At 42.2% G+C, this 57671-nt stretch carries 48 protein-coding genes, 1 tRNA gene and 5 pseudogenes (1 of these 54 cut by a window edge); 24 read left to right on the top strand and 30 right to left on the bottom strand.

The window, feature by feature from the left end; translation table 11 throughout:
• Positions 1-467: 467 nt before the first annotated feature.
• From tnpC (RCO84_RS12840) to RCO84_RS12815, 7 genes and pseudogenes are all read right to left on the bottom strand, one after another.
• Positions 468-2048: an IS66 family transposase gene (gene tnpC, locus RCO84_RS12840; protein ID WP_317583330.1), complete on the bottom strand. Its 1581-nt coding sequence runs from the start codon at positions 2046-2048 to the stop codon at positions 468-470.
• A gap of 101 nt (positions 2049-2149) precedes the next feature.
• Positions 2150-2407, bottom strand: a complete 258-nt coding sequence (tnpB, locus tag RCO84_RS16950) for an IS66 family insertion sequence element accessory protein TnpB (protein ID WP_373690109.1) — start codon at positions 2405-2407, stop codon at positions 2150-2152.
• A 171-nt stretch (positions 2408-2578) separates the two neighbouring features.
• A complete protein-coding gene (locus RCO84_RS12835; protein WP_264957586.1) occupies positions 2579-3604 on the bottom strand; it encodes an IS110 family transposase in 1026 nt (341 codons plus the stop codon).
• Positions 3605-3891: 287 nt separating this feature from the next.
• Positions 3892-4917 (bottom strand): IS110 family transposase, encoded by a 1026-nt coding sequence (locus RCO84_RS12830; protein ID WP_287851789.1) that lies wholly within the window; start codon positions 4915-4917, stop codon positions 3892-3894.
• Positions 4918-5041: 124 nt separating this feature from the next.
• On the bottom strand, positions 5042-5242 hold the full coding sequence (gene tnpB / locus RCO84_RS12825; RefSeq protein ID WP_144155435.1) for an IS66 family insertion sequence element accessory protein TnpB: 201 nt from the start codon (positions 5240-5242) through the stop codon (positions 5042-5044).
• Complete coding sequence (locus RCO84_RS12820; RefSeq protein WP_117588064.1) at positions 5230-5640, bottom strand: hypothetical protein; 411 nt, start codon at positions 5638-5640, stop codon at positions 5230-5232. Before RCO84_RS12820 ends, tnpB (RCO84_RS12825) begins: the two co-directional genes overlap by 13 nt.
• A gap of 1006 nt (positions 5641-6646) precedes the next feature.
• Positions 6647-7252: pseudogene (locus RCO84_RS12815) on the bottom strand (AAA family ATPase); the annotation flags it as partial.
• A gap of 265 nt (positions 7253-7517) precedes the next feature.
• Between RCO84_RS12815 and RCO84_RS12810 the strand changes: the two are divergent.
• From RCO84_RS12810 to RCO84_RS12775, 8 genes are all read left to right on the top strand, one after another.
• Positions 7518-8423 (top strand): sce7726 family protein, encoded by a 906-nt coding sequence (locus tag RCO84_RS12810; protein ID WP_317585317.1) that lies wholly within the window; start codon positions 7518-7520, stop codon positions 8421-8423.
• Positions 8405-9346 carry a sce7725 family protein gene (locus tag RCO84_RS12805; RefSeq protein WP_317585316.1) on the top strand — a complete coding sequence of 314 codons (942 nt, stop codon included), beginning with the start codon at positions 8405-8407 and terminating at the stop codon, positions 9344-9346. The genes RCO84_RS12810 and RCO84_RS12805 overlap by 19 nt, the downstream gene beginning before the upstream one ends.
• A gap of 46 nt (positions 9347-9392) precedes the next feature.
• Complete coding sequence (locus RCO84_RS12800) at positions 9393-10349, top strand: RES family NAD+ phosphorylase (protein WP_317585315.1); 957 nt, start codon at positions 9393-9395, stop codon at positions 10347-10349.
• A 51-nt stretch (positions 10350-10400) separates the two neighbouring features.
• Complete coding sequence (locus RCO84_RS12795) at positions 10401-11261, top strand: DUF2971 domain-containing protein (RefSeq protein ID WP_317585314.1); 861 nt, start codon at positions 10401-10403, stop codon at positions 11259-11261.
• Positions 11262-11314: 53 nt separating this feature from the next.
• Positions 11315-11575, top strand: a complete 261-nt coding sequence (locus RCO84_RS12790; RefSeq protein ID WP_317585313.1) for a hypothetical protein — start codon at positions 11315-11317, stop codon at positions 11573-11575.
• 51 nt (positions 11576-11626) lie between these two features.
• The gene (locus tag RCO84_RS12785; RefSeq protein ID WP_317584557.1) at positions 11627-12832 is read left to right on the top strand and encodes an IS256 family transposase; all 1206 of its coding nucleotides are present in this window, start codon (positions 11627-11629) and stop codon (positions 12830-12832) included.
• 124 nt (positions 12833-12956) lie between these two features.
• Positions 12957-13787: an energy transducer TonB gene (locus tag RCO84_RS12780; protein WP_317585312.1), complete on the top strand. Its 831-nt coding sequence runs from the start codon at positions 12957-12959 to the stop codon at positions 13785-13787.
• Positions 13788-13836: 49 nt separating this feature from the next.
• A complete protein-coding gene (locus tag RCO84_RS12775; protein WP_317585310.1) occupies positions 13837-14124 on the top strand; it encodes an ATP-binding protein in 288 nt (95 codons plus the stop codon).
• Positions 14125-14996: 872 nt separating this feature from the next.
• Here the strand turns inward: RCO84_RS12775 and RCO84_RS12770 are convergent.
• The 4 genes from RCO84_RS12770 to RCO84_RS12755 all read right to left on the bottom strand — a co-directional run bounded on the left by RCO84_RS12770 (position 14997) and on the right by RCO84_RS12755 (position 18694).
• Positions 14997-15119, bottom strand: coding sequence for a hypothetical protein (locus RCO84_RS12770; protein WP_259322931.1), 123 nt, complete (start codon positions 15117-15119; stop codon positions 14997-14999).
• A gap of 279 nt (positions 15120-15398) precedes the next feature.
• On the bottom strand, positions 15399-16316 hold the full coding sequence (locus tag RCO84_RS12765; protein WP_118142112.1) for an IS982 family transposase: 918 nt from the start codon (positions 16314-16316) through the stop codon (positions 15399-15401).
• A gap of 119 nt (positions 16317-16435) precedes the next feature.
• Positions 16436-17176 carry a hypothetical protein gene (locus RCO84_RS12760; protein WP_317585308.1) on the bottom strand — a complete coding sequence of 247 codons (741 nt, stop codon included), beginning with the start codon at positions 17174-17176 and terminating at the stop codon, positions 16436-16438.
• Positions 17177-17701: 525 nt separating this feature from the next.
• The gene (locus RCO84_RS12755; RefSeq protein ID WP_317585306.1) at positions 17702-18694 is read right to left on the bottom strand and encodes a DUF3871 family protein; all 993 of its coding nucleotides are present in this window, start codon (positions 18692-18694) and stop codon (positions 17702-17704) included.
• Positions 18695-20027: 1333 nt separating this feature from the next.
• On the opposite strand from RCO84_RS12755, the gene RCO84_RS12750 reads away from it, so the two are divergent.
• The 3 genes from RCO84_RS12750 (at position 20028) to RCO84_RS12740 (ending at position 21618) form a co-directional block, all read left to right on the top strand.
• Entirely contained in the window at positions 20028-20414 is a 387-nt protein-coding gene (locus RCO84_RS12750) for a hypothetical protein (RefSeq protein WP_264902768.1), read from the top strand.
• On the top strand, positions 20408-20842 hold the full coding sequence (gene tnpB / locus RCO84_RS12745) for an IS66 family insertion sequence element accessory protein TnpB (protein ID WP_264902767.1): 435 nt from the start codon (positions 20408-20410) through the stop codon (positions 20840-20842). Before RCO84_RS12750 ends, tnpB (RCO84_RS12745) begins: the two co-directional genes overlap by 7 nt.
• An 80-nt stretch (positions 20843-20922) precedes the next feature.
• Positions 20923-21618, top strand: coding sequence for a hypothetical protein (locus RCO84_RS12740; protein ID WP_317585304.1), 696 nt, complete (start codon positions 20923-20925; stop codon positions 21616-21618).
• 60 nt (positions 21619-21678) lie between these two features.
• On the opposite strand, the gene tnpC (RCO84_RS12735) is transcribed toward RCO84_RS12740, so the two are convergent.
• From tnpC (RCO84_RS12735) to RCO84_RS12725, 3 genes are all read right to left on the bottom strand, one after another.
• Positions 21679-23649 (bottom strand): IS66 family transposase, encoded by a 1971-nt coding sequence (gene tnpC, locus RCO84_RS12735; RefSeq protein WP_317585302.1) that lies wholly within the window; start codon positions 23647-23649, stop codon positions 21679-21681.
• 80 nt (positions 23650-23729) lie between these two features.
• Positions 23730-24164: an IS66 family insertion sequence element accessory protein TnpB gene (tnpB, locus tag RCO84_RS12730; RefSeq protein ID WP_264902767.1), complete on the bottom strand. Its 435-nt coding sequence runs from the start codon at positions 24162-24164 to the stop codon at positions 23730-23732.
• Positions 24158-24544 (bottom strand): hypothetical protein, encoded by a 387-nt coding sequence (locus RCO84_RS12725; protein WP_264902768.1) that lies wholly within the window; start codon positions 24542-24544, stop codon positions 24158-24160. The genes tnpB (RCO84_RS12730) and RCO84_RS12725 overlap by 7 nt, the downstream gene beginning before the upstream one ends.
• A 71-nt stretch (positions 24545-24615) precedes the next feature.
• On the opposite strand from RCO84_RS12725, the gene tnpC (RCO84_RS12720) reads away from it, so the two are divergent.
• The 3 genes from tnpC (RCO84_RS12720) to RCO84_RS12710 all read left to right on the top strand — a co-directional run bounded on the left by tnpC (RCO84_RS12720) (position 24616) and on the right by RCO84_RS12710 (position 27192).
• Positions 24616-25923 (top strand): IS66 family transposase, encoded by a 1308-nt coding sequence (gene tnpC, locus RCO84_RS12720; protein WP_317585516.1) that lies wholly within the window; start codon positions 24616-24618, stop codon positions 25921-25923.
• Between the two features lie 160 nt (positions 25924-26083).
• Positions 26084-26692, top strand: a complete 609-nt coding sequence (locus RCO84_RS12715; protein WP_317585301.1) for a transposase — start codon at positions 26084-26086, stop codon at positions 26690-26692.
• Positions 26689-27192, top strand: coding sequence for a hypothetical protein (locus RCO84_RS12710; RefSeq protein ID WP_317585299.1), 504 nt, complete (start codon positions 26689-26691; stop codon positions 27190-27192). Before RCO84_RS12715 ends, RCO84_RS12710 begins: the two co-directional genes overlap by 4 nt.
• 15 nt (positions 27193-27207) lie before the next feature.
• On the opposite strand, the gene RCO84_RS12705 is transcribed toward RCO84_RS12710, so the two are convergent.
• The 4 genes from RCO84_RS12705 to RCO84_RS12690 all read right to left on the bottom strand — a co-directional run bounded on the left by RCO84_RS12705 (position 27208) and on the right by RCO84_RS12690 (position 30986).
• Positions 27208-28737 carry a hypothetical protein gene (locus tag RCO84_RS12705; RefSeq protein WP_317585297.1) on the bottom strand — a complete coding sequence of 510 codons (1530 nt, stop codon included), beginning with the start codon at positions 28735-28737 and terminating at the stop codon, positions 27208-27210.
• A 54-nt stretch (positions 28738-28791) separates the two neighbouring features.
• Positions 28792-29277: a hypothetical protein gene (locus RCO84_RS12700; protein ID WP_317585295.1), complete on the bottom strand. Its 486-nt coding sequence runs from the start codon at positions 29275-29277 to the stop codon at positions 28792-28794.
• Positions 29278-29498: 221 nt separating this feature from the next.
• The gene (locus RCO84_RS12695; RefSeq protein ID WP_317585293.1) at positions 29499-30770 is read right to left on the bottom strand and encodes a phage integrase SAM-like domain-containing protein; all 1272 of its coding nucleotides are present in this window, start codon (positions 30768-30770) and stop codon (positions 29499-29501) included.
• A 142-nt stretch (positions 30771-30912) separates the two neighbouring features.
• Positions 30913-30986: transfer RNA gene (locus tag RCO84_RS12690), tRNA-Ile, on the bottom strand.
• 178 nt (positions 30987-31164) lie between these two features.
• On the opposite strand from RCO84_RS12690, the gene RCO84_RS12685 reads away from it, so the two are divergent.
• The 3 genes from RCO84_RS12685 to RCO84_RS12675 are packed head-to-tail and all read left to right on the top strand — an operon-like array spanning position 31165 to position 35672.
• On the top strand, positions 31165-33804 hold the full coding sequence (locus tag RCO84_RS12685) for a calcium-translocating P-type ATPase, PMCA-type (protein ID WP_317585291.1): 2640 nt from the start codon (positions 31165-31167) through the stop codon (positions 33802-33804).
• A gap of 45 nt (positions 33805-33849) precedes the next feature.
• Positions 33850-34788, top strand: a complete 939-nt coding sequence (locus RCO84_RS12680) for a bifunctional riboflavin kinase/FAD synthetase (protein ID WP_317585289.1) — start codon at positions 33850-33852, stop codon at positions 34786-34788.
• Positions 34789-34838: 50 nt separating this feature from the next.
• Entirely contained in the window at positions 34839-35672 is an 834-nt protein-coding gene (locus tag RCO84_RS12675) for a CPBP family intramembrane glutamic endopeptidase (protein WP_317585287.1), read from the top strand.
• Between the two features lie 209 nt (positions 35673-35881).
• On the opposite strand, the gene RCO84_RS12670 is transcribed toward RCO84_RS12675, so the two are convergent.
• Positions 35882-37231, bottom strand: a complete 1350-nt coding sequence (locus tag RCO84_RS12670) for an ATP-binding protein (protein ID WP_317585286.1) — start codon at positions 37229-37231, stop codon at positions 35882-35884.
• 236 nt (positions 37232-37467) lie between these two features.
• Between RCO84_RS12670 and RCO84_RS12665 the strand changes: the two genes are divergently transcribed.
• Together RCO84_RS12665 and RCO84_RS12660 are read left to right on the top strand one after the other, a co-directional pair.
• Positions 37468-38319, top strand: a complete 852-nt coding sequence (locus tag RCO84_RS12665; RefSeq protein ID WP_317585285.1) for a hypothetical protein — start codon at positions 37468-37470, stop codon at positions 38317-38319.
• Between the two features lie 546 nt (positions 38320-38865).
• Positions 38866-40024: pseudogene (locus RCO84_RS12660) on the top strand (site-specific integrase).
• A gap of 245 nt (positions 40025-40269) precedes the next feature.
• On the opposite strand, the pseudogene RCO84_RS12655 reads toward RCO84_RS12660, so the two are convergent.
• Positions 40270-40380 (bottom strand): annotated as a pseudogene (locus RCO84_RS12655) (helix-turn-helix domain-containing protein); the annotation flags it as partial.
• Between the two features lie 235 nt (positions 40381-40615).
• Between RCO84_RS12655 and RCO84_RS12650 the strand changes: the two are divergent.
• The 4 genes and pseudogenes from RCO84_RS12650 (at position 40616) to RCO84_RS12635 (ending at position 43058) form a co-directional block, all read left to right on the top strand.
• A complete protein-coding gene (locus RCO84_RS12650) occupies positions 40616-41098 on the top strand; it encodes a DUF3408 domain-containing protein (RefSeq protein ID WP_317585283.1) in 483 nt (160 codons plus the stop codon).
• Between the two features lie 185 nt (positions 41099-41283).
• The gene (locus RCO84_RS12645) at positions 41284-41697 is read left to right on the top strand and encodes a plasmid mobilization protein (RefSeq protein ID WP_317585281.1); all 414 of its coding nucleotides are present in this window, start codon (positions 41284-41286) and stop codon (positions 41695-41697) included.
• A pseudogene (locus tag RCO84_RS12640) lies at positions 41694-42179 on the top strand (relaxase/mobilization nuclease domain-containing protein); the annotation flags it as partial. The gene RCO84_RS12645 and the pseudogene RCO84_RS12640, both read left to right, overlap by 4 nt.
• A gap of 130 nt (positions 42180-42309) precedes the next feature.
• Positions 42310-43058: pseudogene (locus tag RCO84_RS12635) on the top strand (hypothetical protein).
• A gap of 293 nt (positions 43059-43351) precedes the next feature.
• Here RCO84_RS12635 and RCO84_RS12630 read toward each other — a convergent pair.
• The 10 genes from RCO84_RS12630 to RCO84_RS12585 form a co-directional block, all read right to left on the bottom strand.
• Positions 43352-43978 carry a Type 1 glutamine amidotransferase-like domain-containing protein gene (locus RCO84_RS12630; protein WP_004315354.1) on the bottom strand — a complete coding sequence of 209 codons (627 nt, stop codon included), beginning with the start codon at positions 43976-43978 and terminating at the stop codon, positions 43352-43354.
• 1299 nt (positions 43979-45277) lie between these two features.
• Positions 45278-45778 carry a pyruvate ferredoxin oxidoreductase gene (locus RCO84_RS12625; protein WP_117695302.1) on the bottom strand — a complete coding sequence of 167 codons (501 nt, stop codon included), beginning with the start codon at positions 45776-45778 and terminating at the stop codon, positions 45278-45280.
• Positions 45768-46283 carry an RNA polymerase sigma factor gene (locus RCO84_RS12620; protein ID WP_119229705.1) on the bottom strand — a complete coding sequence of 172 codons (516 nt, stop codon included), beginning with the start codon at positions 46281-46283 and terminating at the stop codon, positions 45768-45770. Before RCO84_RS12620 ends, RCO84_RS12625 begins: the two co-directional genes overlap by 11 nt.
• A 121-nt stretch (positions 46284-46404) precedes the next feature.
• Positions 46405-47175: an acetylglutamate kinase gene (argB, locus tag RCO84_RS12615; RefSeq protein WP_317585280.1), complete on the bottom strand. Its 771-nt coding sequence runs from the start codon at positions 47173-47175 to the stop codon at positions 46405-46407.
• An 83-nt stretch (positions 47176-47258) separates the two neighbouring features.
• Positions 47259-49151 (bottom strand): biosynthetic arginine decarboxylase, encoded by a 1893-nt coding sequence (gene speA, locus RCO84_RS12610; protein ID WP_117587635.1) that lies wholly within the window; start codon positions 49149-49151, stop codon positions 47259-47261.
• A gap of 70 nt (positions 49152-49221) precedes the next feature.
• Entirely contained in the window at positions 49222-49749 is a 528-nt protein-coding gene (locus tag RCO84_RS12605; protein WP_317585278.1) for a shikimate kinase, read from the bottom strand.
• Positions 49750-49780: 31 nt separating this feature from the next.
• Entirely contained in the window at positions 49781-52111 is a 2331-nt protein-coding gene (gene topA, locus RCO84_RS12600) for a type I DNA topoisomerase (protein ID WP_119236001.1), read from the bottom strand.
• Positions 52112-52236: 125 nt separating this feature from the next.
• Positions 52237-52764 carry an NUDIX hydrolase gene (locus tag RCO84_RS12595; RefSeq protein WP_117695293.1) on the bottom strand — a complete coding sequence of 176 codons (528 nt, stop codon included), beginning with the start codon at positions 52762-52764 and terminating at the stop codon, positions 52237-52239.
• A 118-nt stretch (positions 52765-52882) separates the two neighbouring features.
• A complete protein-coding gene (locus tag RCO84_RS12590) occupies positions 52883-54337 on the bottom strand; it encodes a sialate O-acetylesterase (RefSeq protein ID WP_118081069.1) in 1455 nt (484 codons plus the stop codon).
• A 181-nt stretch (positions 54338-54518) separates the two neighbouring features.
• Entirely contained in the window at positions 54519-55697 is a 1179-nt protein-coding gene (locus tag RCO84_RS12585; RefSeq protein WP_144151306.1) for a redoxin domain-containing protein, read from the bottom strand.
• 196 nt (positions 55698-55893) lie between these two features.
• Here RCO84_RS12585 and pnp point away from each other — a divergent pair, with 196 nt between their 5' ends.
• On the top strand, positions 55894-57671 hold the 5' portion of the coding sequence (gene pnp, locus RCO84_RS12580) for a polyribonucleotide nucleotidyltransferase (protein ID WP_144151308.1). 541 nt of this gene lie beyond the right edge of the window; the window shows 1778 of its 2319 coding nt (coding positions 1-1778); it begins with the start codon at positions 55894-55896; the stop codon falls past the right edge of the window.

Here is a 57671-nt window from a genome sequence, read left to right as displayed (position 1 = left end):
TAGTCAACTAAAAATATGACTAAGTTTCAGGAAAGTCAACGTGAATTATAAATAAATTTTAACTGAGTCAACTCGTCTTACAAATAAAACTAAAAGTGGTCAACTAAAATCGTTAAACCACATAGGAAAAGTCATATATGCTTTTGCCCAAGGCTTTGGGCATCTTTGCCCAGCTATATAGGGCATGGTTACCCGAGGCTTTGGGCATGGATACCCATCGTTTTGGTCACGCATACCCGTGTACGTGGTCATCCGTACCCGTGTACGTGGGTATGAGTGACTATGTTCGTGGGCATAGTTGATGCATTTCGTTCGATGATTGGTGCATTTTCGTTCGATATTTCGCCTGTTCCGTATGATACTTGCCTGTTTTTTATGATACTTCTCCCGATTTTATGGTAAGCGTCTCCGCGTTTATACCTTGCATAATTCAAAAAAAGCAGTAACAGCTGATTAAACTAATGCTGTTACTGCTTTTTCCATCGGTCAGGAAGTAAGTTTCTATATTTTTCCAATGGGGTATTGGGTTGCCATTCTGCAGTCTTTTCTATTACGTCGCATATGTATTCAAACAGATTAATGCCATTCAGCCTGCATGAGATGGCGATGGAATATAGGATAGCCGCCCGGCTTGCTCCTTCGTGCGAACCAAAGAACATTGAGTTTCTTCTTGATAGTGATATGTACCTCTGGATTCTCTCAATATAGTTGTTATCGAGAGCCGTATCACCTCTTTTGAAGATGTCACAAATGGCATTATATTCATTAAGGGCATAACCGACCGCCTGCGCCAAGGTAGACTTGGGCAGCAAATCCTTCCTGGAAGATATTTCCTCCAGTTTCTCCAATAAATCCTGTAAAATGTCCGGTGCATATGACTGCCGATAGGCTAGATGGTCTTCAACGGTCCATCCATTTACCCCAACCTTATGTTTTTTGTCTTCTCGATAAAATCTGTTGAGGATATCTACGACTTCCTGAGCATCCTTGTCTTCCTTGCCGCAGTCGATGAAATCTCTCTTGACATGCTGTAGGCAGGCGATTCTCATAATGTCAGGATAAGCATCCGACTCCAGTTTCCGGTAAGGAGCATATGCATCACTCTGTATGGTACCTTTATAATCAGAGAATACGTTAAGTATGACCTGCTCTGAGCGTGATCCATCCTCATATACGAAGAAGACAAGTCCCAGTTTAGGCGCACTTACAGCCCAGAAGTAGCCTTTCTTCGACCCCTTGTCCGCAGGCTTTGTCTTGGCTAACAGTACTTTATGGTATGTCTCGTCCGCCGAGACATAATCCTGCTGCAACACTACTTGGCAGATAGCCTTATAGAAGTTTTCCAGTACATCGGCACTTCTGGCAATCAGCTTGTTTGCCGTGGTTTTCCTTAACGTAAACCCATTGTCGGCAAAGTATTTGATGATTCGCTCTACCGGCATGGAATAGATGTATCGCATCTGCAGGAGTCCTGCTGCAAAGGAAGGTGAATAGGAAGAATTCAACAACAGAGCCGGCGGAGTTTTCCCCGGATACATGATACTTCTATCAGTATAAGTGTTGATGTGATACACGGTCTTGATGAATTTGATGGGTTCCATGCTGTAACGTATACAGGTACGAGTTCCGAAGAGACGCAACGTCTTCAAAAGCCCTGCATCCATGACTGGATCTATCGTAACATGCACCTCTTTCATCTCGTAATGCATGTCACGCTTGGCACCGTTGTTTTTGCGTGCCTTTCTCTTTTCGGCCTGCTCTGTTTTCTTCTTGTCAAATTCCTCCTGCGTCATCGAGGCTTGTGGATTCTTTTCCTGACGTTCGGACTTCTTGCCTGAAACGAGCTTGCCGAGTGCCTTGTTCTGACGATTCGCTTTGTCAATGGCGATTCCTTTCTGGACGAGTAGTTCTTCTAATGACTTTATACGTTCAATGAGTTCGTTGACCTGTGCAGTCAACGAACTCACCGTAGCATTAGCTTGCTGAAGCTGTTCGTTTGCAAGCTGAAGCTGTTCCTTCAAAAGTACTATAATTTCGTCCTTTTTCATAGTGCAAAGGTACGAAAAAATATCGAGACATGCAAGGATTTTCAGATATTTATTTTTACTATCTTACTGATATACAACCTATTAAACACAACCTTACACACCTACAGATTAAGCCGTTTTCGATATCTCATACTTTTCAGGCAAATTCCGCTCATGATGGCAGATAGCGTCTTGTAAGGCATTTTGCATTGTTTGCTTTGGGAATCAAAGAATGGCAATTCAAAGGTTCCTCGCTCCAGTCGCTTCTGGTACAGCAGGAAACCGTCGCCATCCCATTTGATTCCTAAGACATAGCCAAATTTTTGAGCAATTTTTTGTGTTAATAAATATAAAAGAGGCGTTTTGAAGCATACAGGCACTAAAATATCGGTAGCAGAAATGGTCAAAAATGATTTTTCTGTTACAAATCAACACGGAACTCGTTCTTTTAATAGCGTGTGGCTAGATTCCTAATTAGTTATCCGTGTTTGTGTCTTTACAAGACTCTAAATGGCAGTAGCACAGACTGCTATAGTTCACTTGTTTCGGACTTATGATATTGCAAGTTTTTCATTGCTGCTCTTTGAATCCAACGGTTCCCATTTTCTGTTCTGCTTACCTATGGCGAACATTCTGAGAACAAGTTTGAACTTAACGGCATTCAATGCCTTGCGTTTAGTGTCTGAATCTTGCTTACCTCCTAATTTACGGTTATAAAATGATTGTAACTCTGCATCATATTGTACAGCAACTGTGGCCGCCATGGATAGATCCGCTTTCGCCTGACCATCACAGCGTGCTGAAGGTCGGGGACGCCATCTCACACTGGTGCCTGAAGTGTGGGAGTGCGGTGCCACGCCGACATAACTGGCATATTGCCTTGCTGTTTCAAATGCGGTAAAGTTTCGGGTAATGACAATGACATTTATGGCATTGACGAAGCCGACTCCTGGTATTGTCAGAAGATTCTTGTAAGTAGCCAAAAGGCTATCGTCTGTAGCCAGCAACTTCTGCTCTTCCAACTCGATGTTATCAATGTCACGGCTGAATTTCTTGATGTAGCCATCATATAACTGGGCATCTTCCTTTGTGGTGCACAGCTGTCTTCTGTTCATGAAGCATGTACGCTGTTCCACCAGGAACTTACGCTCATTCATCAGTGCCTTGAGTCTCTGCATGGTCTTGTCAGGCATTTTATAAGGCTTGACACATTCGGTACCATTATAGCGATAGAGAAAGTCTGCAATCTTGGCAGAGTCAATCTTGTCGCTCTTGTCCTTGGGTTCCATGGGATAATGCTTTACCACATGGGTGGAGAGCATGCAGAACTGATAGTTCCTGGCATTAAGAAACTTCTCCAGTTCCATGGAATAGCTGCCGGTGAACTCCATTCCAAAGAGACAGTTCGAGAGAACCACATGATTCTTCTTGAGCCATGTGCACATTTCGCCAAATCCCTTGCGGGAATTGTTGAATACATCGTGAGAAAAGTCCTTAATTGGGGCTTCTTCACAGAAAATTGATACGTCAATGACATTTTTTGAGATGTCGATGCCGATAAATGATTTATTTTTCATACCTTTGTACCGCATTTTGCAGGAAGGAGCTCTCTATGTCAGGGTAAGCCACATCTTTTAAAAGCTTCCACGGCTAATTCCCTAAACGGCACTTGACCTGGCATTTCAGGCTGGGGAGACTAGATCAGGGAAAGGTCTTTGTCTAAGACAAAATAGTTCACTACCCCCGTCCGGAGTTCCTTCCATTTCAGATGCTCCGGCAAAGGTAGTGAAAAAAACGCAGACAAAAGACTTAGTCGGGAAATAGTTATGCTCTAAGAAGTGCGATAGTTCACTTTTGCTGCATTTTAGTTCTTATATGCATCTGTCTCCACATATGGTGTTCCACGCTTTATCACGGCAAACATACGAAGGACTAGCTTGAACTTGATGGCATTGAGTACGATGCCACCGCATTTTTCCTTTCTCTTGCGTATCCAATAGTCTCTTATTGAAGGATTGTTCCTTATGGCGGAAAGGACAGCTATGGATAAGTCTGCCTTGGCTTCAGAAAAGCCTTTCTTGGAAACACCCGTTTTCTTTCTTACTGAGGTACCAGATTCCTTTTTAAAAGGGGCTATTCCTATGTAACAGGCATATTTGCGAGGATTGCTGATTGCAGTGAAATTTTCCGTCAATACAATGGTTTCCAACGCTATGATGCGACCAATGCCAGGAATGGAGGTCAGCAGATTGTAATTCTTTCTGATGCTTGTATCTTCATTCATGTAGCTGTCAATCTCCTTGTCTATTGCTTTCTGGTTTTCCTGCATGTTCTTCAGCAGGAGTTTCTTGCGTTCAACGGATAAGTCTGTGTCGTATGCGCAGATATCATGAAGCTGTTGCTTGTAAAGAACAGACTGTTTGGTGTTCTGCTTACGCTCAGCCAGCAATCTCTTCAACTTGAAATAGACAGATGAAGGAAGTTTGGAGGGATTGCGAAGAATCTTCTTGTGGTTCTGCTCACAATAGATTGCTATTCTGAAAGCATCCAGTTCATCAGTCTTGATACGGTCTAGAGAGCGCTGGTCATCATCCAAGTCTGGCTCGAAGCGATGCATTTTGCGAGGTTCCACCATACCATAGATATATTCTTTGGATTCCAGCCATAATCTGAAGTTTTGATTATAAAGTCCAGTATATTCCATACAGAACAAAAAGGTAGCAAAGTCTTTTCCTACCTTTGCAACCCAGGAGCCAATCTTTTTGAATCCAGCATCATCATTGCTCACCTGAATATGGGCATTCTTCCAATCGATGGCTTCACCATCATAATAAGCAAGGTCGAGAGTCTTCTTGGAGACATCTACGCCAAAATACAGTTCTTTATCCATATTATTAACATTTTAATATTAAATGGATACAAGAAAACATTTGGCTTGGCGAAGGACTGAGTCAAATGATAGTGATATTCTAGAGCATTTTATAGTTCACCTTAACACCCGTTAACCAATTCGTTTAAACTTGTTTCCGAGTGCAAAGGTAAAAGAGCATTTTTACCTGCTGGCGGTTCTTTGAGAAGAAGATGAAGACGGCACCACCGAGTGGCGGCAGCTCCATCTCCGTCCTCACAATCTGGTACAGGCCATTTATGCCCATGTTCATTCGGACATATCGCTGGCAGACGTAATACTGGGTATTTTCGTTTAGTCCAAACATAGCATATCCTCCTTTTCATAAAGTTTCATCAGATGCATGACAGATTTGGCGCTACCTTTCTTGATGGTGACTATCGTTCCATTTGGGAAGGTTAGGGTTATGCCAAAAAGATAGTTCTCTGGACAGACGGGTTCGGATGGCATTTCCATGGGAAGGAACATCATCCCAGTGTCCTTGGCTATTGCCTCGGAACATTCCTTACGGGCTTCGGCCTGAAGCAGACGGATCTGCTGTTTGGCTAACCTAACGGAATAACCTTTCTCTGACATCCATCTATGCATCGAGCGATGGTTTACATGCCGTTCCTTTAAAAAAGGAATCAAACTGGCTTTTGGATTATGATTCAAATGAATCTGGAAGGCATTCCATGCCCTCTCATAACGTTCTGTTGCTCTCATAATTTCATTGCTTTTAAAATTATGGTGCAAAGGTAAGAACTTTTACGATAAAGGGCAAGGTATAAACGCGGAGCCGCTTACATTTTATGATACTTCGATGATACTTCTCTGGCTTTTTTGATGAAAAGTATCATTCTTGTAAATAGTTATATATCAGATATATAAACTGATATTTTCCTGAAAAATGAGACTTTGAGACTTTTTTCGAGAAAAAACATTCTTACGTGTGCGCGTATGCCCTACAGTAAATCTAAAAAGTGATGACTCTGACTCCACCCGAAAGTCCTTTATGTTTGGGACTCAATAGCCATTCGTATCTTGCGGATGCCAGATGTTAGTAGAATTTCACTATATTGATAACCAAACAATGTGCATCTCAATTCCTAGGTGGAATCTATAGTTTGAGCTAAAAGAGTATCAAATTGCTCCATAATCGAAAAAATCCTTCAAAAGGAGTGAGTTTCTCTGATTCCCAATCCAAAATGCCTTTGCCTTCTTCGTCTAGCGCCTGTTTTACCTTTTCGTTTGGGAAGCCTAAGTGATAGACATTTCCTACGCACGATTTGATGGTGAGATAACCTGATTGATATAAGAAGAGTTCTGGTCCTCCACCAGTAACATCGGAAGTCTCCAATGTGTTGCGGAGAATCATGCAATCCTCAAAATCAGATAGACGCAACTCTGCATCCTTAATGAACTTCTGCAGCATGGATGTGGCGCCCGATGATGCCCAATAACTGTTGAGATCCTGGGTGTCAAGCGCATTGATAAGGCTGAAAGGATTGTAGATGTCAACCATGTTTCGGCGACTGAAATGGTAACCGTCGTAGTAGTCCTTCAGTTTGTCGTGGGTTTCCTGTAAAGTCCATCCGTTCACCTCTGCCATTTTTTCAAGTTCTGGCTTGAAGTTCTCTTTTATCTCCTCCTCAGTGATACCGCAGATGGCTGCATATTCTGGGAGGAAACTGATGTTGGTTAAATTGTTGAGCACGGAGAAAAGGGAAATCTGCGTAAACTTGGTGATGCCAGTAATAAAGACCAGACGTTCGTATTCATCATCTGCCTTTAAAATGGCAAAGACTTCACGATATACCTCGGTGCATGCTTCGTGTTCCGGGGTTTTCCAAGAGTGCTGGAGTGGAGAATCATACTCGTCGATGAGGATGGCAACCTTCAAACCCGTCTGTTTGTATGCCGTCGTAATGATGGCATCAAAGCGGTCGGCAAGTTGGGCGGTAGGGGTGGGAGTGATGGCATACTTCTCCTCGTAGTATCCGAATCGCAGATTCAGGTACGAACGCAAGGTTTCTGCATTGGCGCCTCCACGGCTCATGTTGAGTCGAATCACAGGATATGCCTTCCAATCCTTCTCCAAATCCATGATTTTGAGTCCTTCGAAGAGTTTCTTTCTTCCTTCGAAGTAACACTGTAGCGTATCAATGAGCACAGACTTTCCGAATCGGCGAGGGCGGCTCAAGTAATTATACTGTTTGCCTTTGTTCGCTAATTTCCAAATGATGTCAGTCTTATCAACATAGAGATAGTTTTCTTCTCTTATCTTGTTGAAAGATTGTATGCCTGTAGGCAGCTTTCTGTATTCATTGTTTGCCATAATCCTTTCTCCTTTTTTTATATGGCACAAAGATACGGCAAATAATTGAAACCACCAAATTTTAAAAGAGGAATTACGGTGTTGTTCTTTGGATGTACATTCTCGCATTCAACTTCATTCTCTACCAAGAAACCCAAGTTTGATTAGATTCGTAAATGCAATTCGAGAAAATGTGTATTCGAAATAAAAAAAGTATAAAATATCCAATAAAATATTGATATATAAAAATAAAATGTTATCTTTGCCAAATAAAACAAGGTAAGGAATGAGACAGAATATACAAACATATAAGATTATGGATAGAATGCGGAGCTACTCTTCTGCATTCAGCCGTAATATGTTTGTTGATATTCTTAAGTATGGTGATTGTTCTCGACTTGATGGTATCCATGAAAAGTATGATGGAAAAAGAAAAAAAGAAAAGACTTATTTGTCTTATCTAAAGTATCTTTATCGTCAGATGAGTACTAATTATCGTTGCGAGTATGTTTATAAAAATGAGTTAGTTAATCAATTATTGATTAAAAAATATGCTCATCCAGAAACAATCGTGTTTAGCGAGTTTCGAATGCAAAAGTCAATAGTTGATTTGGTTATGTTTAATGGACATAGCCGTGCGTTTGAAATTAAGACGGAGTATGATACGACTCGACGATTGGCTGGCCAATTAGTTGATTATACTCGTGTTTTCCAAGAGTGTTATGTAGTCATCCCTGAGGGCTTGTTAGATGTCTATGAAAGAGATGTACCAATTAATATTGGTATAATTGTCTTAGTTGAGGAAAATGGAAGAATAGGGCTAAGAGAAATTAGAAAGGCTGTTGAAAATAAGAACATTGATGCAGGAATGATGATGAAGTGTTTGCGTACCAAAGAGTATGAAAACATTGTGATGGCAGAGTTTGGGAAACTTCCAGATGTTCCATATTATGAAATGTATGAAGCATGTGAGGCTAAATTATATGATATGCCGCCAGATAAACTGCATCAGTATTTTTTGTCAGAGATAGAGAAGAGAAAGAATAATATGAGTCTCTTGAGAAAAGCTCCTATAGAGTTGCGGCAAATGTATCTCCAGTTAGGTCTATCTCAAAGGCAAATAGAGATTCTACAAACATATTTAAATAACCCGATAAATTCAACGAAAAAGTTATGTATTTCCCATATTTAAGAGGTAAGCAATATGAACTTCTTGCATTAAAAGATTTCTCTCAGATGAGTCCTAATAATGCAAAGATTATTCCAGTAATAGAACCTGTTAAAAGTCAGGTTAATGGCTTGAATTCTGCTTTGGAAGCTTTGCGAGATAATGCAATGCGCTTTGCGGTTATCCTTAATCCTAAGGATGGTGATTTCAAGAAAGATAGGGATAATGATATCTTTCCTAAGTTGAATACTCTTCAGGAAGATCGTGAGAGTTGGATACCTGCTTATTTCTATAAGGGTTATCCTGATCTGTTGCTTTCACATGCAGAAAACCATAATTTTAGACATTTTATGGTAGTCTTTCCTGATGGTGTGAATATACATAATCAGGAAATCGCTAGGTTGTTAGCTGATGAGAAAGTTGAATATGTAATGTTGGGTAATCCATCTAAAGTGGCGTTAACCACTCTTGGACAAATGGGGAAAAAGGTGATTTTGTTGAATGGCCATTTTGAACCACAAACAAAAAATGCGGACTATGCTTTAGCGTCTGATGAGTTCTTTAGCGATGATTTCGTATCTTATAAAGAGAAAGGATTCTTTGGCTTCTCTGATTATACGGCATTGCCAAAAGTATTCTCGGAGGGCGGGTCTTTGCCTTATGCGATAGCAATCCATTTAACTTATCAGAAATCACCAGAGGAGATTTTTGTGCATCATTTTGTCTCTGACAACAATATTGATCAGTCTAACATTCGTGGTAAATTCCATGAAGCAGCTGTAAAGATAGGACCTTTCTACAAGGAAGGTGGTTATCAAGAAACATCTGCGGTTATTGAATTGATAGATAAAGCTAGTGATGTGGCAGGTTATCCTGGCTTAGGCTATATCAAGAAGTTATCTATAAAGAATCATTTGGAGTTAATAGATAGATTAATAACAGAGTAGTAATCGATATATGAATATTTGCAAGAATTGTTTTTGTGACGAGGAAATGCAGGCGGTAGTCAGCAATGAATCTCATACAGAGGGGGCTTGTGACTTTTGTGGTCAACAAGGGCTTCTTATGGATATTGATTACTTCTCTGATTTTTTTGAAGAGGTGTTGTCTTTATTTGCCCCTTCAGAGTCTGGTATAAGCATAGCGGAATTGATTCAGCGTGATTGGACTTTATTCTCATCAAAGGAAATAGGTGAAAAGATATTAGGCTATTTTCTGGATAAGAATACGTTTAATTATACTGTTAAGTCTAAGGTTGATTATGCAGTTCCCATACTCGAAAAAATGCAAGTGTGGAATTCTGTAAAAAAGCAGGTTCGTGAATCTTCTCGTTTCTTTGCGGATACTTCTTCCTTTGATGATATGCACTTGATTGTATCTAATGCAACAATACCTGAGGGTAGCGTATTCTTTAGAAGTCGTGTTCTTCCTTCAGGAGTGGAGAAATTGAAAAAGAAAGAAATGGGGTGCCCACCAAAGGATAAGGCAACTGCTGGGCGTGCAAATCCGTTAGGCATACCTTATTTATATTTATGTCAAGATGAAGTAACCACTTATTATGAAGTGAGAGCTTTGTATCTTGATAGATTAGGGGTGGCAAAGTTTAGGGCAACAGAAGATCTTAACATATTAGATTTTACCTCAAAATTAAGCCTGTATATAGCTTATGCGAATGCTACTGAACCACTGTCAGATGTCATTGTTAGGCAAAAAATATTACAGGCAATAAGTCGAGATTTGTCTAAGCCATTACGACGCTATGATTCTGAACTAGAGTATGTTCCGACTCAACTTGTATGTGAGATTTGTAAGCTAAATGGAATGGATGGTATCCGTTTTGAAAGCTCTTTGCATAAAGGTGGAATCAATGTTGTCTTGTTTGATGCAAGTAAAGCTAAGTGCGTATCTGTTAAGAGTGTAGAGATTGGTAATGTTCAAATATCTTCATGAGTTTTTCTCGAAGACATTTGGGATGATTAGTTGATTTAAAATGGTGTTGCTATGGATAATTCAGAAACTCAGGAGGTATTTAATAGTATTAAAGATAAGTTGAGTCATTGGACATCTTCTGTTTTTAATGAGTTTTATGGACTTCAAAAACTTGGTAGTTTGTATTATTATACAGATATGAATGCATTGGTTAATGGGATAATTGTGCCAGAACCAGAGGTAAACCGTGAGATTTGTCTTTGGGCAACAAAGTGGTCGCATCTAAATGACTCGCAAGAAAACTATATAGCTTTGGACATGTTGAAAGACGTGTTTAAGAATAATCTGGAAGTTTATAATGCTTTTGTGTCATTGTCTGGAGATAATCATTCTATAAGCTTTTCAAAAGAAAAAGACTATTTGCCCATGTGGAGTATGTATGGTGCTCAGGGTACAGGCATTATGTTAGAGTTCGATGTTTCGGAATTGTTGAAAATATATGGTGTCAGATTAATGCCTTGTGTCTATTATGATACAGAATATTTTGAATCGGTGTGTAAAAGATTCTTTGGCTTAGACTTGGGTGATGAGTTTGAGTGCATGTCTAATGATAAAAAGACGTTAGCGATAGCCATCTTAACAATGATGTTTGTTGGAACGCTGAAAAATTCTGCTTTCAAATATGAGAATGAGGTTCGCATTGTCGGAGTTGGGGCTCCATATTATGATGATGCAAGGAAGGAGCAATTCCGAGTGAAAAATGGAGTCTTGGTTCCTTATATAAAGGAGTACTTGCCAAAATCATGTTTGAAATCAGTGTGGCTTGGTCCGACAGCAGATAAAGAATTGTCATTAGACGCTTTGCGTTCTTATTTGGAAAGTCGCAATATTGAAGCAGAGGTGAATTGCTCTCAAATTCCTTATAGAGGGTAATTTGCGTATAATTATTTTTGTAATTAAAATTAATAAATATTTAAACATAAAAAATGAATAGACTTTTTATCATATTGACTTTTATTTTGGTTGCCGTTTGCACAGCTTATTCACAACCAAGAGAAAACTATAAGACATCTGCAAAAATTGTAAAGGTGTCTCAACTCGCAACGAATTTCATTAAATGGGAATATAATGACCATTATTTAAAATGGGAAGGCGCTCTCAATGATAAAAGCTTTTGTGCAAGTTCAAAAGATATAAAAAGCGTCAAAAGATATTCGGCAGAAGTACAATCTCATGAGAGAGTGTAAACTAAACTGTGTCAAGCTACAATAAAAGTAGTTTAACACAGTTTTTATATTATGGACAACTTAGAAATTGATTACAAGAAAGCAGCTCAGCAGTTGCGTAGTGGTGAAGCCTTATTTGGCAAGGACGGAGCATTAGCTCCATTGTTAGAGCGTATTCTCAACTCAGCTCTCGAAGGTGAGATGGACGCTCATTTAAGTGAAGAGGAACGCTCTTCCGGCAACCGTCGTAATGGTAAGATGAGTAAGAAGGTTCAAACAAAATATGGTGAGGTCACTATAGAGACTCCTCGTGACCGAGACGGAACTTTCCAACCTGAGACCGTAAAGAAGCGTGAGACTATTCTTGCCAATGGCATGGCAGACCAGATTATTGAGATGTACGCCATGGGCACCAGCACACGTGACATCAGCAGCTACTTTGAGCGTGAGTTCAACACAACTCTATCAGCCGATACAATCAGCTCTATAACAGACCGTGTATTACCCGAAATCACCGCCTGGAAGTCTCGCATGCTCGATCCTGTATATGCCATTTGCTGGCTTGATGCTATCCATTATAAGGTAAAGGATGAGAATGGCAGAGCTGTCACACGAGCCATTTACAACATTCTTGGTATCAACAAGGAAGGCCAAAAAGAACTGTTAGGTATGTATGTGTCTAAGAGTGAAGGAGCTAACTTCTGGCTAGAAGTTCTTACGGATCTTCAGAACCGTGGTGTTCGAGACATCTTGATTTGTTGTATTGATGGTCTCAAAGGCTTCCCGGATGCCATCCAAAGCGTATTTCCTGAGAGTTCTGTGCAGCTCTGTATTGTCCATCAGATACGCAATTCTATCAAGTATGTTGGCAGTAAGCATCAAAAGGAGTTTATCAAGGATTTAAGAACAGTATATGGTGCAGTAAACAAAGACTCCGCTGCTGCTAATTTAGACCTGTTAGAGTCTAAGTGGGGAGAGATGTACCCAATTGTCATCAAGTCATGGCGTGACAATTGGGAACGTCTGACAGAGTATTTCCAATATACTCCAACCATCCGTAAACTCATTTATACGACCAATACGGTTGAGGGGTATCACAGACAGGTAAGAAAGGTCACAAAGACTAAAGGGGTCTTTCCTACGGATAATTCTTTGGAGAAGCTTGTGTACTTAGCTTACCGCAACATCCGTAAGAAATGGACTATGCCACTGGCAAATTGGGGACAAATTTCTCAACAAATGGCAATAAAATTTGGAGATAGATTTAAAATTATGTAACTTTGCAGCCGAAAAGGCTTCCCTGCTGGGGGCATGCCCCCAGCAGGGAGTGGGAATGAAAGTTAAGAACAAGCCTTGACACAGTTTAAATTACACCCCCTCTCATGATGAAAATATACAATCAATGAGAATTCGCAAAATATCATACAATAACAATTACTGGTATCTACTCTCTATAACTTCATATGATGGAGCATATAAATTTCCTCTAATTTTTAAGGATTGGATTTATTGGAAAGTTACCAATCTTTATGTCATATATCCCGACCAATACAGAAAGCTCTTAAACCTACAAAATAACAACAATGATGTTATTATATATGCTGCTGGTTCTTATTTAATAAACTCAAATGAAAAAACATTGAGTACGGAAATGTCTACCATATTCAGAAACGGAAAAGTAGAACATTCACCTGGTGCTTGCCATTTTTATATAAGAGTAGAAAACGCAAATACCATACGACTTTTACTTCCTTCTTCCAAGAGATTAGGGGCATCACGTGAACTAAACTTTAACAAGTACTATTTTGAAATTCCTAAAAATGATTTCAATAAGGCTATTTGGTTTGATAAAATGACACCAGCTCAAATAACAATACCAACGCCTGATCCACAATCAATCTGTGATGTCAATAACTACAGTACAAAAACTGCGGCACACTTTATCGGAGGGACAGAAGCAATGGAGGCTTATATCAAAAGTAATATGAGATATCCATCAAATTCCTATTATAATCGTATAGAAGGAACTGTTATTGTATCTGCAGAGATCAAGCACGATGGCTCTATTGGCGACCAAAAGATTAAACAATCCATAAATGATGAACTAGATAGAGAGGCGCAAAGAATCATCTCATACATGCCAAAATGGGAACCAGCAACAGAAGAAGGTACAAAAATGAAATCAATAGTAGACATTCCCATCAAATTCCAAATTTCTGATTTTGAAAAATAAGAAAGAATAAAATAAATATCAGCTATTTCCGTATTCCCAGTTGCTTCAGATGCAGGGAAGAGTGATCAACTTCTTCCGCAAGCTCAGCAACCAAGATGCGCTGATTGTCGATGACTTTGGGATGGTTAAGCTGGATGATCAAATCCAACACGACTTTGAGCAAATAATCGACGACAAGTACAGCAGAAAGGCACTCATCCTTGCCAGTCAACTTCCTGTCGCTGATTGTTACAATGTGTTCCAAAGTGAGCTCATCGCAGAGGCTTGCTTGGACAGATTGGTGCATAAAGCAATAAAATTTGACTTAAAAGGCGAGAGTTTAAGAAAAAAGTATTAACTTTGCCGACAATACTGAAGGTTACTAATGAAGTGAACGGGTATTACCCGGAATACGCAACTTCTTTTGTTTTTAGTGAGTTTTATGGGCTTCGAAAACTTGGTAGTCAATATTCGAATAGTATGAACTGTTTATATTAAAGTATCTTAAATCATAAATGTAAATTCGATAAATTCATGTTTTTTTATAAATTTGCAAAACAAGAACAAAATTGTATAAAAGATGAGTCAACTTGAAAAAGTGGGTCTTCTTGTATATACAGCGATCAAGAGTGGCATGCTTTCTCCAGGCAAGGAATATGACTTTGATTTTACCATGAGCTCTTGGAATCAGAAACTTGGGAGGCAAAGCCTACCTACAAAGGCTTTATGGGATACGGACCTGGGTGTGCAGTCCTGACAGATACCAAAACTGGAGCAGAAACGTTATCAGGAATCGAGAATCGTTTTTTACCTACACTCCTACAAAACTTATTGTTTGCGGATTTTAGGGGAATTACGGTGTTGCTCTTTGAAGATGCATTCTTTCTGCAAGCTTGAATTCGTAGTTTCAAGCATGTTTCCTAAAACGAAAAAAGCAGTTAAGCACTTTCTGCTTAACTGCTTGATTTTCAAGGTGGACCAGCTAGGGCTTGAACCTAGGACCTCCAGATTATGAGTCTGTGCCGAGCCTTACTAACTCCTGCGGACTTAGCAAGGTGTAACCAACTGAGCTACAAGTCTTTTTATGCTATTTGTCAACCTGTTAATGAACACTGAAAGAATGAAATTAGTCAACAATGAGTCAACAATCATCCTTTTTGCTTGGGTACAATAGTTATGTACTTTGCAAATAATATTGGGATTCATTTTATAGAGAGAACCCCATGTCTCTTATAATTCTTCAAGAAGACTATCTAAGGATTGAAGTCGCTTCTTACCCTCGATATGGTCTTTCACTTCTTGAAGTGCTTCACGAAGTTCTGTTGTGATGTCTTGTCTTTTGTATTCTGTCATATTGATAATGTTGGTGTATGGCTACAAAGATAATGTTTTTATTTGGCAACCATTTTGGTAACTAAATTTTTGTTGATAATTAGCAAAAATAAAGCCAACCTCCACATGAAAGAAGAAGTTGGCTTGTATTTGATATGTTGTAATTATACCTCAGTTCGGGATAACGAGCTCTATCTAAAGGCTTTATAATGTTTTTATATAAGGGACACAGAGGCTTGGCAACCATCTATATATCTTGGATGGTTGCTGAGACAAAATCCTCATGTAAAATATGCAATGTTAGAAAAGACTAAGCTGTTTCGTATCTTCGATAACGTATCCAGTAAGTGCCTTGGGCTTGTTGTCAAAGAAACAGTATGCCCCTAATGCAGAAATAATATTTATGATGAAATTCGCAACAGACCTGTGACGTGAATGTACTATCTGAGCCGTATTTTTCAACAGGTCATTAATCGTTTCAATGATGTATCTTTTGCGTAGCATCATCTTGTCATAGAACGGCATTAGTTTGTTCTTCATGTTCACTCTCAGTCCTGTTACCAACTGGATGCCTTCCTCAAAAAGCGAATCGAAAAGTTTTTGCGAGATATAGCCTTTATCTGCAAACAGCTTACCATACAGACGTTTAGCCAACACATCGAATACCGTTGGATCTTTGTCGCTAACGTTTGCACCAGTGAGAACAAAAGCAATTATCTCACCTCTATCATTACAAGCCAGATGTAGCTTGAACCCATGACACCATCCCATTGTTCCCTTTCCGTTTGTGGCAATGCCTTTGAACACTTTGTTGGCATAACGCCTGAGATTGTGGCATATTGGTATCATGGTTGAATCAACAAAGGTTATACCTGTACATCTGCCAAAAGCACGGAGATTCAGGAAGAACATAAGAGGGAAGAATACGCGACTTTCAAGTTCTACAAAACGGTTATAAGACACCGCATTTGGAAAATATGACTTCAAAGTTCCTCTAATAAAAAATAGGTAATAATGCTTGAAGTTTCGGAACGAGCCGAAATGGAAATACAGCAAAATCGTCATGATTTCACTATCAGATAAAGAGGCTTTACGTCGTCTGCGCTTTACTCCATCTTCACCCAAAAGCAATTTTCCTGCATTTTCAGCATCAAAAACTTTGTAAAATTCATCAATAATACAAAATAATTCTGTAACTTTGTCCTTGGTAATCTCCATAATGATATCTTTTTATGTTTGTAACTAATTGGATTTCAACTACAAAGATACAAAAAATATCGGAGATTACCAACTTTTTTAGGCACTATTTCTTATCCCGAACTGAGGTTAATTATATTCTATTCCCAAGTTAAAGTGTAAACTTCTGGGCTACCAGAATCATATTGGTTCTTTTTCTCGGTTTCGGTTATCTTTATAGGATAGCCATCTCCATCAAGTTCGTATGTATAAGAAAGTGTATATCCTTCACTATCTGTAACGCTCTTTAATAGGTTCTTGTTGTTGAGACCAAACAAGGTTGGATGAGCCATAATAAGAAGATTACCATATTCCGCTAAAATCGCATCATCGAATCCTAGTGCATCAACATCAAAGACAGAATGCTTGTTAGGCATATCGGTATAATAAGTACAGTTATAGGTGTTACCTTCACTAACTTCTTTGTAATTTACGATATTACCATTCTCCCATGTATATTTGTTGATATTGTAGCCAGTAATTTGAGAAAGATAGTTTCCCGAATAGGCAGCCTTATATGTCTCTTCACCATCAGTAGCTTTTGAGATTTTTCCATTATCAAGAGTAATAGTACAAGGGTTCTCATCCCATCTTGCATGAGTTGTAAGCGTGATAGTGTTACCCGACCAATCAAGGTTTATGTATTCAGAATTTCCATTTACGTTTCTTGAAGCTCTAGTGAGTTTACCATCTTCTCCATAAGTAAAGTTTATGGTCTCATATTTACTACTGATGCGTACAAGTTTCTTGCCACTTGTAATGCTACCACCACCATTGTTATCATCATCATCGCTGCTACAAGCAACGAATCCAATTGACATAATCATAGCAAAGATTGCCATTGCTAAAAATTTGAATTGTTTTATAAATCTGTAAGTTTAAAATTAATAATTCAGTCTTGAATCCCCAGACGGCTTTTGCTGTAAATTGTTTATTGGTTGACACATAAAGAAAGGAGCATGGGGACTATTGAGTATTACTGACATAAAGCTCTGGACTGCTTGCAAAATAGTAACAGACAATAGCCCATGCTCCATGTGTTATATATATGGGTATATATATGCGACATGAAAGCATGAGCACCTTGAACTGCCATCTCATTTTGCATCGAATTGTCCAGATTCTATGTCGAGATAACTTCAAACGCTCATTCTAAATATGTACTTCTACTCCTTGTAGAATTGGTGCAAATTTAGCAATAATTGTTTGATTGACCAAGGATTTGTCTGTCTTTCTTCTAATATATGTTGAGATTTAACATTTCTGCTTAGTTTCTCTCATAGCTACATATATCAATGAAGCGTCTTTTGCTTATTAGTTAGTAACTAAAGGACACCTACCATTTCTGATAGATGTCCTGTCTGTGGTTAGTCGATAAACCATTTATATCGCTCGTCACCATGCAAGGCTGCATTGATGCCAAGTGCAAGTTGGGTGGTGTTGAGACTCCTATCCAAGAATGAGTCTATATAGCTAGACTTGTTAGCTCCTGTTAATAGGTTGTAGAACTTCCACATGTTGATGTCCTCTCCAAAACTACTAAAGTTCTCATCATTGATGTATGCTTTGGCTACGCTGTTAATCTGTGTATCAGTTAGCAACATCTTAGGAATGTTTCTCTGATAGTAATTAGGTAAGCACTGATAGAGTCTCATCTTGCCAAGTATCTGGCAAAACTGATGTTCGTTCATGGTGGTGTTCCCTAACGAGTGGAGTAGTTGAAGTTGTCTAGCAGGATTGAAACTGTTGAATAGCTCCAAGGCTGCACGATAGAGTTCATTAGTAGATGTCACTCTCAAATCCTCCTTGTAACCATCTGTAAAGATGCACATGTTGCAGCAAACTTGGTTCTTGAAACCTATTGCTAGACGGAATAGCTCTGGAGATTTCTTTGAATATAAGTTCATCTGATTGTATGCTCTAACTCCTACGATGGAAAGATTCAACTTGTTACCCATTATAGTCTCGAAAACTGTAGGGATGTCGATGCTGAATGCTGCACGCTCATAGTAGATGGTCTTGTCTGAATCCAAAAGTTGACTAGCAGGCTTTCTCACTGCTTCCGGTATTCTGCCTTTGATTACGTGGGAAACTCGAATGTTTGGAGTTCCAACCTTTTGACCATGGAAGAAAGTTCTGGTTGCATCCTTGATGGTCTCAATAAAGTCAGCGTGGTTGATGGTCAACTCGTTGTCTTTAGCAAAAACAGGAGTGATGCAATCGTTCTTCAAGTGCTCGAAGGTTACCTCTTGGGTATTAGCCTCAATAAAGTGATTCTCAGCCTTGAAATCGTCCAAGATAACTGCATCCTCGATGTTGTTTACTCTCTGTGCCTGTGGCAATAAAATAATGTTGTTCATAATCTCAATAAATTAGAAGTGAATAATGTTGTTTATAATCTCTATATAAATATTGGCGTTAGTACATGGGCTATTTATATATATATTTTTTTTCTATCTAAGAGTGAGGAGGGGACTGAAGTGTATGTCCACCGTCTTTTGTAGAACACATGGGGAGATATAAAGTAGAGGCATATAATATATAGTAATGTGTAAAGTCCTTATTTTTAGTCTTCCTCTTTCTTCTTCGGGCTTTTGATTTTTTGAGATATGATGTTTCCTAACTAATTAGCTAGGTTGAAAAAGTTGAGGCTGTAGATTGGTGCCGTAGGGTAGTTTTGGAACGGGCAGGTGAAATAGAAAATTTGGATAATCTTGCCTTATGCTCTCCTTGTTAAAGCATGGTATAAAAAAGAAAAAAGCCGCAAGCGTTGAGGCTCACGGCTTAGTTTGATTAATCAGATAATTATTAAAATTTATGGTCAAAAAGTGAAAACTAGTTCCATCTTCTTAGACGATGATATGTATATTCTTGAAAAATCCAAGTGATTTATGATATTTTTTACAATCAGCTTTCTGCTTGTTTTTTCTTTAAGTTATGGTCATTGTATGAATGAGCTATGAGAATGGTATCTAATAAAATAAAAACAGGGGACACCATAGACTGGCATCCCCTGCATGTTGGTATTTGGGAGTTTTTGTTTACTGAGACAGGTCTGGAGACATTTTTTGAATAGGTACTAAAAAGTATTATTCTTAAAATTATGTCTCCATAATGTAAAACTTTCTTTTTTGTAGAAGATAACCTTTCTTCTTTTTGTGTTGCTTTTCGATTGCATCAAAGTAATTTAAAATGGAATGGGAGCTAATAGCCTCTAGAGGTGTTATTGCTAATCTTCCATATATTCCAATTAATTCTTTTTTAATTTCATTTCTAGAGTACCATGAGCCAACTTGAAAGGTGTCGTTGATAATCTCTAAGATATTGTTTCCGTTGGCTTTCTGGTAATGGATTTCTCTACGAATTAGTTTTTTCTTATATTTCAGCTCTTCTATTTTAGCCTTACCTAGGATTTCGTAGGCTTCTACTATAACAATACTGCGTTAAATTAATATTTAATCGTCTGTAAATCAACAACTTATATTAAGAAATGTTTATGAAAACTTAACTATAAAACGTTGGTCAAGTCGCTGATTTTCAGTAACTTTGCAAATCACGACAAACGCAAAATTATACGAATACAGGACTTGACCAATATATGGATATCTTTAAAGGTAAGCAGTCACTTAGAGCCGTCTTGCGTACGTTAATAAAAATATATACCTTTGCCCCGAATTTTAAATTTGGGACAAAATGAATATAAACGAAGAAGGCAAGTACTATGCCTCAATGGTTCGTAAGTTTCGAACCGAGTACAAGAGCAAGAACCTTCATGGGTTCTGTAAAGAACAAAAAGTAAGCTATACTAAGATGCTTCATTGTTTGCGTAATGATTCTTATCGCAAGCCAAGTACCAAGCCTGTGAGTTTAGATGAAGAGCAGGGCTTGCATCCTCTGGTCGTAGAACCTGCAGATTCTGTCACGATAGAACCAGCAGTTTTACCTGTTGAACAAGATGTAGAATTGTTGCTTGATGATATAGAGTTGAACTTTGGTAGTAAGATTAGCTTGCACATAGGTAGCTGTTCCAAATCAGCTTTGGTTTCACTGATCAAGGAAATGGAGGGAACACTATGCTGAGTTTATCAAGTGGTTTTAATTATTATCTGTGCAGTGAACCCGTAACCTTGCGTTATCGCCATGCTGGTTTGCGCAATTATATCAAGAGCCAACTTCATCGTGATCCTACCAATGGAGACATTTATATCTTTCTTTCAAAGGACAGTCATCGTGTTCGTATCTATTATTTTCATCATCAAGGTGAGATTCTTACCGAAAAGATTCTCCATTCCAACCATTTCGTAGAGCCAGTCTTCGATGAGAAAAAGGGATGCTATCATATCTCTTGGGAGAGCTTTGTCTATCTGATTGAAGGAATCGTTCTAAAAGACCGTAAGGTTGCTTTTAACGACCTGAATGATGAAAATGACGAAGAATTGGGTATGGATATTGAAGAGCCTGCCCAAGGAAAAATAGACGAAAAAGAACTCTTGAAAGAAGCTATTTAATATATAATATTTAACATAAAATATTGATATTCAATGCTTTATAATTTTGTTATCTCAAATATTTTTAGTATCTTTGCAGTATGAAATCAGAAGAGAAATCCATACAGGCTATAAGTGCGCAAGCGCATAGCGAGGCAGCTGACAACAGGTTGCTCCGCAAGAAACTCCAGGCTCGTGATAAACGGGTGGTGGAGCTTGAGGCTATGGTTTCTAACCTGAACAAGCAGCTTTGTGAAAAGGTAGATCAGTTGAATGACATGATGCAAAAACTTGTGGCATTCATGACTGGTAATGGAGAGGTTAATCTTTCAGCCTCTCTTCGTGAAGCTGTAGTTGCGGGTGTGCGTGCTGAGTTTGAGGCACGTGAACTAAAACTAAAGGAAACATATGCTAGTGAGTTGGAGAAGCTTACTTCTGATTTCAATGCTCGCTTGGCAGCTAAGCAGAATGAGATAAATCAGTTGAAAGGCATAAATGATGGGGATAATCCGACAACCACAATGCCAAGTAACTCAAACTCGGATTCAACAATGTCACCAGAGGCAAAACTGAAGGCCAACGAACAGCAAAAGGCAAATCTTCAGGTTACAGCCTATGGTCAGCATACCGAGTCTGGTAAATATCATCATGGTAGTCAGCAGACGGAGAATGCCGATGACTTGGATCACAATGGTGAGGATGTCCCGGAGGAAAAGATTGTCACTATCGCTAAGACGTTAAAGGAGCATAAGGATATGAAAGGTGTCAAGAAGCCTAGACGTAAGCGGTCACTTTAGGTACGTTAAGCCATAAAATGAATTCTTTTTTATTATCTTTTAAGAAAAAAGCATTTGATTTTATGCCCAAGCAGTAACAGTAGCCAGCTGCCATCTATGGGCTAGTAAGTCTACCAATTTGTCCTTTGCCGTTTTCTTGATCCTGCGGAACACATCACAAAGATACTCCACAGGATCCAAATTGTGCTTTCGGATATTGGCAAAGTGGGACATCAGGCGAGCAAAGCGCACACCTGATTCCGGACTGCCAACAAAATAACTATTATTGCGATACTTCGCTATTCTTCTAATCTGTCGCTCACATACATTATTCGAGAGATCAAGACTTCCATCCTCTAAACAGCGCAACATACAAGGATATTCAGTAAGGGCATAGTTCACAGCCTTGAGAAGTTCGGGTTCTTCCTCCTTCTCAAGGTTCTTTGCCAATTTATCCAAATATGATTTCAAGTCATTAAGCATAGGAGCTATGCGAAGTGCCCGCTCTCGCCGAATGTCATCAGGATTTGAAAACCCTGTCTTTATCAGCTTGTCCTCACGGAAGATTGCATCAAACAACTTCAATATCATCATGGCATCCTCCGAAAAATCCTTCAATTTGAAGAACGGTCTTCGCATATGAACCAAACAGGCTATTCGTTGTATTAATTCTCCAACATCGTAGCACTTATAGATAGGTGCGCCATCACTATGGAGGTAAATTTTCTCCATTACGTCTTCAAAGTACTTTTTGACTGCCTCCTGGGTTCTACAACCACGCTCATGAAACACGAACTGGGTCAGACCTAATATTGGCGCATGGTAACAGAATATCCATCGCTTGAAGAAATGAAGCTCATCCTCTACATCCTCAATCGTCTCACCCTTACCAGGCAACCGTTGGTCTTTACAACCCAATGTTGATTCATCACCATGGACGTTACCAGAAGCGATGATTTCCTTATGGAGAGGCTCGTCCAATGGCTCCAATATGTTGGCACCGATTTCAATCCACCCCATAACTGTCGAATGAGCATAGTTCAAGCCCATACCTTTCAGCCATGTCTCGATATCTCCGATTGTCATATGATAATAGAAATGCATTGTCAATATCTGGGCTATCAATGACTCCGTTGCCCATGTTCTGCCCATGCAGTTCTTATATTCTTTAGGAAGATTTACATGATAGCATTTACCCTTGGAATCCTTATATTTCTTGCGACGGATAATATAAGTACGGATAAAACCTTTCACATAAGTATGACGGACAGATACATCCTCTCCTATTTCAACGGCATCGGCTGGAAGGTTGATTGGTTTGAGGACAATATCATTATTGCCGCCAACAGCTGCATCAATAAGTGGCTGCTCACGTCTAGGCTTCTTGACACCTTTCATATCCTTATGCTCCTTTAACGTCTTAGCGATAGTGACAATCTTTTCCTCCGGGACATCCTCACCATTGTGATCCAAGTCATCGGCATTCTCCGTCTGCTGACTACCATGATGATATTTACCAGACTCGGTATGCTGACCATAGGCTGTAACCTGAAGATTTGCCTTTTGCTGTTCGTTGGCCTTCAGTTTTGCCTCTGGTGACATTGTTGAATCCGAGTTTGAGTTACTTGGCATTGTGGTTGTCGGATTATCCCCATCATTTATGCCTTTCAACTGATTTATCTCATTCTGCTTAGCTGCCAAGCGAGCATTGAAATCAGAAGTAAGCTTCTCCAACTCACTAGCATATGTTTCCTTTAGTTTTAGTTCACGTGCCTCAAACTCAGCACGCACACCCGCAACTACAGCTTCACGAAGAGAGGCTGAAAGATTAACCTCTCCATTACCAGTCATGAATGCCACAAGTTTTTGCATCATGTCATTCAACTGATCTACCTTTTCACAAAGCTGCTTGTTCAGGTTAGAAACCATAGCCTCAAGCTCCACCACCCGTTTATCACGAGCCTGGAGTTTCTTGCGGAGCAACCTGTTGTCAGCTGCCTCACTATGCGCTTGCGCACTTATAGCCTGTATGGATTTCTCTTCTGATTTCATACTGCAAAGATACTAAAAATATTTGAGATAACAAAATTATAAAGCATTGAATATCAATATTTTATGTTAAATATTATATATTAAATAGCTTCTTTCAAGAGTTCTTTTTCGTCTATTTTTCCTTGGGCAGGCTCTTCAATATCCATACCCAATTCTTCGTCATTTTCATCATTCAGGTCGTTAAAAGCAACCTTACGGTCTTTTAGAACGATTCCTTCAATCAGATAGACAAAGCTCTCCCAAGAGATATGATAGCATCCCTTTTTCTCATCGAAGACTGGCTCTACGAAATGGTTGGAATGGAGAATCTTTTCGGTAAGAATCTCACCTTGATGATGAAAATAATAGATACGAACACGATGACTGTCCTTTGAAAGAAAGATATAAATGTCTCCATTGGTAGGATCACGATGAAGTTGGCTCTTGATATAATTGCGCAAACCAGCATGGCGATAACGCAAGGTTACGGGTTCACTGCACAGATAATAATTAAAACCACTTGATAAACTCAGCATAGTGTTCCCTCCATTTCCTTGATCAGTGAAACCAAAGCTGATTTGGAACAGCTACCTATGTGCAAGCTAATCTTACTACCAAAGTTCAACTCTATATCATCAAGCAACAATTCTACATCTTGTTCAACAGGTAAAACTGCTGGTTCTATCGTGACAGAATCTGCAGGTTCTACGACCAGAGGATGCAAGCCCTGCTCTTCATCTAAACTCACAGGCTTGGTACTTGGCTTGCGATAAGAATCATTACGCAAACAATGAAGCATCTTAGTATAGCTTACTTTTTGTTCTTTACAGAACCCATGAAGGTTCTTGCTCTTGTACTCGGTTCGAAACTTACGAACCATTGAGGCATAGTACTTGCCTTCTTCGTTTATATTCATTTTGTCCCAAATTTAAAATTCGGGGCAAAGGTATATATTTTTATTAACGTACGCAAGACGGCTCTAAGTGACTGCTTACGCCTAGACGTGAGCAGCCACTTATTGATGCAGCTGTTGGCGGCAATAATGATATTGTCCTCAAACCAATCAACCTTCCAGCCGATGCCGTTGAAATAGGAGAGGATGTATCTGTCCGTCATACTTATGTGAAAGGTTTTATCCGTACTTATATTATCCGTCGCAAGAAATATAAGGATTCCAAGGGTAAATGCTATCATGTAAATCTTCCTAAAGAATATAAGAACTGCATGGGCAGAACATGGGCAACGGAGTCATTGATAGCCCAGATATTGACAATGCATTTCTATTATCATATGACAATCGGAGATATCGAGACATGGCTGAAAGGTATGGGCTTGAACTATGCTCATTCGACAGTTATGGGGTGGATTGAAATCGGTGCCAACATATTGGAGCCATTGGACGAGCCTCTCCATAAGGAAATCATCGCTTCTGGTAACGTCCATGGTGATGAATCAACATTGGGTTGTAAAGACCAACGGTTGCCTGGTAAGGGTGAGACGATTGAGGATGTAGAGGATGAGCTTCATTTCTTCAAGCGATGGATATTCTGTTACCATGCGCCAATATTAGGTCTGACCCAGTTCGTGTTTCATGAGCGTGGTTGTAGAACCCAGGAGGCAGTCAAAAAGTACTTTGAAGACGTAATGGAGAAAATTTACCTCCATAGTGATGGCGCACCTATCTATAAGTGCTACGATGTTGGAGAATTAATACAACGAATAGCCTGTTTGGTTCATATGCGAAGACCGTTCTTCAAATTGAAGGATTTTTCGGAGGATGCCATGATGATATTGAAGTTGTTTGATGCAATCTTCCGTGAGGACAAGCTGATAAAGACAGGGTTTTCAAATCCTGATGACATTCGGCGAGAGCGGGCACTTCGCATAGCTCCTATGCTTAATGACTTGAAATCATATTTGGATAAATTGGCAAAGAACCTTGAGAAGGAGGAAGAACCCGAACTTCTCAAGGCTGTGAACTATGCCCTTACTGAATATCCTTGTATGTTGCGCTGTTTAGAGGATGGAAGTCTTGATCTCTCGAATAATGTATGTGAGCGACAGATTAGAAGAATAGCGAAGTATCGCAATAATAGTTATTTTGTTGGCAGTCCGGAATCAGGTGTGCGCTTTGCTCGCCTGATGTCCCACTTTGCCAATATCCGAAAGCACAATTTGGATCCTGTGGAGTATCTTTGTGATGTGTTCCGCAGGATCAAGAAAACGGCAAAGGACAAATTGGTAGACTTACTAGCCCATAGATGGCAGCTGGCTACTGTTACTGCTTGGGCATAAAATCAAATGCTTTTTTTCTTAAAAGATAATAAAAAAGAATTCATTTTATGGCTTAACGTACCTAAAGTGACCGCTTACCTTTAAAGATGCAGTTGAAGATTCGGCTGCAAAGTTAACAAAAAGTTTCGAGAAAATACTCATCGAGGTGATAATTTTGTTCATGGTAATACCAAGAAAGATAAATTTCACCCAAATGGGGAGGTATGGCTCGCATGTTGAGCAAACCTACCGCAACGCATTCGGCTTAAAAAAGTCGAAAAGCATTGACTGGCTCAAACTTAATGTCTCACTTGCCAAGCGCTTCTTTGGTAAACAGGGAAGATGGGCTATTGCCATTGATCCCAGTTACATCAGCAAAGCTGGCAAGAAGACTCCACATATCGGTCGTTTTTGGTCGGGATGTGCACAGTCTGTTAAACATGGTCTCGAAATCATGGGTATTGGACTCATTGATATTGTTGCCAAAGACTGCATGATGTTAAGAGCCCACCAGTCGCTAAGTAATAAAGAACTGAGTCTTAGAAACAAGACTATGGTAGATTTCTATATCGGCGTCATTAAGCGTTACCGCAATGAACTTCTTAAACTCTCAACTCTCATAGTTGCAGATGCTTACTTCTCTACAAGTACATTTGTTAATGGGATAAAGAAAGAAGGGTTCTCTTTGATAAGCCGCTTTCGTGACAATGCTTGTCTCTTTTATGTCTATGCTGGTCCACGTACTGGAAAACGTGGTCGCCCAAGACCAAGGATGGCAAGATTGATATGAAGAATCTTGACCTCACTCGAATGGAGAAGATGGAGATGAAAGATATAGAAGGAACAGCTTATACTTTGATAGCCTATTCCAAGGCACTCAAGTGTAAAGTTAGACTTGTCATCTGGCAGATGCCGAATGGCAAGAAGAAACTATTCTTCTCTACAGACACCTCACTTTCGGGTGAAGAGGTACTTCTTTATTATAGAACCAGGTTCCAGATCGAATTTTGCTTTCGTGACGCCAAAGGCTATACTGGTCTTATGGACTGCCAGGCTCGCGATAAGTGGAAACTCGATTTTGCTTTCAATGCTTCGTTCACATCACTAAATGTTGCCAAGGTAACTATGAAGGAGATGGGAATGGAATATTCTATGTCTTCATTCAAGTCACTGATGACCAACATTTATCTGGTGAAACGAATTTTTAAAGCAAGTGGGTACACCCCGAACCGAACTTTAATTAGCAAGATTTTCAAAGATCTCTCGTGCTTACAGCGTATAGCTGCTTAGCACATTATTGAATTATTAACGAACTATTGCTATAAGAGGGTCTGCTTTTCGTAAAACTTCTTTAAAAGCGAAATCCATTTCTGTCTCACAATCGCCAAGAAGTTCTAGTTGTTCTACAATTATCTTTCTTTTTTCTTTTAGGGAATTTGATTTGTTTTCCCTACGTAATCTTTCGTAATCTCCTAACTTGTAAAAGTTGGTCTGATAGGAAACCACGTTAAAAAAATCGTTAGGGCAAAATGCCCGATAAAGATTTTCCTTACAGTTGTATATCCCTTTAATGAGTTCGTTATCAATATAATTATCTATAGCAAAATAGTTAATCTTACCTTCGGGTGTTATATATTGTCTGAATGGTGATGCATCTAAGGTTGCTTTGTAAGCTTCTTGTCTTATTTTATTATTTCTAGCTTGTTCATATTGGCATTTTGTTGCGTCGTATATATCCTTAGAACATTGTATGACCTCATTAAGATAGTCTCTATTTCGTACCGGAAAATTATTATTGACATTGCTAATTAAATATAGGCTTGTTATGCCATTCCGAAATCTACCTGCACATTGGATAATATCAGTGTTAGGGTCGAATATCATATATTCTGCCATGTAGCAATCTGTAAGTAGCAGAACGTTAGGACACTCATTTATTTCTATATCTACCGCATTGTAGAATCGAGAAGTCAGCCAATTATAATGCTTCATATTATTCTCGCCCCACGTACTATAAGCGGATTTAAATTTTAGCCCCTTCAGTTTATCTACACTTTTATCTGAGCAAAAAACAGCAGATTTATCTAGAATGTTGAGCTGTTTCATCAACGTATAAATCGTATCTGTGGAGTTGCAAAAGAGGAAACATGTTTTATCTTCTACCTTAGCTAAAACCTCTTTTACAGTTTGTAGTAAATTATTGGTTACCCACAGGTTGATGTCTCGTTTATATTCAAAGGTTGGCTTAACTTTTAGAATTTGAAACCCTTGCTCTTCAAATCGAGGGTCATTAATCTCTATTGGTGTAGCAGAAACCATAGCCTTGTATTGGCATTGAAAGAAAAAGTCCATTGGTAAACTTATGCTATTCCGATAGTCTGCATCTTTAACTAGCTTGTGACATTCGTCATATAATAGGAAGCAATTAAACCTAATATCGTAATCAACTTCCTCAAATGCAGATTTGACCTTTGGAAAACTTTCTGGAGTCGTGAGTATCTTAATATATTTATTGCTATTCTTTCCTGTGTGCTTGCTGTTGTATTCAAATGTGTTTTCAATGTAATTAACTATATCATCTGAATAAATTCCCTCATGCACAGGAAATAAATTGTCATCTGTATGTTTTGAGTCATTGTATTTACCTACGATTACAGGCTTGTTTGGCTCTATAATTATTGAGTGACGTTTTGCTTTTATCTCACCATAAGTAGCTCCGAGTCCTGTTAAGGTCTTACATAATATTGTATTTGTCGGAATCTCCTTTAAAACCTCTGTAAGGTATTGAATCTTACCATTGGATTTTTTCTTAATTTCAATTTCTGCAATATTCATTTTTGTGCTTTTAAGGACATGCAATTTAATAAGTTGCCCTTGTTAGATAATAATCTAAATGATTACTTGTTTTTTTTCACGCAAGTAATCTAATAAATCATCTGTTCTTTCTACTCTAAATATGATTTTTCCTTTAGAGAGTGGCAGCATTGCCGATAGAAATCTAGGTTGTGTTCGGAATAGGGGAGCGTATTGAAGTGCCTTCCCTGCATTCACGAACATCTTGAAAATTTCCATTTGAAAATCTGAGTTTGCTTCTAGTGGCTCTGTAGCTGTGGGGTTAATGTCAAAATCCACAAAAATGCCATTTTGTAGATAGTTGATTAAACCGTGCAAGGAGCTATCTTGAAGCTCATATTTAAAACCTGCAACATAGCGAGATTCTATCCACGCACAAGGCTTGTTATCTTTACTCGTGAAAAATTTGATGGTCAAATTTTCTCCACGGTTCATTAACGCACGTAGAGTGTTATAAGCACCTACGTTATCGTATCGTTGAATAGATGGCGTGCTATCCAACGAGAAATTGAAATTATTCATAATTTCTTTGAATTAATAAATTAATAATTCCTGTCTCAATAAGTCAAAGAACACTCTTGCCAGTTTAAAACTTAGCAGTCCATCCCTCCACTTAAATAGATTTCTCTATCGAAGTATTGAAATGGGCTGCAAAGATAATAATTATTTTTGACCGAGCAAAGTTTAAAGAGCTTTTTTCCATTTTATGCTCTCTTTTTTTCGTAACTTTGATTAAAGCTTTGTTATTTAGTCCCAAAAACGTATTTTACGACCTTGCCATTAGCTTTATTCTCGTTCTGAAAGTCTCGTTCGATATAAATATCGGTCACTCTCATGGACTCATCAACGTGGTTGAGTGCTGCATGGACAGTGAATTTGTCTATGCCAACCTTGTTAATGGCTAATGTTGCCCATGAATGTCTTGCAGCGTAAAACTCCAAATCATCTATAGCTAATTCTGAGCCAATTTCTTTCAAACCTCGATTTATTGCCTTATTGAAGCCTTTGTCGTTTGCATAATATTGATAGAAGTTGAAGACTCGTTTGCCAGATTTGTCTCTGTACTTCTCAATCAATGGTTTCAGCATTGGAGGAACATCAATCACCATTTTCGCCTTGTCATTTCTACGTGCTTTGGTCTTGGTTCTGTAGTATGTCAGCTTACCATCTTTGTAATCTGTCACGTTATAAAGGTCAACAGAGTTCATGCCGATTAGCCCAAAGGATAAGATAAAGCAATCTTTAGCTAGGTCGTATCTGCACGTCCCCTTGATGCCTTTGCTTGTATTCCTATATGGAAGAGCATAAATCTTCTTGATGGTGGCTTTATCAAGTGCTCTCTTTCGGGTTGCCTCCTGTTTCGGAATCTTGAAATTGTCGAAAGGGGATGATGGAATAAGTATCAAACCATTGTCGTAGTTGTTGTATTCCTTCTGTGCCTCCTTAAATAAGTGTCGTAAACTGCCTAAATATAAAGACATCATTCTGTTAGATGGAACACGCTTCCCTGCTTTCTCCAACTTCTCTATTTTAGCTTCTCTACATTTCTTTATATAATCAGCATATCCTGTGATAAAGGATAAATTGATTTCTGAAATGTTGAGGCTGTCACGTCCAATAAATGAAGTAAGTGAGTTGAGAACGGTCTTGTAATTGTTTGCTCCTTTTATGGTAGCCTTAGCTATCCACTTTCTGGAAAAGTCGATAAAGTCAATCTCCTTGTCTTTCATATCCTCAAACTTTAGGTGCTTGAAAATATCATCAAGAGAATAGCTGTTTAAATCAACCTGCATTTCATTGCACTTGTTCTTGTACCCTTGTACTAAGTTCTCAATCTCCTTGTAAATCTTGGTTGTTTTCTTGAAATCTCCAGATTTGGTTAAGTCCTTTGGAGAAACGAAAAGACTAGATGATAGTCTCTTCACCTTACGATTGAGTGTAAAGCGTATCTTTACATTGTAAGTACCATTTGCTTTAAGCTCTCCTTTTTTAATTTCTGCTTTGATTGTCAGCATGTTACGTTTAATTTAATTAGTCAACAATCAGTCAACAATGTAGCAAATAAAGAGGAAAAGCTCTGGTGGTTGTATTTCTTAATCTAGAAAAGTCCAGAAATAAAAATAGGTTAAGTATCTAATATTCAGATGCTTAACCTTGTGGACCAGCTAGGGCTTGAACCTAGGACCTCCAGATTATGAGTCTGTTGCTCTAACCAACTGAGCTACAAGTCCGTTGAATTTTTATTAAATTCGAGTGCAAAGATACTAGATTTTGGGCAAATAACCAAATAAAATCTTAAAAATTTTCTTAGAATCAGAAAAATAGCGTATCTTTGCACCAAATTATGTGCGCACACGTGCGTATGTACTTATTAATCGTACAAAAAAGAAAAAGTATTTCTATTCAGAAATGAACATAGACAAAAATAAAAGAATCGGTCTTACCGATGAACAAGTTAAACTGAGTAGGGAACAGCATGGCAAGAACGTGCTTACCCCTCCTCAACGTACTTCATTATGGAAATTGTATTTGGATAAATATCGCGACCCGATTATCCAGATACTTCTTGTGGCGGCTTTTGTATCCCTTATCCTTGCTTTTATCGAAAAGAATTTCATGGAGACCATCGGTATCTTCGTGGCAGTTTTTCTTGCTACTACCGTGGGCTTCTACTTTGAGCGCGATGCGGCTAAGAAGTTTAATCTGCTCACGGCGCTCAGCGAAGAGCAGCCGGTTAAGGTGCGCCGCAATGGTAAGGTGATGGAGATTCCGCGCCACGATGTGGTGGTGGGAGATGTAGTGCTCGTGGAAGTGGGCGACGAGGTGCCTGCCGATGGAGAACTCATCGTCTGCAACGACCTGCAGATTAACGAATCTGCCCTTACGGGCGAACCTGTTGCCGAGAAATCTCTGGAAAGCGGTGGAGATGGTGCCTATCCTCGCAACATCATCCTCCGTTCTACCATGGTGATGAATGGCAGGGGCGAGTTCGTGGTTACTGCCGTGGGAGATGCTACCGAGATTGGTAAGGTGGCGAAGAAATCTACTGAGCAGACTTCGGTGGAGACACCGCTTAACATGCAGCTCGATAAGTTGGCGAAGATGATTTCCAAGGTGGGCTCCGTGGTATCTGTGGCAGCCTTCTTCATTTTCCTGATTCACGATATCCTCACCAATCCGGCATGGGGCGGCAAGGATTATTTCTATATGGCAGAAATCGTGCTGAAATACTTCATGATGGCTGTTACCCTGATTGTGATGGCGGTGCCGGAAGGATTGCCGATGGCGATTACCCTTTCTCTGGCACTCAACATGCGAAGAATGCTGAAGTCGAACAATCTGGTGCGCAAGCTCCATGCCTGCGAAACCATGGGTGCCGTTACCGTAATCTGTACCGATAAAACCGGTACGCTTACCCAGAACAAGATGCAGGTGAGTGCTCTGGAACTCAAGCAGGGCGATGAGGCGCTGCTTGATACTGCCATTGCCCTCAATTCTACAGCTGAGTTGAATGACGGCAAACCTATCGGAAACCCTACCGAGTCGGCTCTCCTGCTCTGGCTCGATGCCCAGGGCAAGGATTATGAACAACTCCGCAAGCAGGTGAACGTGCTCAAGCAGTTGCCTTTCTCTACCGAGAGAAAGATGATGGCAACCTTGGCAGAAGTTGATGGCGAGACCTATCTCTTCGTGAAGGGTGCGCCTGAAATCGTGATGAAGAAATGCATCATCGAGGATAGAATGCAGAAACAGACTGCCGAAGAACTCGATGAGTGGCAGCATAAGGCTATGAGAACCCTGGTGTTCGCCTATAAGAAGATAGAAGTTTCTATCATGAGAACTTCCAAAACCTCTACTGCCGAAGTGGTAGCACTTCTCGATGCCAACGACCTTCAGTTGCAGGCCATTGCAGCCATTGCCGATCCTATCCGTCCGGATGTTCCTGCCGCCGTGCAGGAGTGCCGCCATGCGGGTATCGAGGTGAAGGTGGTTACGGGTGATACGGCTGCCACCGCCTTGGAGATAGGCAAGCAGATAGGTGTCTTCGAAGATGAACCTGAGAATATCGGAGCAGATGGCTCTCTGACCTCGCTCGACCGGCAGATGATTACGGGTGAACAGTGGGAGGCTCTTTCTGACGAAGAGGCTTACGAGCGGGCGAAGGATATCCGAGTGATGAGCCGTGCCCGTCCTACCGATAAGCAGCGACTGGTGGCGATGCTCCAGAAGCGTGGCGAGGTGGTTGCCGTAACAGGCGACGGTACCAACGATGCTCCAGCGCTTCACTATGCTCACGTGGGCTTGTCGCTGGGTTCGGGAACTTCCGTGGCTAAGGAGGCTTCGGATATGACCCTGCTCGATGATTCCTTCAAGTCTATCGCCAACGCCGTGATGTGGGGACGCTCGCTCTATCGCAACCTGCAGCGCTTCCTCTTCTTCCAGTTGGTAGTAAACGTGGCAGCCCTCCTGCTGGTGCTTGGCGGCTCAGTTATCGGAACTGAAATGCCGTTGACGGTAACCCAGATTCTTTGGGTGAACCTTATCATGGATACCTTCGCAGCCTTGGCACTTGCCTCATTGCCTCCATCTCACGAGGTGATGAAGGATAAACCACGCAAGGCATCCGATTTCATCATCAACAAGAGCATCGGTTTCGGTATTCTGTTCTGCGGCATCGTCTTCTTCCTCGTTATGTTTGCCCTGCTGGTTTACTGCGAGCGCAGAGGCAAGGGTGGAGTAGATGTGCATGAACTGACCATGTTCTTCACCACCTTCGTGATGATTCAGTTCTGGAACCTCTTCAATGCCAAGGCACTGATGAGCCATCACACCGCTTTCCGCCATTTCCTGAAGGATAGGGGAATGATTCTGGTGCTTGTACTGGTATTGGTGGGCCAGTGGATCATCGTAACCTTTGGTGGCGAAATGTTCCGCACCGCACCATTGTCGCTCCACGAGTGGCTGCTCATCATCGGCTCAACCTCCGTTGTACTTTGGGCGGGCGAGCTGTGGAGAACTTTTAAGAGAATGATAGCAAAGAGAAGATAATCCATCGGAGTTCTTCTTCTGAAATGAATGTTAAAGACAGTCCTTATGAATACAATACATTATAATGATACCGTGCAGTTGCCGCCTTGTGTGGCAACGATTGGTTTCTTCGATGGAGTGCATCGGGGACATCAGTTCCTGATTCATCATCTCGTAGAGACGGCACGAAAGGATGGCTTGCAATCCACCGTCATCACCTTCGATGCGCATCCCCGCAAGGTGTTGCAGGCGGATTACCAGCCAGAGATGCTGAGTACGCTTGACTCCAAGCTGCTGCTGCTTTCGAAGACGGAAGTGGATAATGCCGTGGTGCTGCATTTCGACAAGGCGATGGCTGCCATGTCGGCAAGGGAGTTTATGCAGCAGGTGCTCCACGACCATCTCAACGTAAGGAAACTCTTCATCGGCTACGACCATCGCTTTGGTCACAACCGCGAGGAGACTTTCGAAGATTACGTGCGCTATGGCAAGGAGATGGGCATCGAGGTAATCAGGAACGAAGTCTTCCAGATAGATGGCATCAACATCTCTTCTTCCGTCATCCGCTCATTCCTGAAAGAGGGAGAAGTGGAGATGGCAGCCCGGTGCCTCGGATTCCCTTACACCCTCATCGGAAAGGTGGTGAATGGATTCCATGAAGGCAGAAAACTCGGTTTTCCTACAGCCAATCTCGACATCTCTCACTTCGGACAGCTGATTCCTGCCCCTGGTGTCTATGCCGTAAGGGTAAGACTGGAGAATACGGTGGTATGGAAACGGGGAATGATGAATGTGGGCAATCGGCCAACTTTCAATGGCAGACAACTGACGTTAGAGACGCACATCTTCAATTTCGACGGGGATATTTATGACCAGCTCTTGCTCGTAAGCTTCGTGAAGCGAATAAGGGGCGAACAGAAGTTTGACAGTCCCGAGGAGTTGGCGGCGCAGCTGAAAGAGGATGAGCAGACCGTGCTGGATCTCTTTGAAAAGGAAGCGGAATGATAGCGAGAATGCTATTAACTATAAACGATTAATTATAAACAGTAAAAGCAATGGCAAAGATTAATTTAAAGAGAGGTTTGACGGATATCGTCCTCTACATGATTATATTTATAGTAGTACAGATTATCGTGATGTATGCTGGCGCAGGAATCTGGGCGGGCATTAAGGGCGAAGGTTACCAGGCAACGCTCCTGGCTATCAGTTCGGGCAGCAATCCTATCCTGATGGCGCTTACTTCAGCGTTCAGCAACGTTATCACCCTCGTCATCTTCCTGAAGACGAAGTGGACACCGCTGACCCGCGATTATCTGCTTTCCAAGCCTTGGGCAACGCTTCTCTGGGTGGCATTGTTCGCCCTGGGAACCATCATTCCTCTGGAGCTCATATATGAGCAGATAGGCATCGAGATGGACGAGAATACCGAGCAGATATTCGCATCGCTCATGAAGGAACCTTGGGGCTATGTGGCTATCGGCGTTCTGGCGCCTTTTGCAGAGGAGGTTGTGTTCCGTGGAGCCATTCTCCGCACCCTGCTGGGTCTTATGAGCAAGAAGAACCATTGGGTAGCCATCATGATTTCGGCTGCCATCTTCGGTCTGGCTCACGCCAACGTAGCGCAGTTTGTCAATGCCCTCCTGCTGGGCTTACTCCTGGGTTGGATGTATTATCGCACCAAGAGTCTTGTTCCGGGCATCCTGCTCCACTGGGTGAATAATACGATGACGTATGTACTTGCCAACATCATGCCTCAGAGCGATGGCAAACTCATCGACCTCTTCCATGGCGATGAGAAGACCATGTATTATGCCGTAGGCTTCTCTCTCTGCATCATGATTCCAAGTTTTATACAGATGATTATCAGATTAAAGAAAGCAAAGGCTTAACACAAAAAAGGCTGCTCCCTCATCCATTTCGACATGGAGGAGTTGGATGAAGGCTTGAAGAGGATACAACACCATAGCTATCAGTTGAAGGAATCGAAGTTCACCTTGAAACCCCTTGAAAAGTAAATATATTAGGCTTCAAATGCTGTTAGGATGGCATTTGAAGCCTATTAAAATTCTTACCTTAGGAGGTCCTGAGTAGATGTTCTTTATTTGTATAGATTGCCTAATGCATAGAGGGGAATGACATCTACTTGGCGCACAGCATCGTCTGCATCCTTGTCGATATATTCAAATCTGCCAAAGTTTTCCAAGGAAGTGCGTATGGCATGATGTAGATTTTTCTTGCGCATGAAAAGCCACAAACTCTGCATGCTTACTCTTGTGGAAGCCTTGACTTCTACTGGGAGAATTTTTCCCTCTATAGCCTCGATATAGTCAATCTCAGCGTTAGCACCTCGATTCAAGTTCTGCCAGTAGTACATTTCTGACTTTTGGAAGCAGTCATGTCCCTTCATCAGTTCCAAACCAGCAAACATTTCGGAGGCTGCTCCCTTATTCACGAAATCAACATCTGAGGATAACAGGATGTCGGCAGCAGGTGTGCCGAGCATCGTTTGCATCAAACCTAAATCAAGAAAGAGATACTTCGTGTAGCTATTGTTTTCTTCTGCACCCAACGGAAGACCATTGCCATCGGTGTGGGTAACGGGCTTGATTAGACCAGCCAACGTTAGTAGGTGCAAGGTATCCTTTATGACAGAAGAATGTAGCTTGTTATCCACCTGTCTGAAGACAAACTTGCTTCCAGCCTGCAAGGCTACAGAACGTAACACCTTTCTTAGCAGGGGTGGGGAGATACGTGACTTGTATTTAGAGAAATCATCTTGATAGGTATCAAGAATGTCGTTATGTACATGAGAACACTCCAGATAGCTGTTTGTCTCTATCCACTCCGTTACTGCCGCAGGCATACCTCCAACCAGGTAAAATGTCTTCAGTTGATTCACCAGCTTATTATGAACTGCCTCTGGAATGGGGGCTCCTGGTGTGGCTTTTCGCTTATAATCTATAGTTAAATCCAACCCTTGCGCCAAAAGAAATTCATCGAAAGAGAATGGGTACATATACAAAGAGCGTATTCTGCCCACTCCAAATGAAGGGAGTTCCTCTAAGGTGAATTCCAAGAGAGAGCCTGCTGCTATGACATGCAACTCAGGATAATCTTCCTTGAAGTAACGAAGCGACATAATGCCTTCTTGGCTTACTTGGATTTCATCAATAAAGAGCAAGGTTTTGCCTGCTACTATTGGGATGCCAGTTGATGCGCTGATGTCTTCACAGGTACGTTTCACGTCTATATCTTTTGTGAAGAGCTGACGGATAGAAGGTTGGCGTTCTAAATTTACTTCAACAAAGTATTTGAAACACTTGGCAAAATGTCTGACGGCAGATGATTTACCCACTTGTCTTGCACCCCTTATTAAGAGAGGCTTGCGGCGTGGGGAATCTTTCCATTCCAATAATTTTTGATCTATATTTCTTCTGTAATACGTCATGTTGTGCTAATTTATTGATTTACAGTGCAAAGATACAGATTTTATCCAAAAGTCAAGGCTAAAAACAGTTAATTTTATCCAAAAGTCAAGGCAATAGAGGGCTGTTTTTATCCAAAAGTCAGGGCTAAAGACATTCCAAACATAAGAAAACTGCTGCTTTTCTTTGCATATTCTTTGGTCGTCTCATAGAAAAGAAGTACCTTTGGGGTGTTTTTTTAAAAAGGACAATAAATACAATGAAGATAATAGAAAGCAGTATCATAGGAAAGAAGAGCCCTGAGGCTTGTGAGGATGGAATGGTAGTTACCGATGATTTCATCGCAGTGATTGATGGCAGTACAAGCAAGACGCCGAAGCATCTCAATCCTGATATGAAGAACGGAAGATACGCCATGATGCTTATCTCGGAGTATATTTGTGAGGAGTTGAAAGCAGATGCCTCGGTAGATGATTTCTGCCAGGGCGTGACAGCCTATATATATAATAAGGTGTATGAAAAGCTAGGAGTGGAAGAGCGGTTGAAGGAGCATCCGGAAGAGCGGCTTACCGCCTCGGCTATCCTTTATAGCCGGACAAGGAATGAAGTCTGGATGGTGGGCGATTGCCAGGCAATCATCGATGGAAAACTCTATGAGAACGGCAAGCCTTATGAGGAGAAGATTGCCCGTAAGAGGGTAGAGTTGATAGAGCAGGGCCTTTCGCCTGCTGAGGCTAGAAAGCAGATAGAGCCATTATTGATCGAGGCGATGCTTTCCGGGCAGAACCAGACCTATACGGTTATCGATGGATTTCCTATCTATCGGGAGGGAGTGAAGGTTGTCTCTGTTTCAGATTCCAGTTCTGTTCAAAATCCTGTTTCCTGCTCAGACTCCGTTTCTGCATCAGGTACAATTTCTGTCTCTTCCTCCGAGATTGTATTGGCGAGCGATGGCTATCCGTTCCTGAAGCCAACCTTGGCAGCGAGCGAGGCGGCATTGGCAGAGCAGATTGCCAATGACCCTCAGAACATCCATTCCTTTATCGCCACCAAGGGCATCGTAGAGGGCAATAAGAGCTTTGATGATAGAACTTATATTCGATTTGGCTGATTTCGCCAGAAAAAAATAACATGGACAAATTGAATTTGTCCGGTTTGTTTGTCTGGAGGCTTGTAACATCCCAATAATCAGTAGATTATGAACGTTCGGACAAATTCAATTTGTCCGTGTTATTTTTTTAGCATGAAATGACAAGTAATGGCAAGGATTTCTATCCGGCAAGCGATGTATTCCCAAGAAGAAAACGATGACTTCTGCACCGAGAAACGGTGAGTTCTGGAGGAGAAAACTATGAGTTAGATTTTTTAACATAAAGCTCTAAAGCAGCCAAAGGAGAACAAGAGAGGTTGGAACGTAAACAGTTGGGAATGAGTAGATTTGCACAAAGTTACCAAATCGGCATAAAGCAAGCGAGTGAGGAATATTGAAGTAGTTCAGTTACTAAATCGTGAGCCACAGTTACCTATGCAAAGCAGGTAACAATGCGGAAAGGCAACTTTGTGCATCAACGGATTTTATTGCGCTGATTCTCAATGTTTTGCGTATCAAGGAACGCTTACAAAATGATTATATTTGCACACTCAAAATGTAAGCGTTGTGAAAATCGAAAAATTCAAGGTGTTGCTCTACCTAAAAAAGAGCGGAATGGACAAGAACGGAAAAGCTCCCATCATGGGACGCATCACGGTGAACAGGACTATGGCACAGTTCTCCTGCAAGTTGTCTTGCACTCCATCGCTTTGGAATCCTCGTGCCAGTCGATTGGAGGGCAAGAGCAAGGAAGCCGTGGAAACCAACAAAGACATCGAGCAGTTGTTGCTTTCCATCCAAAAGGCTTTCGATGTGCTTGTGGAAAAGAGAACGGACTTCGAGGCTAAGGATGTCAAGGAGGCTTTGCAAGGCAGCGTCAAGACACAGACCACCCTTCTCTCCTTCGTGGACGAGCATATCAGTGAACTCAGCACCCATGAGAGCATAGATATGTCGAAGAGCAGTGTCTGGAGTTACAGAAAGATTCGCAAGAATCTCGCTGAGTTCATCGGGGAGGAATACAAGCTATTCCTGAAACGAGACCAGGGACGCATCGACAGCTACGTGAACCATTGCCTTCTCTGGCTGAACATGTTGATGTACAAGGCAGTGGACAGGAGCATTATCCGCTTCAATCCCATAGCCAAGATAGGGTATGAGAAGAAGGCAGCCCCGAAGATGACCCATATCAGCAAGGCAGACTTCATCAAGATGCTCTCTACCCCGATGGCTGACGAGCGAACGGAGCTTGCACGCAGATGTTTCATTTTTGCCTCGCTCACCTCCTTATATAGATGTAAAGAAACTGTACCCTCACCATATCAGTGAGAACTCCGAGGGTAGGAAGTTCATCCGCAAGGAAAGAAAGAAGACAGGCGTGGAGTTCTTCGTGCCACTCCATCCGATAGCCGAGAAGATTCTTTCGCTCTACAATACCACGGACGACAGCAAGCCTGTTTTTCCACTGGGTGAGAAGAAAGACATCTATCTTGATGTGCATACCCTTGGAATGGTGCTTGGCATAAGTAATAAGTTGGGATTCCACGCCAGCCGCCATATATTCGGAGTCTTGATGCTCAACGAGGACATTCCCATCGGCAGCATAGCCAAGATGATGGGACACGCAGACATTACAAGCACACAGGTCTATGCGCAGGTGACGGAGCAGAAGATTTCAAGCGACATGGACAAACTCATTGCCAAAAGAGAAAAGGACAAAAAATAATGGCATGGCTAAGCCATCATGCAACGTTCCTTGGAGGCTTTGCGCCTCCAGCCACTTGGGCGAGCCACCGCAGTGTTTTAGCATGGTATTAGATTTTATACAGACCATACGGAGAACACTCGGCAAACACGACCAACTCGGTATAGCCAATAAAATGAGGCGACAACCTATAACAGCCACGCTCGGTAAGTTATACGTTGTCGCCTTGTTCATTTCACTCCACTCATCAAGGACATGTATTTCTCCTACAAGCCCTTCATTCTGTACGCCTCACGATAGTTAGCCATCAGAATCTTCTGAATGTCGGACTCGCGATAGAGTATCTTTCCGCCAAGCTGGATATACGGGATAACGCCAAAAACAACAAGAAAAACTTGCGCGACTGCAACGAATACATGAACAATGATGAGTTGAGAAATACGTTGAAGTTCTCACAACTATCTCGGTATGCAAATAAGCCAGCCACAACTAAATTGCCACGTTACACCCAATCAGTTGCATGGCTGCACTCAGTACACTTACTTTGCACCCGACAATCGGTCAATGGTGCAAACCGTGACCACTATACTAACAAATAAAACAGCATAAGCTATGGCAAGAACAAAAGATGCAGTCTTGACTCCTGAGCAAAAGGAGCTGATGGAAAAAGAGTATTTGGATTTTGTTAATCCATCTACGTATGGCAACAAAGCCAATCCAAGTAGTTGTAATTCTCTCTATGATGATGTAGAGAACCCAGAGTTGAGAGCAATTGTAGAGAAAGTTGCTGCAACAACTCCCTATAGAGAGGAAACTACAACGAACGAGGCTCAATCGCCACCGAATCCGCTGAAGCGCATCAGTGGCAAGCAGCGCAAGGCGACATTGGAGGAGTATCAGCAGACCTTCCTCCAAGTTCCAAGGATTGACGACCGCAAGCCAGTCTTCGTCAGTTCCGATGTACGAGACCGTCTTGATCGTGTCGTCCGCATCCTCGGAGGGAGACGCATGAGCGTATCGGGCATCATCGAGAACATCGTGCGCCACCACCTAAGCCTTTATGAAGAGGACTTCGAGGCTTGGCGCAAATTGTGAGAATTTAAGGTCTGCGACCTTGGACGTGGATAGCTGAAAGGCTGTAGTTCCAACTAACGTGTTCTGAGAGGGAGCGAGGTTATGTTTTGGGAACCCCAAAACGCCTCGCTCCACCATGAGGGCGGAGGAATTTTGCTCCCGACGGTCGCAGAAAGTGGGTGTACCAACTGTAAACAGTATATCGAATGACAAGCATACAGAAACAGAACAGGAAAAAGGGTGGAAGACCGCCCACAGGCAGGATTCACAAGCTGTCGAAGTCTGTCACGGTGAAGTTCTCGAAGCCAAGCTACGAGGCTTTGAGACTGAGGGCGAGAAAAGCCAACCGCAAGTTGGCGGAGTACATCCGTGAGTCCACCTTGAACGGCGAGGTGGTCAGCGGACACAATGCAGAGACGGTAGCCATCGCCAAGAATCTCATCGGCATGGCGAACAACCTCAACCAACTTACCAAGCTGTCGCATCAGAGAGGTTTCCATGAAACCCATGTATATGTGGTGGACTTGTTGAGAAGATTGAAAGAAATCCTTGGCGAGTATCGCCAAGCAAGTTATAAACCGAAGCCAAGCAGTATGGGCAGACAGGAGGATACCACATGATAGGCAAGCTAAAGAAGGGCAGCTCATTTGGTGGTTGCATCCGCTATGTTACAGGCAAGGACGAGGCGAAAATCATCGCCTCGGATGGTGTGTTACTCGGCACAAATGCCGAGATAACGCAAAGTTTCGAGCTACAGAGGCAGCTAAATCCAAGGATTAAGAAGCCTGTGGGACACATTGCATTGAGCTTCAAACTAGAGGACAAAACACGTTTGACGGATGAGTTCATGGCTAAAATAGCCATTGAATACATGCAGATGATGGGCATCACCGATACCCAATTCATCATCGTAAGGCATCACAACACGGACAATCCACATTGTCATATCGTGTATAACCGCATCAACAATGAGAGCAAACTCTTATCAGACAGGAATGATTACAGGCGTAATGAGCAGGTGACCAAGGCTCTAAAATCCAGGTATGGATTGACTTATGGAACTGACAAGAGCAAGACTAACACTCGCAAATTGCGATCGGCTTGTTCGCTCCGTCTAATGCCCAAACTTATGAGCCATTCCCAGAGGATGAATCCGCCAAGAAGAAAAAGAGGAAACGCAGAAAGGGCTTCAGCCTTTGATGTAAGTTACAAACTTAAAAATAGAATCGAACATGAAAGAAGAACTATTGGAAGCCATCTACGGCACAGTTGAGAGATTGGAGCAGAAAGTCGATGAACTTTCTCCTCCACAAAGAACGCAGGAGCAGAAACCGTTCCTGCAAGTAATGACATAACCAAGTTGGATAAGTCAATCAATGCGATGTTTACCAAGGAAGAGGAAGTCAGAGGTAAAATATCCAAATTAAGAGATGCCATTGTTGTTTTTGCTGACCTTATTAAGGTTGAACTTGGCAAAAATGAGCAGCGAAGCAAGTTCTTGGTTGATGCAGTCAAGCAGATGAGACAAGGGAATGATGTTTTCTCAAAGACATTGCAAGATAAACTTGAAGTAATGAACAAATCACCTCAAAAGAAGGTTGTAACCCATCGCTTCGAGCCAACCTCAAAGAATGTTCTTCTTTTCACAGGTGGCTTGGCTCTATCTCTTGTCCTCTCCATTTGGGGTAATCTCACCCAATGGCGAGAGCACCAAGATTGGGAGGAGGCAGACTTGAAGTATAGGGCATTGAAGATGGTGCTTCCATCCGATGACCCGAATGTTAGTTACATCGAAAAGCATTTTTCTGTTTGTCGAAATGAGAAAGTTATAGATGATGTAAGAAATTGTGTTGCTGCCTACGAGGATTCTATTCGCCATCATCATGAAATGGTTGAAATGGCTACTTATAAAGATAGTATAGCCAATAAGCTTTTGCAAGAATCAAATCGCATAAAACGTGCTATGAAAAGCTCAAAATAAAGTTTCTGGAAACTAACTAAACTAAATGAGAGGGAAATAAACTTAATACATTCCCCTCTCATTTATTTAGTGTAATTTTGGAATATAATCTTTATCCCTTTATAATAAGGACATTGGGAGGATTGTCCGATTTTGAGGTAACGAATTGCCAACCGTTCTTGTTGCTGCATTCTGCTTTGATATGCTTTCTTGGCATCTCGTCTATGCTACAAAACGTTCTGAAATTTGCTGTGCTTTCACTAACGAGTGCGATTGTAACTGAATCAATATAGCAGAAATACGGTCTATTCTATTCATTTTGCATCTTTAATTTGAATATTTGAATCTTCAATAATAACAGCTTGTTTATTACTTATAGGAATAAGCTGCAACTTCTCATTATATAGTTGAACTATCTTTTCACCTTTTTTCTTGAATGGAAAATTTCCATAATGGGGAATCGTATAAAAATCGACCAAATCTAAAGAAGTACAGTCTTTCAATTCAGGAGCCTTTTCTATTGGATCAAAATTCACACTTCTCATATATTCTGCATCGGGAGAGGCTATTATTGCTCCGGCAGATTCCCCAATATACAGTTTACCCAATTTCACTTGTTTAGATATAATTTTATCAACACCTTTTCTTTTTAACTCTTGCAAAAGGAAAAATGTATTTCCACCTGTTATGTAGATATAATCGCATTTATGTAATATAGAAGATATTTCCTCTTTGGGCAGTTGGGTAATCTCGACTTCTTCAACAATCATTCCAGCTTCTTCTAAAGCCTTTTTCCCCTTTTTTACATAGAATCGTATTGGTTCTGTAAGGCTTGCAGTTGGTATAAAAGCTATAATTTTCCCTTGCAAATCTTCTTTGGCACAATCGACAAATAGATTAGCAACATCAGCAAATGATGAGCATAAAAATAATCTTTTCATATTCTATAATATTAAGTTTAATACTTTTTGATACAAAGATAGCGTCTTCTATGACAGCCCTATGTCAGTAAGTCTAAATATTGAAGAGTTTTTTCATCAAAAGTACTTATTTTTTATAAGTAATTGAGAATGAGATAAGTTTTTATCTCATAAAAAGAAGAGGTTACGAATTAGAAATATACAGAATGTAGCATCCTGCTGTGATTTGCATAACCATTCAAAGAACTCTTTCGATTGCAAAGGTAAGATATTTAATCGGGGATAAAGAATGCTTTAAGATTTTTTAAGTATTTGCATCTTTTCGATGAGCCAAGGACAGCTCATGTTTCTTTCGAGGGCAACGACAATGCATCTTATAACTGCAATATCATAAGCCATAATGCCAAACTCATACATAGGGAAGATGGCAACTATTTTATGGCTACAGCCACTGTGAGCACACAGGGACAAAATACCCCAATATTGCAACAGTACATGAAAGCCGATGTCAGAATCATCGTCAGCAATAAAACGTTATGGCAACAGGTATTCGGATAAACTATATCCGAATACCTGCTGTTTGTTTTAGGATGCATATTGTGTTGCTAAGCATCAGATTTTATGCAAAAGTTCTAAATTCCATAAATTTCTCCTAGCGTGTTATGGGATATTTAGAAATTTATCGTATCTTTGTCCCCGAATTGAGGCGTTCTTTGCATATTGCAAAATACAGAAACGAGCAGAAGTCCGCTCGTTTCCATATTGTTACCTATATAATATAGGCAAACGCCCAACTTCTTGATTTTCAATCAAAGCCCAATTTAGAGTGAGTTATTTTATTTAACAAAAGGGGCAAAGGGTTAACAGGTTAACAGTTAACAGCTGTTTTTTGCATCCTCCCCCTCTCCCATACCTTATATTATATATAAATATATATACATATTATTATATGTGAGTGGGGGGAAAGTAGGCATTTTGGGCTGTTAACTGTTAACTCTGTTAACCCCCATTAGGGTAAATAGCCTTTCAGATGCTTCTTGATAATAGGTTAAGTGGCTTATATTAAGCTTAGTAAGAGTCATCAATGATGACCGGAAGGAGGCTTAAATGAAGCCTCGCAGTGGCAATAAATTGAGCCACTTGTGTATCCTTTATCATACGCTTGCGTGCAAAATTTATAAAATAAGTAAGGGCTGCCAGTACATCCTGGCAGCCCTATTACGTTAGTATGTTATGAAAAATTTGAGAGAATTGAAACTTCACAGCTTCAGAATTGTTTTACTAAACATGATTTTTTTATAGAGAAAGCATAGAAATAATCTACTTTAATAACGTTGGAGACGTTGTTGGAGTGCTTACCTGATCGATGCCTGTGCGTTGCATAGAATCAACCGAAGCAGAATCTCCCATGGCTACGGACACGCCCTTGCCACTCTTGATGTATCCTACGTTTTCAACAGAATCATTGCCATTGTTCTGGAAAGGAACCTGAACTGCATTGCCCAATGTCAGGATGATAGCTACCACGGCAGCAGCCTTGAAGAGAGGCTTCAGGCGCTCTGTCAATGAAACGACCTTTGCCTTGTTAGGCTTCTTGGTGTATTCATCCTCAATCATCGCCATCATCTTCTGGTCGAAGTCATCACCCAGCGCCTCTTGCTTAGCCTCGCCCATCTCGTAAGAGAAGAGCGCTTGGTATGGCTTCAGCTCGGCAGGCAACTCGTCCTGGCTGAAGAATGCACGGAGAATCTCCTCTTCTTCGAGAGAAGTCTCGCCCTTCCAGTAGCGATCCAAAAGTTGGTTGATGTACTTATAATCCATATCTGTCGAATTGTTGAAATCTTTGTTTGACTGTTTGACGAGCCCTGAAGATGTTCACCTTGACCTGGTCTTCCGTGATGCAGAGGATGTCTGCTATTTCCTTGTAGGACTTTCCTTCGATGTCTCGAAGCTGCAGACAGCTGCGCTGCTTTTCAGGCAACTCGTCGATAATATTCTTTACGATGTTCAGTTTGTCTTTCTGAATCATCCTTTCGGAGGGGGTGGAAGTGTTTTCGTCTAACCTTTCTGTATTCTGCTCTTCCAGCGAATCATTCTGATTTTCCATCTTCTTGATGCGGTCGAGCGAAAGGTTGCGAGCGATGGTGAGGCTGTATGCCTCGATGGAGTCAAGCTCCTGCCATCTGTCGCGGGCGTTCCAGACTTTAATCAGCGTATCCTGCACAACGTCTTCCGCTTCCTCCCGGTTGAGAGTAATGCGAAGGGCCAGCCTGAAGAGTTTGTTCTTCAGCGGCAAAACATCGTTCTGGAAACTGATTTCTTTCATTCCTCTATAATTAATGACGACTATGTTATAAGAAAGTTACAACCAATCTTAAATTATTTCTATTTTTAACTCTTGTTAAGAAAAAAAGGTGATGAATTCTTCACTCTTCACTCTTCGTTCTTCACTTAATCACCGTTCCGTGCTTTCCGTCGATGGCGGTAGCAAGGGTGATAATCACCTCTTTCACACCAGCATCGATGGCTGCAAGGGCATTCTCCAACTTAGGAATCATGCCGCCTGCCACGGTACCATCTGCTTTATATCTCTCAAAATCGGCATGGGTAATCACTGGAATCACGCTGTCGTCATCCTCAGGATTACTGAGCACGCCTTTCTTTTCAAAACTATATATCAATGTCACATCGTAGTAAGGAGCCAGAGCCTTGGCAGTCTCGCTGGCTATGGTGTCGGCATTGGTGTTGAGGATGTTGCCCTTGCCGTCATGGGTCAATGGAGCCATCACTGGAATAATGCCTTCATTAATCAGGGTTTGGAGCATCTTGCCGTTGGCACGCTCTACATCGCCTACGAATCCGAAGTCGATACCGTCCTTCAACGGACGCTTGTGACTGTGGATTACGTCCATATCAGCACCGGTCAGACCGAGAGCATTCACGCCGTTAGCCTGGAGCTTGGCAACCAGGTTCTTGTTGACCAGACCGCCATAAACCATTATTACCACTTCCAGCATGTCTGCATCGGTGATGCGGCGGCCGTTTACCATCTTGCTCTCAATGCCGAGGGCTGCGGCTACCTTAGTGGCACGGCGGCCACCGCCATGTACCAATACTTTCTTGCCAGGAATGGCTGCGAAATCCTTCAAGAGCTGTGCCAGCTGCTCGCTGTCTTCAACGATGGCACCGCCTACCTTTACTACTGTTACTTTTTCCATCTTGTTACTTTGAACTTTGAAAATTGAACTTTATGATGAGTTAAAGCAATTGAATTCTTCACTCTTCGTTCTTCACTCTTCACTTACTGAAGATATGTGTATCCGAAGAGACCATTTCTATAGGTGCCCAGGAATTCCTTGCCCTCATCGAGCGAAATCTTGCCTTCCTTCACACTCTTGGTTACCCACTGCTCCAACTGGCGGACGAGCTTCTTCGGATTGTACTGTACGTAATCCAATACCTCCTCTACGGTCTCGCCGTCGAATATCTGGTCGATGCAATATTTGCCGTCCTTTACAGAGATGTGGGCAGCATTGGTGTCACCGAAGAGATTGTGCATGTCGCCCAGAATCTCCTGGTAGGCACCAACGAGGAATACACCGAGATAATATGGCTCGTTCTTCTTCAATGGATGAAGAGGAAGAACGTTGCCGATATGTCCGTCGGTAACGAAGTTGGCAATCTTTCCGTCGCTGTCGCAGGTGATGTCCTGCAAGGTAGCGTTGCGGGTAGGACGCTCGTTCAGACGCTGGATAGGCATGATAGGGAAGAGCTGGTCGATAGCCCAACTGTCTGGCAGGCTCTGGAACAGAGAGAAGTTGCAGAAATACTTGTCGGCAAGAATCTTATCCAATCCTCTGAGCTCCTCAGGTACATGCTTCATGTGCTTGGCAAGATTGTTGATCTCGTGGCACACGCTCCAGTACATTGCCTCAATCTCTGCACGGGTCTTCAGATCTACGATACCGTGAGAGAAGAGCTGCAAGGCCTCTTCGCGAATCTGCTCGGCATCATGCCAGTCTTCCAGCATGTTGCGAGGATTCAGGTTGTCCCATATCTCATAAAGATCCTTCACCAGTTGGTGGTCGGTCTCCTTCGCCTCAAACTCCTCAGGCATTTCTGGCAGGGAAGCTGTCTCCAAGACATCGATAACCAAGACTGAGTGATGGGCAGAGAGCGAGCGGCCGCTCTCGGTGATGAGGTTAGGGTGCTCGATATTGTTCTTGTTGGCTGCATCTACGAATGTATAGACACAGTCGTTTACATACTCCTGGATAGAGTAGTTTACGGAACTCTCGCTGCTTGAAGAGCGGGTGCCGTCGTAATCTACACCGAGTCCGCCACCGCAATCTACGAAATCTACATTGTAGCCCATCTTGTGGAGGCTAATATAGAACTGGGCAGCCTCACGGAGAGCTGTCTGGATGCGGCGAATCTTGGTAATCTGACTTCCGATATGGAAGTGGATAAGGCGCAGACAGTCGTGGAATCCCATCTCGTCTATCTTCTTGAGGGCTGTGAGCAGTTCTGCGCTGGTCAAGCCGAACTTAGATGCATCGCCGCCGCTTTCAGCCCATTTGCCTGAGCCTGAAGAAGCCAGTTTGATGCGGATACCGATGTTTGGTTTTACGTTGAGCTTTTTGGCTACCTTTTCGATGATATCCAGCTCATTGAGCTTTTCTACTACGATAAAGATGCGCTTGCCCATCTTCTGAGCCAGCAAGGCAAGTTCGATGTAGCTCTCGTCCTTATAGCCGTTACAGATGATGAGCGAGTCGCTCTGTGCCTGTACGGCGATGACGGCGTGGAGTTCAGGCTTAGAGCCAGCCTCCAGTCCGAGGTTGAACTTCTTGCCGTGAGAGATAATCTCCTCAACGACCGGCTGCATCTGGTTCACCTTAATAGGATAGATGACAAAGTTTTCTCCCTTGTATCCATACTCTTCCTTTGCCTTTTGAAAACAGCTGGCTGTCTTCTCGATGCGGTTGTCGAGGATGTCTGGGAAACGGAGCAGTACGGGAGCGTTGATGTCGCGTAATGCCAACTCGTCCATGATGTCGCGCAGGTCTATCTGTGTGTTGTCCTTGCATGGAGTTACATAGACATCACCCTTGTCGTTGATGCCAAAGTAAGAAGTACCCCAACCACAGATGTTGTAGAGCTCCTTCGAGTCTTCAATAGTCCATTTCTTCATTTTCTAATCTTGCTTGCTGGAAATCAGTTTTGTTTGTTACCTTTATTATATATTACTTTATTAGATACGGCTATATGTTCAGCAGGTCTCTGATCTGCCGAACAATAGCGTTGATTTTATCATAATTGTCCATCACGTTGATATCGATGATGTGTTTTGCCTTCTCGTAGTAAGGCTCTCGAAGTTTCAGCTGCTCATGGATAAACCTGTCTACCTCTTCCGGTGTTTTGTTGAGCAGCAGAGGGCGTACGCCTTTGCCCATCTTCAGATGAGCGTGAAGGGTTTCTGGAGATGCCTTCAGGTAAAACGTTTCGCCAAGTTGGTTCATGTAGTCCATATTGTCGAAGAAACATGGTGTTCCTCCTCCGCAACTTACCACTACATTTTCAAACTCTGCCACTTCGTGTAGCATATTGTGCTCTATCTTGCGAAATCCCTCTTCTCCAACTTCGTCGAAGATCTGTTTAACGGTTTTGCGCATTCGGCTCTCGATATACCAGTCGAGATCGTAGAACATAACGCCAAGGTCTTTGGCGAGGGCTTTGCCGACCGTTGTCTTGCCGGCGCCCATGTATCCTATGATGATGATTGACTTCATTTTCTTCTGTTTCTATGTCAATGAGGCATGTTTATGATTTCTTTCTGCCTCTAGCCTTTGGTTCTGGAGCAGCTTTGATAATTTCCATACACTCCTCGTATGTAAGCTCCTCTGCACTCTCATGTTTTGCCTTTGGAATGCGGTAATTCTTGCCGTCGTAAGCAATGTATGGACCATACTTGCCATTGAGAATTTCCATCTTATCGTCCTCATCGAAAACTTTGAGATGACGCTTCTCTTCGGCTTCGCGCTTTTCCTTGATCAGCTCGATGGCTCTATCCAGGGTGATGGTCAGCGGATCATCCTCCTTTGGAATAGAAACATACTTGCGGTTATGGAGGATGTAAGGGCCGTATCGGCCAGAGCCAACTGTTACAGTAATGCCTTCATAATCACCGAGTTCTCTTGGCAGCTTGAAGAGTTCCAAAGCCTCTTCCAGGGTGATGGTTTCTATGCTCTTGTCTGATGGCAACTGGGCAAACTGAGGCTTGTCCTTGTCTTCTGCAGAACCAATCTGTACCACAGGCCCAAAACGGCCAATCTTGACGAATACTGGCTTTCCTGTTTTTGGATCATTTCCGAGATTGCGCTCGCCGGCTTTGTGCTGGTTGCGGGCTTCCAGGACTTCCTTCACTTCAGGCTCAAAGCCCTTGTCGAAATCCTTCATCCAGTTGGTCCATTCGGTCTTTCCTTCTGCAATATCATCAAATTTCTTCTCTACGTCTGCCGTAAAGTTGTAGTTCATGATGTTCGGGAAGTTCTCCATCAGGAAGTCGTTTACTACGATGCCGATATCAGTAGGCAGAAGCTTGCCCTTTTCAGAGCCTGCCATCTCTTTCTTCAACTTCTGGGTTATCTTGATGCCCTTCAGAGAATCTATGGTAAATGTGCGCTCTTCACCCGTCTTGTCACCCTTTACCACGTATTGACGCTGCTGGATGGTACTGATGGTTGGAGCATAAGTAGATGGACGGCCGATGCCGAGATCTTCCAGTTTCTTCACCAGACTGGCCTCGGTGTATCTTGCAGGAGCCAGAGAATACTTCTCTGTAGCAAGGATTTCTCTGCGCTGCAATTCATCGCCTTCTTTCAGGGCTGGAAGAATGTGGGAAGAATCCTCAGCATGCTCTTCATCGTCGGTTGACTCAAGATAAACCTTGAGGAAACCATCGAATGAAACAACCTCGCCGGTAGCAACAAACTTTTCGTTTGTGTTGCCGATATTGATGTTGATGGTTGTCTTTTCGAGTTGTGCATCAGCCATCTGAGATGCGATGGTACGCTTCCAGATGAGTTCGTAAAGGCGCTTCTCCTGAGCGGTTCCTTCGATGGTTGGTTCATTCATATATGTAGGACGGATAGCCTCGTGCGCTTCCTGTGCACCCTTTGAACTGGTGTGGTAGGCACGAGTCTGGCTGTATTCCTTGCCATATTCTCTGATAATCTCATCTTTGCTGGCGTTGGAACAGAGCGTAGAGAGGTTTACGCTATCGGTTCGCATGTAAGTGATGCGTCCGCTTTCGTAAAGTTTCTGGGCTATCATCATGGTCTGTACAACGGTGAAACCAAGCTTGCGTGCAGCTTCCTGTTGCAAAGTAGAAGTAGTGAAAGGTGGTGCAGGAGAACGCTTTAAAGGCTTCTTGGTTACAGATTCAACCATAAACTTAGCGTCTTTGCACTTCTCAAGGAAAGCTTCAACCTCTTCGTGGGTATTGAAACGCTGGTCCAGTTCTGCCTTTACCTCTGTTGCATTGCCGCTGTCGCTGATCAGGGCGAAAATAGCGGTAACGCGATAGTATGGAACACTCTGGAACTTCTGGATTTCACGCTCACGTTCTACTATCAGACGGACAGCAACACTCTGTACACGACCTGCAGAAAGGGCTGGCTTAACCTTTCTCCACAAGATAGGAGAAAGCTTGAAACCTACCAGTCGGTCGAGTACACGACGTGCCTGCTGGGCATTCACCAGGTTCATGTCCAGATGGCGTGGGTTCTTGATTGCGTCAAGAATAGCCTGTTTGGTAATCTCGTGGAAGACAATACGGTTTGTCTTCTCCTCATCCAATCCCAGTACTTCGCAAAGGTGCCAGCTGATGGCTTCTCCCTCGCGGTCCTCATCGGATGCTAACCAGATTTTCTTGGCTTTCTTCGCATTCGTTTTCAATTCTGTAACGAGTTTTTTCTTTTCCTCTGGAATCTCATAATCAGGTTCCATGGTTTTCTCGTTTATACTAAGTTCCTTCTTCTTCAGGTCACGGATATGACCGTAAGAAGACATAACCTTATAGTCCTTACCTAAAAACTCTTCGATCTTTTTAGCCTTCGCAGGGCTCTCGACGATTACTAAATTCTCTTGCATAAGCTTATACACAATTTTTTTCGGTTGGCAAAAGTAAGTAAACTTTTTGCTTATACCTTATTATATGGTGTTTTTTTTGGTTTTTTTAATGTTTGGGAGCCATATTTGGCTGTATTGAACCCTTTTTACCCCAATTTTGTTTCCAAATAACGATGGAGCCCTTTGCGTATGGAATCGAATGCAAACTCATCAGGATTGAGTCTGCTCAATGGTATCCAGAATGATTCTTCTGCATCGTCCATTGCTTCTATATGAGTGTCGTCTTTCACCTTCACTTCATAGAACATATCGAGGGTATGGACCATGAAACCTGAGTAAAGGTAGAGATTTGGGTAGCTGAACTGATACTTAACCTCAGTTGCATCCAGTCCGGTTTCCTCTTTTACCTCTCTTGCCATACCTTCTTCACCTGTTTCATCCATGTCAACAAAACCGCCTGGCAAATCGAGTGCCCCCTTGGCTGGGTCTTTCTTGCGCCTTACTGCCAGGAGCTCTTCCTTACTGTTGAGTATGAGAGCTACCGTAGCACTGCTTGGATTGAGGTAATAAGAGAATCCGCAGTCCTTACACTTCTTGCTCTTGATGTTGTTGATTTCGAAATGACTAGAGCCGCAAACCGGGCAAAACTGAAACTTATCTAATACGTGACTCATATTATGATTAATGTATAATGATTGATGTTTAATGGAAAAGAATTTATCATCATGTTATAATTGAAAAGCGGCCGGTCTTTGACTGCTGAACAAAGATCGGCCGCTGGTTATCTGATATTTACCAATTATCTGTACGGAATGGGAAGAGAGGCAGGTTGCCTGCATTTGCCATATTGCCGAGCTGGAAGTTGCGGAAACAGTAGCGAAGGGCTACTGGTTTCTTTACCTCAGGACTGGTTACGATGACGCACTCATTCCAAGGATCGTTGCCTTCCTGCCAGAAGTGCTTGGCTGTAGCCTTATGGAATACCTTATCTTCGCCTGCAACTTCGAAACCTTCGATACCTTCAAAGCGGTTGTAGGCTCCGTAGGTGTTGTCGAAATGCACCTTTACAGTATCACCTACAATCTTCATCTCCTTGAAGGTCATGCTCTCGCTGAAGAGTCCCTTCATGCCATAGGTCTTGCTGAGTGCCTGGAGTGCAAGACGTTCGCCTACAGGCTGTTTCTGACATGGATGAATCTGCTCAACCTCGTATGGGTAAACCAGGTCTTCGGTACAGACGATGCCGCTGTTTGGAATCACCTTGGCTGCATTGAACTGCTGTTCACGGAGCTTAGGTCCCCAATCGCCATTTACGTCGCCATTATGATAAGGTGCAATCTGTACGAAATAGAATGGCAGTTCGCCCTGCTTGAAGTCTCTGCGCCACTGGGCAACGAGGTCGGCAAGACGTTTGGTATACTGGCCGTCCGGGTCGCCCACGTTAGAACATCCCTGATAGAAGAGAATACCCTTTACGCTATAGTTGAGGATAGGGTGGAAAGTTCCGTTACCCCAGAGAAGAGGGTAGAGGAAATCCCACTTAAACTTAGGGTTCTTGGTCATCTTTACAGAGTCGAGATCTTCCTTGGTGTTCTTTTTCAGGTAGTCGCGGTCGAGCCAGCTTTCTACACGGCTTCCACCCTTGTTTGCCATGACCAGACCTACCGGAATATCAAGAGTCTTGTTTATTACCTGTGCAAAGAAGTATCCTGTAGCAGATGCATCGCCTACGGTTTCTGGGTTAACCTCCTTCCATTCGCAGTTGGCATCATCTAACGGCTTACTGCTCATTACGCTAGGAATCTTTACGTAATGTACGCCTTTGTACTGGTTTGCTTCGAGCACCGCCTTGTTGTAACCTTCTACAGGGCAGTTGCCGAATCCTTTTACAGGCATCTCCATGTTGCTCTGACCTGCACAAACCCATACTTCTCCTGCCAGCACATTGTTGAGAGTGGTCTTTTCGCCATCATCGAAAGTGATGGAGAGTGGGGTATAGCTCGCCTTCGGGGTTTGTACTTTGATAGCCCATTTGCCATCCTTTCCGGTCTTGGCAGAATATTTCTGCCCAGACCATGAGGTGGTTACCTCTACTGTGGTTCCTGGTTTGTCCCATCCCCAGAGGCTAGCCTCTGTGTTTTGCTGTAAAATCATGTTGTCACCCAAGATGTGTGGCAACTTTACTTTAGCCTGCGCTCCTGTTGTGATAAGTGCCAAGGCTGCCATTGCTAAAAATTTCTTATTCATTTTTTAGGGTTTAAAAGTTTATCGTTTTTTGTTCTTAAGTTCCTTGTATGTTTCGTATTCAGATATTGCCATCTATGTTATCATGAAAGCAGATACAGAACTGACGTTAAAGAATAAAAGTTAGAAGCTGGAAGATGAAAAGCCGAAACTGTTCTCTCCAAACTTCTAACTCCTGGTTATCTTAAAGAAGGTTCTTGATGGCTGCCTCTATGTCCTTAATCTGTGCATCACGTGCCTGCAGGGTGTTGGTGCGGTCGATCAGGAAGAAGGTAGGAATGCTCTGGACATTGTAGAGAGCCAGACTCTTGCCCTGAATGCCATCTTCATCGCGTACGCAAATCCAAGGGATGGCAGCGGTAGAGGTCTTCCAGAAGTGCTCGTCTGGGTCTACTGATACCTGATAAATCTCCAGTCCGGCAGCATGATACTTGTTGTAGAGTTCACGCAACATCATGATGCGCTTGGTGCTCTCTTTGCTGGCGAAGAGATGGAAGTCGAGCAGTACCACCTTGCCCTTGAGGTCGGAGAGACGGCGTACCTGTCCCTTGTTGTCCTGAAGTGCAAGTTCGATGCATCCGTTTACGCTCACCTTGCTGGCCTCAATCTGCTGCTGTGCCATCTGGTTCTCGATGATGCGGATGTCCTTCATTCCCTCGATGGCGATATTGTGGAGGTTCTTGCCACGCTCAGCGCCAGGATAGTAGGTATCCCAACTGGTTGCTACGGCAGCAAATACCTTCACGTCGTCTTTGTTGTTGCGAGGGTTGAAGATAAGTGTATTCACATTGCCCAACTGTACCGTTTGGAAGAGCGCATAGTAAGCGTATGCCTTCATTGGCTCCTTGAAGATGTAGTTGGTCTTGATGTCCTGTTTGTAAGCCTGGAGCATGCGGCCTACGATGGATTCGATAGAATCGTTGCCGATGTTAGGATCTTTCACGAGCCCGTTGATATTGCTCTGGAGAGTCATCTGCTTAAGAGACAACTCCTTAATCTTGTTGCAGTTTTCAGAACCTTCCACTTCGTATTTGAAACTCATCTGCGGATAAGCCGCCTTTACCTTGACGGTTTCTGTAGAATCGATGGAAAGATTGATGGTTTGGTTGGCGATGCGTAAGCGGTAGAACTCTGGGGTAACAGAGCCCATGGCAGCCTCGTCGAAGGCAAAGGCACCATCCTCGCCCAGTTTAACAGAGTCGATTTTCACAGGACCGTTCAGGCTGATGTTCTCCAGATAGAGCATAGAGTCCTGAGCCTCTGTGATATTGCCGTTGATGTGGAATTTCTTGTTGTTACAAGAAGTCAAAGCCAGTGCAGCTACCATAATCGCTGCCACTGAAAAGAGTCTAGTTATCTTCATGAATTTTATTATTTTGCAAAATTATCGAGTGCAAAGATAGTAATAAAATTGCGAATAATGCACCTTCTATAGATAAATTATTTAAAAAAGTGGAAAATAATTGCTGATTTATTTGTTTATTAATAATTAAAGAGGTATCTTTGCAGCGTTTTAGATATTTTAGATGTTAGACAAAACAATAAGTTTTTTAATTTAGATGAACGTAATTACAAAAAGTGTTCAGTTGCCTGATGGAAGAACCATCACAATTGAGACCGGAAAAGTTGCAAAACAGGCTGATGGTGCTGCGGTTCTCCGCATGGGTAACACAGTGCTTCTCGCAACTGTTTGTGCAGCAAAGGATGCAGTTCCGGGTACAGATTTTATGCCTTTGCAAGTAGATTATCGTGAGCAGTACAGTGCTGCAGGTCGTTTCCCTGGTGGTTTCACCAAGCGCGAAGGCAAAGCCAGCGATGAGGAAATCCTTACCTCTCGTCTTGTGGACCGTGCTTTGCGTCCACTTTTCCCTTCTAACTACCATGCAGAAGTTTACGTACAGGTAATGTTGCTCTCAGCCGATGGTGTTGACCAGCCAGATGCCCTCGCAGGTTTCGCTGCTTCAGCTGCCATGGCTTGTTCAGATATTCCTTTCGAGTACTATATCTCTGAGGTTCGTGTAGCTCGTATCAATGGTGAGTATGTTGTTAACCCTACATTCCAGCAGATGGAAGAGGCAGACATGGATATCATGGTTGGTGCTACCAAGGACAATATCATGATGGTAGAAGGTGAGATGAAGGAAGTTTCTGAGCAGGATCTCATTGGTGCCCTCAAGGTGGCTGCCGAGGCTATCAAGCCTATGTGCGAACTCCAGTATGAGTTGGCTAGGGAGAAGGGTACTGACGTGAAGCGTGAGTATGACCACGAGATCAACGATGAGGAACTCCGTGAGCAGATCAAGTCTGAGCTTTACAAGCCAGCTTATGATATCAATCATCAGGCTTTGGAGAAGCATGCACGTCAGGATGCTTTCGATAAGGTTTTGGCTGATTTCCTCGAGAAGTATGACGCTGCTCATACCGATCTTTCTGAGGAAGACTTGGAGGAGAAGCACGCTGAGGCTACCCGCTACTATGATGACGTAATGCGCGATGCTATGCGCCGTTGCATCCTCGATGAGGGCTTGCGTCTTGATGGTCGTGCTACTACAGAAATCCGCCCTATTTGGTGCGAGGTTTCTCCACTCCCAATGCCTCACGGAAGCGCTATCTTCCAGCGTGGTGAGACTATGTCTCTCTCTACATGTACTCTTGGTACAAAGATGGATGAGAAGCTTATCGACGGTGTGCTCGAGAAGAGCTACCAGCGCTTCCTCCTTCACTATAACTTCCCTCCATTCTCAACAGGTGAGGCTAAGGCTCAGCGCGGTGTAGGCCGTCGTGAGATTGGTCACGGTCACTTGGCATGGCGTGGTTTGAAGGGTCAGATTCCTACAGACTTCCCTTACACAGTACGTTTGGTAAGCCAGATCTTGGAGTCTAACGGTTCTTCTTCTATGGCTACTGTCTGTGCCGGTACTCTCGCCCTGATGGATGCAGGTGTTCCTATGAAGAAGCCAGTTTCTGGTATCGCTATGGGTCTTATCAAGAACCCAGGTGAGGACAAGTACGCTATCCTCAGTGATATCCTCGGTGATGAGGACCACTTGGGTGATATGGACTTCAAGACCACTGGTACCCGCGATGGTTTGACTGCTACACAGATGGATATCAAGTGTGATGGTTTGAGCTTCGAGATTCTTGAGGAGGCTTTGATGCAGGCTAAGGCTGGTCGTGAGCACATCCTCAACTGCATGATGGAGACAATCTCTGAGCCACGTGCTGAGATGAAGCCACAGGTTCCACGTATCGTAGCATTCGATATCCCTAAGGAGTTCATCGGTGCTGTTATCGGCCCTGGTGGTAAGATTATCCAGCAGATGCAGGAGGATACTGG

The sequence above is a fragment of the Segatella copri genome (assembly GCF_949820605.1).
GTDB lineage: Bacteria > Bacteroidota > Bacteroidia > Bacteroidales > Bacteroidaceae > Prevotella.
The sequence above is the reverse complement of the archived record's forward strand: the minus strand, read 5'-3'. Positions and strand labels throughout refer to the sequence as shown.

Excerpts from the sequence above, each read along its gene's own strand:
- tnpC (WP_317583330.1), bottom strand. The coding sequence starts at position 2,048 with ATGAAAAAGGACGAAATTATAGTACTTTTGAAGGAACAGCTTCAGCTT.
- RCO84_RS12835 (WP_264957586.1), bottom strand. The coding sequence starts at position 3,604 with ATGAAAAATAAATCATTTATCGGCATCGACATCTCAAAAAATGTCATT.
- RCO84_RS12830 (WP_287851789.1), bottom strand. The coding sequence starts at position 4,917 with ATGGATAAAGAACTGTATTTTGGCGTAGATGTCTCCAAGAAGACTCTC.
- tnpB (WP_144155435.1), bottom strand. The coding sequence starts at position 5,242 with ATGTTTGGACTAAACGAAAATACCCAGTATTACGTCTGCCAGCGATAT.
- RCO84_RS12820 (WP_117588064.1), bottom strand. The coding sequence starts at position 5,640 with ATGAGAGCAACAGAACGTTATGAGAGGGCATGGAATGCCTTCCAGATT.
- RCO84_RS12810 (WP_317585317.1), top strand. The coding sequence starts at position 7,518 with ATGAGACAGAATATACAAACATATAAGATTATGGATAGAATGCGGAGC.
- RCO84_RS12805 (WP_317585316.1), top strand. The coding sequence starts at position 8,405 with ATGTATTTCCCATATTTAAGAGGTAAGCAATATGAACTTCTTGCATTA.
- RCO84_RS12800 (WP_317585315.1), top strand. The coding sequence starts at position 9,393 with ATGCAGGCGGTAGTCAGCAATGAATCTCATACAGAGGGGGCTTGTGAC.
- RCO84_RS12795 (WP_317585314.1), top strand. The coding sequence starts at position 10,401 with ATGGATAATTCAGAAACTCAGGAGGTATTTAATAGTATTAAAGATAAG.
- RCO84_RS12790 (WP_317585313.1), top strand. The coding sequence starts at position 11,315 with ATGAATAGACTTTTTATCATATTGACTTTTATTTTGGTTGCCGTTTGC.
- RCO84_RS12785 (WP_317584557.1), top strand. The coding sequence starts at position 11,627 with ATGGACAACTTAGAAATTGATTACAAGAAAGCAGCTCAGCAGTTGCGT.
- RCO84_RS12780 (WP_317585312.1), top strand. The coding sequence starts at position 12,957 with ATGAGAATTCGCAAAATATCATACAATAACAATTACTGGTATCTACTC.
- RCO84_RS12775 (WP_317585310.1), top strand. The coding sequence starts at position 13,837 with ATGCAGGGAAGAGTGATCAACTTCTTCCGCAAGCTCAGCAACCAAGAT.
- RCO84_RS12770 (WP_259322931.1), bottom strand. The coding sequence starts at position 15,119 with ATGACAGAATACAAAAGACAAGACATCACAACAGAACTTCGTGAAGCA.
- RCO84_RS12765 (WP_118142112.1), bottom strand. The coding sequence starts at position 16,316 with ATGGAGATTACCAAGGACAAAGTTACAGAATTATTTTGTATTATTGAT.
- RCO84_RS12760 (WP_317585308.1), bottom strand. The coding sequence starts at position 17,176 with ATGGCAATCTTTGCTATGATTATGTCAATTGGATTCGTTGCTTGTAGC.
- RCO84_RS12755 (WP_317585306.1), bottom strand. The coding sequence starts at position 18,694 with ATGAACAACATTATTTTATTGCCACAGGCACAGAGAGTAAACAACATC.
- RCO84_RS12750 (WP_264902768.1), top strand. The coding sequence starts at position 20,028 with ATGAATATAAACGAAGAAGGCAAGTACTATGCCTCAATGGTTCGTAAG.
- tnpB (WP_264902767.1), top strand. The coding sequence starts at position 20,408 with ATGCTGAGTTTATCAAGTGGTTTTAATTATTATCTGTGCAGTGAACCC.
- RCO84_RS12740 (WP_317585304.1), top strand. The coding sequence starts at position 20,923 with ATGAAATCAGAAGAGAAATCCATACAGGCTATAAGTGCGCAAGCGCAT.
- tnpC (WP_317585302.1), bottom strand. The coding sequence starts at position 23,649 with ATGAAATCAGAAGAGAAATCCATACAGGCTATAAGTGCGCAAGCGCAT.
- tnpB (WP_264902767.1), bottom strand. The coding sequence starts at position 24,164 with ATGCTGAGTTTATCAAGTGGTTTTAATTATTATCTGTGCAGTGAACCC.
- RCO84_RS12725 (WP_264902768.1), bottom strand. The coding sequence starts at position 24,544 with ATGAATATAAACGAAGAAGGCAAGTACTATGCCTCAATGGTTCGTAAG.
- RCO84_RS12715 (WP_317585301.1), top strand. The coding sequence starts at position 26,084 with ATGGTAATACCAAGAAAGATAAATTTCACCCAAATGGGGAGGTATGGC.
- RCO84_RS12710 (WP_317585299.1), top strand. The coding sequence starts at position 26,689 with ATGAAGAATCTTGACCTCACTCGAATGGAGAAGATGGAGATGAAAGAT.
- RCO84_RS12705 (WP_317585297.1), bottom strand. The coding sequence starts at position 28,737 with ATGAATATTGCAGAAATTGAAATTAAGAAAAAATCCAATGGTAAGATT.
- RCO84_RS12700 (WP_317585295.1), bottom strand. The coding sequence starts at position 29,277 with ATGAATAATTTCAATTTCTCGTTGGATAGCACGCCATCTATTCAACGA.
- RCO84_RS12695 (WP_317585293.1), bottom strand. The coding sequence starts at position 30,770 with ATGCTGACAATCAAAGCAGAAATTAAAAAAGGAGAGCTTAAAGCAAAT.
- RCO84_RS12685 (WP_317585291.1), top strand. The coding sequence starts at position 31,165 with ATGAACATAGACAAAAATAAAAGAATCGGTCTTACCGATGAACAAGTT.
- RCO84_RS12680 (WP_317585289.1), top strand. The coding sequence starts at position 33,850 with ATGAATACAATACATTATAATGATACCGTGCAGTTGCCGCCTTGTGTG.
- RCO84_RS12675 (WP_317585287.1), top strand. The coding sequence starts at position 34,839 with ATGGCAAAGATTAATTTAAAGAGAGGTTTGACGGATATCGTCCTCTAC.
- RCO84_RS12670 (WP_317585286.1), bottom strand. The coding sequence starts at position 37,231 with ATGACGTATTACAGAAGAAATATAGATCAAAAATTATTGGAATGGAAA.
- RCO84_RS12665 (WP_317585285.1), top strand. The coding sequence starts at position 37,468 with ATGAAGATAATAGAAAGCAGTATCATAGGAAAGAAGAGCCCTGAGGCT.
- RCO84_RS12650 (WP_317585283.1), top strand. The coding sequence starts at position 40,616 with ATGGCAAGAACAAAAGATGCAGTCTTGACTCCTGAGCAAAAGGAGCTG.
- RCO84_RS12645 (WP_317585281.1), top strand. The coding sequence starts at position 41,284 with ATGACAAGCATACAGAAACAGAACAGGAAAAAGGGTGGAAGACCGCCC.
- RCO84_RS12630 (WP_004315354.1), bottom strand. The coding sequence starts at position 43,978 with ATGAAAAGATTATTTTTATGCTCATCATTTGCTGATGTTGCTAATCTA.
- RCO84_RS12625 (WP_117695302.1), bottom strand. The coding sequence starts at position 45,778 with ATGGATTATAAGTACATCAACCAACTTTTGGATCGCTACTGGAAGGGC.
- RCO84_RS12620 (WP_119229705.1), bottom strand. The coding sequence starts at position 46,283 with ATGAAAGAAATCAGTTTCCAGAACGATGTTTTGCCGCTGAAGAACAAA.
- argB (WP_317585280.1), bottom strand. The coding sequence starts at position 47,175 with ATGGAAAAAGTAACAGTAGTAAAGGTAGGCGGTGCCATCGTTGAAGAC.
- speA (WP_117587635.1), bottom strand. The coding sequence starts at position 49,151 with ATGAAGAAATGGACTATTGAAGACTCGAAGGAGCTCTACAACATCTGT.
- RCO84_RS12605 (WP_317585278.1), bottom strand. The coding sequence starts at position 49,749 with ATGAAGTCAATCATCATCATAGGATACATGGGCGCCGGCAAGACAACG.
- topA (WP_119236001.1), bottom strand. The coding sequence starts at position 52,111 with ATGCAAGAGAATTTAGTAATCGTCGAGAGCCCTGCGAAGGCTAAAAAG.
- RCO84_RS12595 (WP_117695293.1), bottom strand. The coding sequence starts at position 52,764 with ATGAGTCACGTATTAGATAAGTTTCAGTTTTGCCCGGTTTGCGGCTCT.
- RCO84_RS12590 (WP_118081069.1), bottom strand. The coding sequence starts at position 54,337 with ATGAATAAGAAATTTTTAGCAATGGCAGCCTTGGCACTTATCACAACA.
- RCO84_RS12585 (WP_144151306.1), bottom strand. The coding sequence starts at position 55,697 with ATGAAGATAACTAGACTCTTTTCAGTGGCAGCGATTATGGTAGCTGCA.